The sequence below is a fragment of the Flavobacterium sp. genome (assembly GCF_031381455.1).
Lineage (GTDB): Bacteria > Bacteroidota > Bacteroidia > Flavobacteriales > Flavobacteriaceae > Flavobacterium.
Window position 1 is genome coordinate 1 of sequence record NZ_JANMXZ010000044.1, and the last position, 57,671, is coordinate 57,671.

51 protein-coding genes and 1 tRNA gene are annotated in these 57,671 nt (G+C 34.9%); 19 read left to right on the top strand and 33 right to left on the bottom strand.

Annotated features, from left to right (window positions below; translation table 11 throughout):
• Both RMN97_RS10945 and RMN97_RS10950 read left to right on the top strand, forming a co-directional pair.
• The coding region (locus RMN97_RS10945) for a T9SS type A sorting domain-containing protein (RefSeq protein WP_309614560.1) at nt 1-4,099 on the top strand (4,099 nt) is incomplete at its 5' end.
• 281 nt (nt 4,100-4,380) lie between these two features.
• Complete coding sequence (locus tag RMN97_RS10950) at nt 4,381-10,302, top strand: GEVED domain-containing protein (protein WP_309614561.1); 5,922 nt, start codon at nt 4,381-4,383, stop codon at nt 10,300-10,302.
• 59 nt (nt 10,303-10,361) lie between these two features.
• On the opposite strand, the gene obgE is transcribed toward RMN97_RS10950, so the two are convergent.
• From obgE to hpt, 4 genes are all read right to left on the bottom strand, one after another.
• Nucleotides 10,362-11,396, bottom strand: coding sequence for a GTPase ObgE (obgE, locus tag RMN97_RS10955; RefSeq protein WP_309614562.1), 1,035 nt, complete (start codon nt 11,394-11,396; stop codon nt 10,362-10,364).
• Between the two features lie 97 nt (nt 11,397-11,493).
• Entirely contained in the window at nt 11,494-12,717 is a 1,224-nt protein-coding gene (locus RMN97_RS10960) for a hemolysin family protein (RefSeq protein ID WP_409024892.1), read from the bottom strand.
• Between the two features lie 108 nt (nt 12,718-12,825).
• Nucleotides 12,826-13,398, bottom strand: a complete 573-nt coding sequence (locus tag RMN97_RS10965; protein ID WP_309614564.1) for an adenylate kinase — start codon at nt 13,396-13,398, stop codon at nt 12,826-12,828.
• A 33-nt stretch (nt 13,399-13,431) separates the two neighbouring features.
• A complete protein-coding gene (gene hpt, locus RMN97_RS10970) occupies nt 13,432-13,962 on the bottom strand; it encodes a hypoxanthine phosphoribosyltransferase (RefSeq protein WP_309614565.1) in 531 nt (176 codons plus the stop codon).
• A gap of 104 nt (nt 13,963-14,066) precedes the next feature.
• Here hpt and RMN97_RS10975 point away from each other — a divergent pair, with 104 nt between their 5' ends.
• From RMN97_RS10975 to RMN97_RS10990, 4 genes are all read left to right on the top strand, one after another.
• Entirely contained in the window at nt 14,067-14,195 is a 129-nt protein-coding gene (locus RMN97_RS10975) for a hypothetical protein (protein WP_309614566.1), read from the top strand.
• A gap of 99 nt (nt 14,196-14,294) precedes the next feature.
• Complete coding sequence (locus RMN97_RS10980; protein ID WP_309614567.1) at nt 14,295-15,458, top strand: 5-(carboxyamino)imidazole ribonucleotide synthase; 1,164 nt, start codon at nt 14,295-14,297, stop codon at nt 15,456-15,458.
• Between the two features lie 114 nt (nt 15,459-15,572).
• Nucleotides 15,573-16,058, top strand: coding sequence for a 5-(carboxyamino)imidazole ribonucleotide mutase (purE, locus tag RMN97_RS10985; protein ID WP_309614568.1), 486 nt, complete (start codon nt 15,573-15,575; stop codon nt 16,056-16,058).
• 102 nt (nt 16,059-16,160) lie between these two features.
• Entirely contained in the window at nt 16,161-18,188 is a 2,028-nt protein-coding gene (locus RMN97_RS10990) for a M3 family metallopeptidase (protein ID WP_309614569.1), read from the top strand.
• A 207-nt stretch (nt 18,189-18,395) separates the two neighbouring features.
• On the opposite strand, the gene RMN97_RS10995 is transcribed toward RMN97_RS10990, so the two are convergent.
• Nucleotides 18,396-19,211 (bottom strand): hypothetical protein, encoded by an 816-nt coding sequence (locus RMN97_RS10995; RefSeq protein ID WP_309614570.1) that lies wholly within the window; start codon nt 19,209-19,211, stop codon nt 18,396-18,398.
• 200 nt (nt 19,212-19,411) lie between these two features.
• Here RMN97_RS10995 and gcvP point away from each other — a divergent pair, with 200 nt between their 5' ends.
• The 8 genes from gcvP (at nt 19,412) to RMN97_RS11035 (ending at nt 28,201) form a co-directional block, all read left to right on the top strand.
• Nucleotides 19,412-22,255, top strand: coding sequence for an aminomethyl-transferring glycine dehydrogenase (gcvP, locus tag RMN97_RS11000; protein ID WP_309614571.1), 2,844 nt, complete (start codon nt 19,412-19,414; stop codon nt 22,253-22,255).
• 126 nt (nt 22,256-22,381) lie between these two features.
• Nucleotides 22,382-22,768 carry a group III truncated hemoglobin gene (locus RMN97_RS11005; protein ID WP_309614572.1) on the top strand — a complete coding sequence of 129 codons (387 nt, stop codon included), beginning with the start codon at nt 22,382-22,384 and terminating at the stop codon, nt 22,766-22,768.
• A 116-nt stretch (nt 22,769-22,884) separates the two neighbouring features.
• A complete protein-coding gene (locus tag RMN97_RS11010; RefSeq protein ID WP_309614573.1) occupies nt 22,885-23,943 on the top strand; it encodes a ketoacyl-ACP synthase III in 1,059 nt (352 codons plus the stop codon).
• An 87-nt stretch (nt 23,944-24,030) separates the two neighbouring features.
• The gene (locus RMN97_RS11015; protein ID WP_309614574.1) at nt 24,031-24,555 is read left to right on the top strand and encodes a methyltransferase; all 525 of its coding nucleotides are present in this window, start codon (nt 24,031-24,033) and stop codon (nt 24,553-24,555) included.
• A gap of 361 nt (nt 24,556-24,916) precedes the next feature.
• Nucleotides 24,917-25,555, top strand: coding sequence for a WG repeat-containing protein (locus RMN97_RS11020; RefSeq protein ID WP_309614575.1), 639 nt, complete (start codon nt 24,917-24,919; stop codon nt 25,553-25,555).
• A 99-nt stretch (nt 25,556-25,654) separates the two neighbouring features.
• On the top strand, nt 25,655-26,503 hold the full coding sequence (locus RMN97_RS11025; protein ID WP_309614576.1) for a glycosyltransferase family 2 protein: 849 nt from the start codon (nt 25,655-25,657) through the stop codon (nt 26,501-26,503).
• 187 nt (nt 26,504-26,690) lie between these two features.
• A complete protein-coding gene (locus tag RMN97_RS11030) occupies nt 26,691-27,437 on the top strand; it encodes an ABC transporter permease (protein ID WP_309614577.1) in 747 nt (248 codons plus the stop codon).
• The gene (locus RMN97_RS11035; RefSeq protein WP_309614578.1) at nt 27,437-28,201 is read left to right on the top strand and encodes an ATP-binding cassette domain-containing protein; all 765 of its coding nucleotides are present in this window, start codon (nt 27,437-27,439) and stop codon (nt 28,199-28,201) included. The genes RMN97_RS11030 and RMN97_RS11035 overlap by 1 nt, the downstream gene beginning before the upstream one ends.
• A 28-nt stretch (nt 28,202-28,229) precedes the next feature.
• On the opposite strand, the gene RMN97_RS11040 is transcribed toward RMN97_RS11035, so the two are convergent.
• The 14 genes from RMN97_RS11040 to RMN97_RS11105 form a co-directional block, all read right to left on the bottom strand.
• Nucleotides 28,230-29,291 carry a mannose-1-phosphate guanylyltransferase gene (locus tag RMN97_RS11040; protein WP_309614579.1) on the bottom strand — a complete coding sequence of 354 codons (1,062 nt, stop codon included), beginning with the start codon at nt 29,289-29,291 and terminating at the stop codon, nt 28,230-28,232.
• A gap of 54 nt (nt 29,292-29,345) precedes the next feature.
• Nucleotides 29,346-29,948 carry a SprT-like domain-containing protein gene (locus RMN97_RS11045; RefSeq protein WP_309614580.1) on the bottom strand — a complete coding sequence of 201 codons (603 nt, stop codon included), beginning with the start codon at nt 29,946-29,948 and terminating at the stop codon, nt 29,346-29,348.
• Nucleotides 29,949-29,966: 18 nt separating this feature from the next.
• The gene (locus tag RMN97_RS11050; RefSeq protein WP_309614581.1) at nt 29,967-30,230 is read right to left on the bottom strand and encodes a four helix bundle protein; all 264 of its coding nucleotides are present in this window, start codon (nt 30,228-30,230) and stop codon (nt 29,967-29,969) included.
• A gap of 119 nt (nt 30,231-30,349) precedes the next feature.
• A complete protein-coding gene (locus RMN97_RS11055) occupies nt 30,350-31,033 on the bottom strand; it encodes an SDR family oxidoreductase (RefSeq protein WP_309614616.1) in 684 nt (227 codons plus the stop codon).
• Nucleotides 31,034-31,162: 129 nt separating this feature from the next.
• Nucleotides 31,163-31,858 (bottom strand): hypothetical protein, encoded by a 696-nt coding sequence (locus RMN97_RS11060; RefSeq protein WP_309614582.1) that lies wholly within the window; start codon nt 31,856-31,858, stop codon nt 31,163-31,165.
• A 5-nt stretch (nt 31,859-31,863) separates the two neighbouring features.
• On the bottom strand, nt 31,864-32,739 hold the full coding sequence (locus tag RMN97_RS11065) for a D-alanine--D-alanine ligase (protein ID WP_309614583.1): 876 nt from the start codon (nt 32,737-32,739) through the stop codon (nt 31,864-31,866).
• Nucleotides 32,740-32,926: 187 nt separating this feature from the next.
• Nucleotides 32,927-33,649, bottom strand: a complete 723-nt coding sequence (locus tag RMN97_RS11070) for an NRDE family protein (protein WP_309614584.1) — start codon at nt 33,647-33,649, stop codon at nt 32,927-32,929.
• Nucleotides 33,637-34,125 carry a DinB family protein gene (locus RMN97_RS11075; RefSeq protein WP_309614585.1) on the bottom strand — a complete coding sequence of 163 codons (489 nt, stop codon included), beginning with the start codon at nt 34,123-34,125 and terminating at the stop codon, nt 33,637-33,639. Before RMN97_RS11075 ends, RMN97_RS11070 begins: the two co-directional genes overlap by 13 nt.
• Nucleotides 34,126-34,169: 44 nt before the next feature.
• Nucleotides 34,170-34,559, bottom strand: coding sequence for a DoxX family protein (locus RMN97_RS11080; protein ID WP_309614586.1), 390 nt, complete (start codon nt 34,557-34,559; stop codon nt 34,170-34,172).
• Nucleotides 34,560-34,663: 104 nt separating this feature from the next.
• Nucleotides 34,664-35,125 carry a YHS domain-containing (seleno)protein gene (locus RMN97_RS11085; RefSeq protein ID WP_309614587.1) on the bottom strand — a complete coding sequence of 154 codons (462 nt, stop codon included), beginning with the start codon at nt 35,123-35,125 and terminating at the stop codon, nt 34,664-34,666.
• 98 nt (nt 35,126-35,223) lie between these two features.
• Nucleotides 35,224-36,117, bottom strand: a complete 894-nt coding sequence (locus RMN97_RS11090) for a hypothetical protein (RefSeq protein ID WP_309614588.1) — start codon at nt 36,115-36,117, stop codon at nt 35,224-35,226.
• Nucleotides 36,118-36,121: 4 nt separating this feature from the next.
• The gene (locus tag RMN97_RS11095) at nt 36,122-36,538 is read right to left on the bottom strand and encodes a DM13 domain-containing protein (protein ID WP_309614589.1); all 417 of its coding nucleotides are present in this window, start codon (nt 36,536-36,538) and stop codon (nt 36,122-36,124) included.
• An 82-nt stretch (nt 36,539-36,620) separates the two neighbouring features.
• The gene (locus tag RMN97_RS11100; protein ID WP_309614590.1) at nt 36,621-37,298 is read right to left on the bottom strand and encodes a Crp/Fnr family transcriptional regulator; all 678 of its coding nucleotides are present in this window, start codon (nt 37,296-37,298) and stop codon (nt 36,621-36,623) included.
• A gap of 113 nt (nt 37,299-37,411) precedes the next feature.
• Complete coding sequence (locus RMN97_RS11105) at nt 37,412-38,548, bottom strand: acyl-CoA dehydrogenase family protein (RefSeq protein ID WP_309614591.1); 1,137 nt, start codon at nt 38,546-38,548, stop codon at nt 37,412-37,414.
• A 95-nt stretch (nt 38,549-38,643) separates the two neighbouring features.
• On the opposite strand from RMN97_RS11105, the gene RMN97_RS11110 reads away from it, so the two are divergent.
• The 3 genes from RMN97_RS11110 (at nt 38,644) to RMN97_RS11120 (ending at nt 42,000) form a co-directional block, all read left to right on the top strand.
• Nucleotides 38,644-39,729, top strand: a complete 1,086-nt coding sequence (locus RMN97_RS11110; protein WP_309614592.1) for an anhydro-N-acetylmuramic acid kinase — start codon at nt 38,644-38,646, stop codon at nt 39,727-39,729.
• A gap of 84 nt (nt 39,730-39,813) precedes the next feature.
• On the top strand, nt 39,814-41,040 hold the full coding sequence (locus RMN97_RS11115; protein ID WP_309614593.1) for a Glu/Leu/Phe/Val dehydrogenase dimerization domain-containing protein: 1,227 nt from the start codon (nt 39,814-39,816) through the stop codon (nt 41,038-41,040).
• 78 nt (nt 41,041-41,118) lie between these two features.
• Nucleotides 41,119-42,000 (top strand): energy transducer TonB, encoded by an 882-nt coding sequence (locus RMN97_RS11120; protein ID WP_309614594.1) that lies wholly within the window; start codon nt 41,119-41,121, stop codon nt 41,998-42,000.
• Between the two features lie 58 nt (nt 42,001-42,058).
• Here RMN97_RS11120 and RMN97_RS11125 read toward each other — a convergent pair whose 3' ends face one another.
• From RMN97_RS11125 to RMN97_RS11135, 3 genes are read right to left on the bottom strand one after another with little or no spacing between them, the layout of a single operon-like run.
• Nucleotides 42,059-42,595: a hypothetical protein gene (locus RMN97_RS11125; RefSeq protein ID WP_309614595.1), complete on the bottom strand. Its 537-nt coding sequence runs from the start codon at nt 42,593-42,595 to the stop codon at nt 42,059-42,061.
• A gap of 26 nt (nt 42,596-42,621) precedes the next feature.
• Nucleotides 42,622-43,017 (bottom strand): biopolymer transporter ExbD, encoded by a 396-nt coding sequence (locus RMN97_RS11130; RefSeq protein WP_309614596.1) that lies wholly within the window; start codon nt 43,015-43,017, stop codon nt 42,622-42,624.
• The gene (locus RMN97_RS11135; protein ID WP_309614617.1) at nt 42,998-43,711 is read right to left on the bottom strand and encodes a MotA/TolQ/ExbB proton channel family protein; all 714 of its coding nucleotides are present in this window, start codon (nt 43,709-43,711) and stop codon (nt 42,998-43,000) included. Before RMN97_RS11135 ends, RMN97_RS11130 begins: the two co-directional genes overlap by 20 nt.
• Before the next feature lie 129 nt (nt 43,712-43,840).
• Between RMN97_RS11135 and RMN97_RS11140 the strand changes: the two genes are divergently transcribed.
• Nucleotides 43,841-45,061, top strand: coding sequence for a folylpolyglutamate synthase/dihydrofolate synthase family protein (locus tag RMN97_RS11140; protein WP_309614597.1), 1,221 nt, complete (start codon nt 43,841-43,843; stop codon nt 45,059-45,061).
• Nucleotides 45,062-45,119: 58 nt separating this feature from the next.
• A tRNA-Val gene (locus tag RMN97_RS11145) sits at nt 45,120-45,194 on the top strand.
• A 317-nt stretch (nt 45,195-45,511) separates the two neighbouring features.
• On the opposite strand, the gene RMN97_RS11150 is transcribed toward RMN97_RS11145, so the two are convergent.
• The 11 genes from RMN97_RS11150 to RMN97_RS11200 are packed head-to-tail and all read right to left on the bottom strand — an operon-like array spanning nt 45,512 to nt 57,210.
• Nucleotides 45,512-46,687 (bottom strand): aminotransferase class I/II-fold pyridoxal phosphate-dependent enzyme, encoded by a 1,176-nt coding sequence (locus RMN97_RS11150; RefSeq protein ID WP_309614598.1) that lies wholly within the window; start codon nt 46,685-46,687, stop codon nt 45,512-45,514.
• Nucleotides 46,684-47,109, bottom strand: coding sequence for an OsmC family protein (locus RMN97_RS11155; RefSeq protein ID WP_309614599.1), 426 nt, complete (start codon nt 47,107-47,109; stop codon nt 46,684-46,686). The genes RMN97_RS11150 and RMN97_RS11155 overlap by 4 nt, the downstream gene beginning before the upstream one ends.
• 1 nt (nt 47,110) lies before the next feature.
• Complete coding sequence (locus tag RMN97_RS11160) at nt 47,111-48,568, bottom strand: TSUP family transporter (protein ID WP_309614600.1); 1,458 nt, start codon at nt 48,566-48,568, stop codon at nt 47,111-47,113.
• A 4-nt stretch (nt 48,569-48,572) separates the two neighbouring features.
• Complete coding sequence (locus RMN97_RS11165; RefSeq protein ID WP_309614601.1) at nt 48,573-49,313, bottom strand: DUF2490 domain-containing protein; 741 nt, start codon at nt 49,311-49,313, stop codon at nt 48,573-48,575.
• Between the two features lie 2 nt (nt 49,314-49,315).
• Nucleotides 49,316-50,959 carry an NADPH-dependent assimilatory sulfite reductase hemoprotein subunit gene (locus tag RMN97_RS11170; RefSeq protein ID WP_309614602.1) on the bottom strand — a complete coding sequence of 548 codons (1,644 nt, stop codon included), beginning with the start codon at nt 50,957-50,959 and terminating at the stop codon, nt 49,316-49,318.
• A gap of 12 nt (nt 50,960-50,971) precedes the next feature.
• Nucleotides 50,972-52,744, bottom strand: coding sequence for a flavodoxin domain-containing protein (locus RMN97_RS11175; protein ID WP_309614603.1), 1,773 nt, complete (start codon nt 52,742-52,744; stop codon nt 50,972-50,974).
• Nucleotides 52,659-53,471 (bottom strand): uroporphyrinogen-III C-methyltransferase, encoded by an 813-nt coding sequence (gene cobA, locus RMN97_RS11180; protein ID WP_309614604.1) that lies wholly within the window; start codon nt 53,469-53,471, stop codon nt 52,659-52,661. The genes RMN97_RS11175 and cobA overlap by 86 nt, the downstream gene beginning before the upstream one ends.
• Nucleotides 53,472-53,531: 60 nt before the next feature.
• Entirely contained in the window at nt 53,532-54,347 is an 816-nt protein-coding gene (gene epsC / locus RMN97_RS11185; protein ID WP_309614605.1) for a serine O-acetyltransferase EpsC, read from the bottom strand.
• 1 nt (nt 54,348) lies between these two features.
• Nucleotides 54,349-55,581 carry a GTP-binding protein gene (locus tag RMN97_RS11190; RefSeq protein ID WP_309614606.1) on the bottom strand — a complete coding sequence of 411 codons (1,233 nt, stop codon included), beginning with the start codon at nt 55,579-55,581 and terminating at the stop codon, nt 54,349-54,351.
• 10 nt (nt 55,582-55,591) lie between these two features.
• Nucleotides 55,592-56,497 (bottom strand): sulfate adenylyltransferase subunit CysD, encoded by a 906-nt coding sequence (cysD, locus tag RMN97_RS11195; RefSeq protein ID WP_309614607.1) that lies wholly within the window; start codon nt 56,495-56,497, stop codon nt 55,592-55,594.
• A 17-nt stretch (nt 56,498-56,514) separates the two neighbouring features.
• Nucleotides 56,515-57,210, bottom strand: coding sequence for a phosphoadenylyl-sulfate reductase (locus RMN97_RS11200; protein ID WP_309614608.1), 696 nt, complete (start codon nt 57,208-57,210; stop codon nt 56,515-56,517).
• Between the last annotated feature and the right edge of the window lie 461 nt (nt 57,211-57,671).

Here is a 57,671-nt window from a genome sequence, read left to right on the forward strand (position 1 = left end):
GTGTACTGCCGTAAATTCTAATAATGCAGCGTTGGTGGTTAACCAACTTCCTGCCATAACGGCTCATCCTGCAGTTACTCAAACAGTATGTTCGGGTGCTGCCGTTAGTTTTTCTGTTACTGCAACGGGTACTGGTTTAACTTATCAATGGTTTAAAGGTGCTACGCAAATTAATAATGGCGGTAGCGTTTCTGGTGCTACATCGGCAACCTTAACAATCAATCCTACAACTACTGCTGATGCTTCTACAACTTATAATTGTGTGGTTAGCGGAACTTGTTCCCCTAGTGTTACTTCTAACAATGCTACATTAATTGTAAACTCATTATCGGTTGGAGGATCAGCAACAATAACCCATACGGCCAATTCTAGTGGTACCATGATAGCTTTACCTTCATCAGTAAGTACTTATACCGATTGTCATTTTTCTTCCGGAATTTTAGCTCTTAACGGACAAACAGGCTCCGTTCTTCGATGGGAATCTTCAACAGATGCAGGAAATACTTGGCTGAATTTAGGTGGTGCTGGTAATACTACTTTTAATTATATTAATGCAACAGCAACTACTAGTTTTAGGGCTGTTGTTCAAAATGCATCTTGTAATATTACCTATTCTACACCTGCTATATTATTTGTAATTCCAAACATTAAGCCTTTGCCTGTAAGTGCGAGTCCGTCTACTATATGTGCAGGACAATCTACTACTTTAACTTCTTTAAGCGGTTATTCAACTAGTCAAAATATACAATATGGTGGACTTTTTAATAATGCTAATCCTGCAGGTTGGTTAGTGGATGGAAATGGAGTTTTTAGTGCAAGTGCAGATAATGGAAATCCAACTTTCTTTAAAGAAACAAATGGGAATGCTTCCGCTGAATATGATACGACAAGTAATGATAAATTTGCTATGGCAAGAGGAAATTTAGACAGCACACTACAAACTCCAATTTTTGATCTTTTTGGATTATCCTCAGCAAATCTAACATTTAATCATGCTCATAAATTGGTTCCTGGTGCATGGGGCAAAGTAGAACTTTCATTTAATGGTGGAGCAACTTATCCTGTAACATTGGCTACTTACACTGGAAATCAAGGTCCGTACAATCAATTTAACACTGCTATAAGTATCAATTTAAATGCCTATTTAGGATATGCTAACTTAAGAATACGATTTAACTTTCATGGATTGCAGGCTAAAGCACCAGGAATTAATGGTGATGCATGGGTTATCGATAATGTAACTATTCCCCAAGCTCCAGTACCAGCACTTACTTCTTTATGGACAGACATCACATCGAATGCTACTGTCAGCGTTACTAATGCTACCAATGTAACAGTATACCCAACAGTAACTACTACCTACGCTGTAACCTCTTTTCTTAATGGTTGTACTAGTTATGGGGCAGAAGGAACTACGTATATTACAGTCACAGTAAATCAACTACCAATAGTAACAGCTTCGTCTCCAACAATTTGTTCGGGTGATGTGAGCAGTATTCCATTATCTAGTGCTGTAGTAGGAACACAAACTTCAACAACATTTACATGGTTAGTAGCACAAATTGATGCTACCGGTGCAAGTGCTGGTTCAGGTAGTGCAATCAATCAAACTTTAACAGCTACTGGAATGGTTCAAGGTGTTGTCACTTATACAATCATTCCAACAGCAAATGGTTGTATTGGTCCTTCAAGAACTATAGAGGCAAGAGTAAACCCAAGACCGAAAGCAGATATCCAACCATCTCAAACAATATGTTATGGCGGAACAGCAACATTTAGCATTACACTTGAAGGAACTGGTCCATGGAACTTAACATATAGTAATGGTGTCGCCGCAACTACAGTTAATGGAATAACTACTAGTCCATATATTTTTAGTGTAAGCGGAATGACTGTTAATAGAACATTTACTGTAACGGCTTTAAGTGATACAAGATGTACTGCTAGAAGTCAAGATTTAACAGGTGCAGCTGTTGTAACAGTATTAAATGGAATTCCAGGTTTATGGACAGGACTTGTTAGCACTGACTGGTTTGATTGTAAAAACTGGGCTGGAGGATTACCTTCAAGCACAATTGATGCACAAATTCAAACCATAACTGTTGCTGGTAGAATGCCAGTTATTGACAGAACATCTCCATTTGCTGCTGCCTATAGCTTCATCGCTACAGCACGTGATTTAATAGTTGCCACTGGCGCTTCTGTAACAATGGTGGCTACAAATAATTCTGAATTACAAATAAGTAGAGATTGGAAAAATAGTGGAAGCTTTATCCCTGGAACAGGAACAGTCACTTTTAATGGCGCTTCTGTGAATCAAATACATAATATCAATTTGGGCATTAAAACGAATGAAACTTTTTATAACTTGACTACAAATACTTCCAATAGTGCCATTGGAATTAGCGTTGTTGATGGATTTGAATTGACGGTTGCAAACAATTTGTCCTTATTGAGTGGCGATATACGATTAGTGGGTGAAGCCCAAATTGTTCAAAATGGTACAGCGGCAAATCCTTCATCAGGAACTGGAAAAATTTTGAAAGACCAACAAGGTAATAGAAGCAGTTATCATTATAACTATTGGTCATCTCCCGTTACTACGAATGGTACAAATTACTCTTTAAGTGGTGTTTTACGAGATGGTACTGACTCGGCTACAAATTCATTTAATCCGAGTCCAATAACGTTTGGCGGTGGCGCTTATTTTGCCGATGGCGCAATTACCTCTCCTGTAAAACTAAGTACAAGGTGGTTATTTAAATATACCAGCGTTAGTACAGTATATGCAGGATGGCAATTTATTGGAAATACAGGAACCGTAAATATTGGTGAAGGCTTTACTATGAAAGGCGTTACCGGAATTGCACCATTTACAACTCCACAGAATTATGTTTTTGTTGGTAAACCAAATAATGGAACTATTCCTTTGTCAATTTCTTTAAATCAAAGTTATTTAGTTGGAAACCCTTATCCATCTGCCTTAGATGCTGATGAATTCATAAAAGACAACATAAAAGATGGTGCCGGAAGAGCTGCAACCAATATTTTTAATGGTACTTTATATTTTTGGGATCACTTTGGAGGACAAACGCATATTTTAAATCAATATATTGGTGGCTATGCAAGTTATACATTAATGGGCGGCGTAGTAGGCATTTCGAACGATCCATTGGTAAATGCTAACGGCTCAATGGGAACAAGAGTGGCAAAACGATACATCCCTGTAGCCCAAGGATTTTTTATTGGTACGGGTTCAAATGCAGCATTAACCGGAAACAATCCTGGATTGAGTACAGCGGTTACTGGTGGAACTATTAATTTTAAAAACAGTCAACGAACTTTCAAAATAGAATCGGCAAGCAACTCTGTGTTTTTCAAAACAAATAATCAGAATCATACTGTAAATGACACTGATGATGCTAGACAAAAAATCAGATTGTTGTATCAGTCGCCTTCCAATATACATAGACAACTTTTAGTGGGAGTTGATGAAAACGCTACCAGTTATTTTGATGTTGGTTATGATGCTCCGATAGTTGATGAAAATGCAGAAGATTTGTATTGGAATGCCAGCGATGCCAAATTGACTATTCAGGCTGTTTCAAATTTTAATCTAGATCAAATTTTGCCTCTTGGTTTAAAAACTGCAATAGCTGGCATATGTACAATCAAAGTGGATACACTGGAAAACATATCAGAAGATACGCAATTATACATTCATGATGCTGAAACCGGAACGGACTATGATATTAAAAATGCCGATTTTAGTATTTCGTTACCAATTGGCATCTACAATGATCGATTTTCTCTACGTTTCACTGGAAGTGCATTAGGAACTAATATTCCTGAACAAAATAGTAATCCAATAATCTATTTTACAAATAGTAATAACATCTTAAATATTGATACAAAATATATCATAAAAACAGTAAAATTATATAACCTATTAGGTCAATTTATTTCTGAACATGATGTTCAAAATCAAGTAACAGGAACCATCCAAATTCCTTTATTAAATTTATCTAGTGGAACTTATATAGTAAAAGCAATAACTGATGACCATAACATTTACAGTCAAAAAATAATTAAAAATTAAATTTTTTGAAAAATAGTTGAAATATCATCGAAATGCTTCAAAATGAAGCATTTCGCCATTTGTAATATCGCCACAAAGCCTATGCTTTTGTGCTAATAATTTAATCCCAATAGTAAAAACAGTCATTTTTTTAAACATTTGACAATTTTATATTAAAAGTCTAAATATGTTAACAACTACGTTAATAATCAATCTATTAAATAAATTTATTTCGCTTTTTTTCTTAAATTTGTTTAATATGTCAAAATTAAAAATTGTTGCAATGAAAATTAAAAATGCTTATGAAAAACAAATACACACGCAATAATGTTCCGCTTTTAAGAATTAAAATATTAACCACAATACTATTTTTCATTTGTGCTATATCTTCTGTAAAAGCACAATCACCATCAAACTTTACAACATCAGGGACATGGATTTGTCCTGCTGGAGTTACTACTATCCAGGTTGAAGCATACGGTGGTGGTGGTGGTGGTGGATACGGCGGTGGTGGAAATGGTGATGGCGGCGGCGGCGGCGGCGGCGGAGCTTATAGAATAATCACAAACATTGCGGTAACTCCTGGAACACCATATACTATAACGGTTGGATCTGGAGGTGCTGGTGGATCAACAAGTACTGGAGGAACTGCTAACGGCTCAAACGGAACAGCCTCTACAGCAGTTTTTGGAGCTATAACAGTAACAGCTAACCCTGGATTTGGAGGAAATGGATATAATAATACCCCAACTGGTGGTGCTGGTGGTGCTGGTGGAACAGCAACTGGAGGAACAGGAGCTACAGGAACTGGTACAAATAGCGGTGGCGGTGGCGGTGGTGCAGGTACAACTGGAAACGGAGGATCAACCACAACCATAGCTGCAGGAACATCGGGTGGTGGAAACGCCGGCGCAGGAGGATTAGGAAGTGCAGCCAATACTGCAATAGGTTTAGTTGGAGGGAATTATGGTGGTGGAGGCAGTGGTGGTACTAGAAACAGTATTGGAGGTGATGGTGCTGGCGGATATATAAGAGTAACTTTTACTTGTCTTGTAAATACTATTGCGGCAGCTGGAACAGATCAAACCTTAACCGCTTGTACAACAACAGCTACTTTAGCTGGAAATGCACCAACTTATGGCACAGGAACTTGGACACTTATCTCCGGAACAGCAACTATAACTTCTCCTAATTCGCCAACATCAACTATAACAGGAATTATACCAGGAACTCCAGTAACTTTACGTTGGACAATAGACAATGGAAGGTGTGGAAGTACTATTGACGATGTTATAATTACTTCACCAATTGGTGCTGGTTGCTGGAATTACTGCACACCAAGTGTAGCAATTTTATCTCCATCTGTTCCAATAACATCTGTTAGTTTTAACACGATCAATAATGCTTCAACTGGCACAACTGGTTATGAGAATTTTTCTTCAATTTCTACAACTGTTACAGCAGGATATTCATACACATTAACGGTTTTAATAATTGGACTAGCACCAAATCCCCATTATACAAGCGTATGGTTTGATTGGAATAATAACGGAACTTTTGGTGCAGGTGAAGAAACTCAATTAGGAACAAATACAACCTCTTCTAATGCATTTACCACTACCATAACAATTCCTTCAACGGCTGTTATTGGCAATACAAGAATGAGAGTTATTAATAGACTTTTAACGGGATATGCTCCAGCTTGTGGACCGATAAATTATGGACAATATGAAGATTATACTTTAAATATTGTTGCACCACCAGCTTGTATAACTCCAACAGCACAACCAACAGCTTTAGTTTTAGCTCCTAGTGGAACATCGCTAGCAGGAAGTTTTACAGCAGCTTCGCCCTCACCTAATAATTATTTGGTTTATATAAGTCAAGTAAATACTGCTCCTACTTTAGTAAATGGAAATACCTATTCTACAGGTGCTTTTGGTGCAGGATTTATTGTTGATTTAGATTCTAATACTAGTTTTGTAGCGACAGGATTAAACGTTTCAACATTATATTATGTTTTTGTCTTTTCTTATAATTCAATTTGTAGCGGAACTACGCCTACCTATTTTACCACAAGCCCGTTAACAGGTTCCACTACTACATTGGCTACAAGTTATTGTATTCCAACAGGTAGTTTAGACTGTACAAGTGGCGATTATATAGCTAATGTTACCTTTAACACCTTAAACAATAGTAGTACTTGTGCTCCTGGTGGTTATATAAATTATCCCGTTTCTGGCGGTCTTACTACCACTTTAATTCGTGGAAATACTTTTAATTTAAGCATTAGTACTGGACCAGCTAACAAAAAACATGGTGCAGCCGTTTGGATAGATTTTAATCAAAATGGCGTTTTTGACACAACAGAATACTTCTTAATTGGTAATAATATTATTGCCAACTCTACAAATACAATTGCGGTCGCTATTCCTGTTGGCGCAACATTAGGACAAACTCGTATGAGAATTCGTTATGCTCAAAAAGTTACCATGGCAAATAATTTGCCTTGTACAATGAGTGGAAGTTTTGGAGAAACAGAAGATTATACTGTAACTATTTCTACACCAATAGCTTGTGTTGCGCCATCAGCACAACCAACAGCTTTATTATTAAATGCAACTGAAACAACTATTACAGGTAATTTTACAGCAGCAAGTCCAGCACCAAATAATTATTTAGTTGTTTACAGTACATCACCAACTACACCAACTCCTGTTAACGGAACAAGTTACACTATAATTGGAGGCCCAGTACCTGGTGGTTTATTAGCTGATAATGATGCCAATACCTCTTTTGTAATTTCAGGATTAAGCACAACGATAACAACTTACTATATTTTTGTATTTAGTTATAATTCAATTTGTACTGGCGGCCCAACTTATAACCTTGTTAGTCCATTGACTGGTAATGTTACAACAATTGCTAATAATTACTGTACACCAACTGTTACAAGTGGCCAACAAAGTTTGGGTTATTTTTCCGAAGTTAGTTTTATAGGTACTTTAAATGATACTTCTAATTTTTCAACTTATTCTTTGAGCGCACCATGGGGTTATCAAGACTTTACTGGCTTAAGCAATATAGCTAGTCAAGCCCAAGGACAAGGTGTGAATGTTTCGGTTCAAGCTATCAATTCTTCTTACTTGAAAGCTTGGGTTGATTGGGATAAGGATGGTGATTTTAATGATGGTGCAACACCACCTTTAATTCCTTCTTCAGAATTAGTATATGATTCTGGGATAATTGGTACTGGCTCAGCCACTTTTGGTTTTGTTATACCAGCAAATCAACCAGTTGGAAATTACAGAGTTAGAATACGTGCAAATAGTTATGATAATACTTCTCCATTTGATGCAAATTCAACAAATAATTTTAATTCATGTGGAAATATCAATTATCCTGGTGAAACAGAAGATTATATTTTTACCGTAGTTGCCAATTGTAATGCAATAATAGCAACAGTAACTGATGGTAAAACCTGCGGAACAGGAACTGTTGATTTGGAAGCCACAAGTTCAGTTGTAGTGCCGGTTGTATCAGAATTTAGATGGTACACTACTCCTACTGGCTCAACTCTTGTAGACACAACCTACTTTTCTGGAAGTTGGACTACGCCTCCTATCAATACAACAACTACTTATTATGTAACGGCTTTTAATGGATGCGAATCCTTGGTTCGTACTCCGGTAAAAGCTATTGTGAGTCCTGTTCCTGTTCTTAATTATTTGCCGGCAAGTCCAGTTTCTTGCGGGGAAGATGTTGGTGTTGAAATATCTGCTACAGGAGATGTTGAGGAAGTATATTTAATCAATGAGGATTTTGATTCAGGATTGGGAACTTTTACGAACACCAATATTACTTCTAGTGTTCGTAATGCCGATACTCAGTGGCAAAATAGAACAAGTACCTATATTCCAACAGCTATATCAGGTACAAATACATGGTATCCTGCAATAGCTTCCGGAATAAATGGAGACGGATTTGCTATGGCTACTTCTGATTTTGGTGATGCTTTTCCATACGTTCAAAACCAAATTGCTTCTGCGACAGTTAGTACTTTAAATTTCACAAGTTTAACTTTGAGTTTGAGAATGTTTTATTCAAGATACTTTATTGATGGTTTGTATCCCGCAGAAGAATTTATTACCATAGATGTTTCAACTAATAATGGAACTAACTGGATAGAAATAAAACGTTTTACTGAAGATATAGGAATAGGAACAAAATTTGAAACATTAACTTATGATTTGTCTTCTTATATTGGTGTAAGTCAACTTAAAGTAAGAGTGAGATATTACAATAACAACTGGTGCGATGGAATTGCTATTGACGATGTTGAATTGTATGGTAACAGACCAAATGTTAACTTGAATTGGACAACTACTTTGCCAATATTTACAGATGCTGCTTGTCAAAATGCATATGACCCTTTAACCACTGCTTCCGTTATATATGTTAAACCAACTTTGGCTCAATTAGAACTTACTAGTTTTAACTTTACAGTGAATGCTGAGCTAGATAATGGATGTATTTCAACAAAAGTTATTACTGTAACAAATAATTCTAAAGTATGGTCAGGTGGAACAATAAGTGCTGAAACTCAGTGGGAAAATCCAGCTAACTGGAGACCTAACGGAGTTCCTTCCGCTAGCAATTGTATAATTATACCAGATACTACATTCGACCCAATTATATCAGGTACAAGTTATGATGCTTTTGGGAAAAATATTAAGGTAAAATCAGGTGGAATTCTAACTGTAAATTCAGACAACAACATAACAATTACTGATGAGGTTACAGTAAATAATGGCGGATTATTTGACATAAAAAACAGTGCAAGTTTATTGCAAACAAACGATGCGGCAATTAATACCGGAAGTATAAAAATGACCCGAACTACTAGAGCAATGACCAGATTTGCATATGTTTATGCAGGTTCACCAATTGCCGAAAATGCTTTTAGTCAAATACCAACACAATTTGATTTTAAATACAGATGGACATCGGGTACAATGAATGGATCTTGGGTTGGACTTTCTGCACTAACTTCGGGAGAAGGTTTTATTGCCCGAGTTAAAAATATTGCTCCATTTAGCACAGGAACAGGAACTATTGATTTTGTATATACGGGAACTCCAAAAAATGGAGTTGTTAATGTAAATGTTGACAGCTATGATTCGAGTTCATTGGTAGCAGGAAATACTGTTTTATTGGCAAATACTTATCCAAGTGCAATTAATGGCAGCTCCCTTTTAACATTTGCTGGCAATACAGAATTAGGTGGTACTTTATTCTTTTGGACATCAGTTACACTATATTCTGGAAGTGGCCCGTACTCTTTGACAGATTATGGAAGTTGGAATTTATCCGGAGGTGTTGGAACATCTCCAAGTAGCGACCCAACCAATACTAGTTTAAAACCTAACGGTAAAATTGCCGCCGGACAAGGTTTCTTTGCTCAGGCTTTCGCCGATGGACAAATTAGTTTTAACGACAACATGCGTGTTCCCGATTTTAACTCTCAATTTTTTAAAACTGGAAATACGACCCAAAGCGAGGAGAAAAACAGAATTTGGCTGAACCTTTACAGCGATACTACTTTTAGACAAATGTTAGTGGGTTATCTTGATGGCGCTACTAATGGCCATGACAGATTGTATGATGGTGACGCCTTTACAAACAATGAAATAAATATTTATTCTTTGTTGGATAATAGAAAATTAGTGATTCAAGGAAAAGCATTACCATTTGATGAAAATGATATTATTCCGTTAGGTTACAAAATTACAAACGGTGGGATTTACTCTATAAAAATAGATGAATTGGATGGTATTTTTAATGGTAATCAAAACGTTTATTTGAGAGACAAATTACTGGCTATTGACCATGATATAAAAGCTGCGCCTTATAGTTTTACTACTGTAGCCGGTACATTTGACAACCGATTTGACTTAGTATTTGTCAGCAATGCTTTAGGAACAAACAACCCTAATGAAATAAATACTTTTGCTTCGATTTACAATAATGTAATCAGAATAGAATCTAATGAGTTTATTAAAGAAATCAGTCTTTACGATATCGCTGGTAAACTTATAAATAACTATTCTTTGACCGAGATTAAAAAGCAATTTTCTGACGCATTCAATTACCCTAATGGAGTTTATATTGCCAAAATTACTTTAGATAATGGTATTGTGGTTGCCAAAAAACTAATACATTAATGATTAATTTTTAAACAAAAATCCCGTCTAGTTCAAAAAAACGAGACGGGATTTTGTATTTATAAACCATGACTGTTTTCCGGTTCTTCGGTGTCAACGTTGAGCATTTCCCAAAGTTTGTCTTTTAGTTCCGTTAATCCTTGCTGTGCAACAGAAGAAATAAACATAAACGGAATTCCTTTGATTTCCTTTTTCAGTTGTGCTTTTAGCTCTGCTTTTAATTCGTCATCCAACATATCGCATTTTGAAACAACTAATAATTTATCCTTATCTAACATTTCCGGATTGTATCGACGTAATTCGTCTAACAAAATTTCATATTCTTTTTTGATATCATCGGCATCGGCTGGAACCAAAAACAATAGCGTAGAGTTTCTTTCAATATGACGTAAGAAATAATGTCCTAATCCTTTTCCTTCTGCTGCACCTTCAATAATTCCGGGAATATCTGCCATAATAAATGATTTGAATTCACGATAGGCAACAATTCCCAAATTAGGTTTCAAAGTAGTAAACGGATAATCTGCAATTTTTGGCTTGGCCGAAGTCAACACAGAAAGCAAAGTCGATTTTCCTGCATTTGGAAAACCTACTAAACCAACATCTGCCAAAACTTTCAACTCTAAGACAATATCCAATTCTTCGGGTGGCATTCCAGGTTGTGCATAACGCGGCGTTTGATTGGTAGAACTTCTAAAATTCCAGTTTCCTAATCCGCCTTTACCGCCTTTGGCTAGAATTCTTTCTTCGCCATTTTCGGTTATTTCAAACAAAACTTCATCTGTTTCTTTATCACGAACAACCGTTCCTAACGGAACTTCAATCGTAATATCTTCGCCATCGTGACCTGTACTCCTAGAACTTCCGCCATCGCCACCATGACCTGCTTTGACATGACGGGCAAACTTAAGGTGAAACAACGTCCAAAGACCTTTATTCCCTTTTAATATAACGTGTCCGCCACGACCACCATCACCACCATCAGGACCGCCTTTTTCAATAAATTTCTCTCTATGTAGATGCGATGAACCCTTTCCTCCTTTTCCGGATGAAACATATATTTTTACGTAGTCTACAAAATTTCCCTCTGTCATAATTTCAGTTTTTATCCCGAAGCTTCGGAATCAGTTTTCAGTCTCAGTTTCGCTATTTACAACTACTGTAAACTGCGACTGCGACTGTCAACTTATTTTACTCTTTAATTGCTTTCACTAGCACTTTATCAATCTTCACGCCATCCATGTCAATGATTTCTAGTTCTAATTTGTTCCAAACTAACTTTTCTCCCGTTGTTGGAATTTTACCCATTTCGGTCATTATTAATCCGCTTACAGTAGTAACTTCATAATCGTTGGTCAACTCATCCATATCAAAATAAGTCAAGAAATCATGTAATGAATACAATCCATCAACCAACCAAGTTCCATCTTCACGTGATAGCAATTGGTATTCGTCTTCATCAAAATCCGACGCGTCACCAACCAAAGCTTCCAAAATATCATTCAGTGTAATTATCCCTTGAAACACGCCGTACTCATCGGTAACAAAAGCATAATGTACTTTCGATTTTTTGAAATTCTCTAATGCTTTATATGCCGAAGTATGCTCAATCAAATAAACTGGTGATTTCGTAATCGATTTTAGATTGAATTTTCCTTTTTCAAAATTAGCAAACAAATCTTTTAGCAAAACCACACCTTCTACATCGTCCATACTCTCTTTACAAACAGGATATATAGAATGTAATTCATCAAGCATTTTGGCTTTTAATTCCTCTATCGAATCTTCATATGAAAGATAAACAATGGATTGTCGGTGTGTCATCAACGAATTGATTTTTCTGTCGCCGATATGAAAAACGCGCTCCACTATGTCTTGTTCTATTTCCTGCACTTCGCCGCCTTCGGTTCCTTCTTTGATGATGGCTTTAATTTCTTCTTCGGTTACTTTCCCGTCCGCAGTTGGTTTTATATTTAACACTTTTAACAATCCGTCTGTAGAAATGGTCAATAACCAAATAAACGGTGCTGTAATTTGTGAAATGATTTTCATTGGAACAGCGACAGCTTTGGCAATATTTTCAGGATGATTTAGTCCAATTCTTTTTGGTAATAATTCGCCTAAAACCAAAGAAAAGAAAGTCAAAATTACCACGACAACTCCAACTCCAATAGAATCCGAATAAGGTTTCAAAAAAGCAAAACCTGCTATAAATGCCTGTACATCATGAGTTATTTTATCTCCTGAATAAATACCTGTCAAAATTCCGATTAACGTAATTCCGATTTGAACCGTTGACAGAAATTTGTTTGGTGCATTGACTAAATCCAATGCAGTTTTTGCTCCTTTATTTCCTTTTTTTGCTGCGGTTTCTAAACGGTTTTTACGCGCCGAAATCAACGCAATTTCCGACATGGAAAAAACGCCGTTAAGCAGTATTAAAAAAAGTATGATGAGTATTTCCATTTTGAGTTATAAGTTATAAGTTATAAGTTGTAATAACCAATAACAAAAAATTGTTTTTTAAAATTTGTCGAAAACGTTAGTCAAACGTTCCGTTACTTCTGCAATTGTTCCAATGCCGTCCACTGAATGAAATTTGCCTTGCGCTTTGTAATAATCCATCAATGGAGCCGTTTTTTGATTGTATTCGTCATAACGGTTTCTGATTTTTTCTTCGTCTTGATCGTCTGGTCTTCCCGAAGTTTTACCTCTTTCTAACAAACGTGCTACTAAAATAGTATCATCAGCTTCCAACGCTACAGTTGCCGTAACGCCTTGATTTTTTGATTCCAAAAAGACATCCAAAGCTGCTGCTTGTGCTAATGTTCTTGGGAAACCATCAAATAAAAACCCAGCTGATTGTGGATTTTTATCTACTTCGGTTTGCAACATTTGAATGGTAACCTCATCCGGAACCAAATCACCTTTATCCATAAACGTTTTGGCAAGTTGACCTAATTCAGTATTGTTCTTGATATTATACCTAAAAATATCTCCCGTTGAAAGATGAGTCAGATTGTATTTTTCTTTTAAAAATTCAGCTTGTGTGCCTTTTCCTGCACCTGGCTTTCCGAAAAGAACGATGTTGATCATTTTTGAAAAAAGTTTATGAGTTTAAAAGTTTATTTACTGCGCTAATTGATAAATATCCGGTAAATTCCTTCCTAATCCATCATAGTCTAAACCATAACCAACAATGAATTTATTTGGAATTCTGATACCAACGTAATCAATTTTAATATCTTTTTTATAAGCTTCAGGTTTGAAGAAAAGTGTTGCAATTTTTAAATGCTTTACCTTTTTTTTCTTGAAAATAGCTTTCAATTCTTCAACCGTATTTCCGGTATCAACGATGTCTTCTACCACCACAACTGTTCTTCCTTCTAAATCCTGATTTAATCCAATCAACTGTTTTACTTCATTGGTCGTTTCAGTTCCTTCATACGAAGCCATTTTTACAAAACTCACTTCACACATGCCACGATATTGTTTCATCAAATCGCTCATCACCATAAAAGCGCCATTCAAAACACCAATAAATACTGGTACTTCATCAAAAAAATCATCATCCATTTGTTTAGCCATATTCTTGATTGCAAAATCAATTTCCTCTGAAGAAATAAATGGCTCGAAAGTTTTGTCGTGAAGGTGTATCATTTTTTGGAATTTAAAATAAGGTGCAAAGATAAGAACTTGGAAGTTAGAAGCTAGACCTTAGAAGTGAAAATGTTAAATAAAAATGGATTTTTTATATTTACAAAATGGATATGACTTTTTTTAACCGAATTGCAAAAAGCAACACCTCCACCATTTGCAGAAATGACATTCGTGATTTTGTTGTAGAAAATCCGGAATACTTAAAAGATTTAGTTGCAATCGGCTGGATATAAAGCTGCGGCTAGAGAAGTTTTAAGAAAAATATAACGATTTTTTTTGGATTTGATATAGTATATTTGCAACACACAACTACAACACAATAACTAAGACGAATGAACTATTTCTCTTCCGATTTCAAACTGGGAATTCTCGGTGGTGGACAATTAGGCAAAATGCTATTGGCCGAAACCCGAAAATTCGATATTCAAACCTATGTTTTAGATCCAAGTGCAGCAGCTCCATCACAATTTGGTGCTACTCATTTCTTTATTGGTGATTTAATGGATTTTGATACCGTTTATGAATTTGGACAAAAAGTCGATTTGCTAACCATCGAAATTGAGAATGTAAATCTTGACGCTTTGGACAAACTGGAAGCTGAAGGGCTAAAAGTTTATCCATCACCAAAAACATTGCGACTCATTCAGAACAAAGGCGTTCAGAAAGATTTTTATTTTGAAAACAATATCCCAACTTCACCACACCAACGATTTGTAGACCTTAATAATTTAAAGTCTGCAGTCACATTGAGTGATACCGAAACTTCGGTAGAGTTGCCGTTTGTTTGGAAAGCTGCCCAGTTTGGTTACGACGGAAATGGTGTAAAAGTAGTTCGTTCAATTGATGATATCGAAAATCTGCCGAATGTAGAATGTATAGCTGAGCAAATGGTTCCGTTTAAAAACGAACTGGCTGTAATTGTCGCCCGTTCCGTTTCTGGCGAAGTAAAAACCTATCCTGTCGTAGAAATGGAATTCCATCCAGAAGCCAATCAAGTGGAATATGTAATTTGTCCTGCCCGAATTGATACTAAAGTAGCACAAAAAGTAACTGAAATAGCACTTCAGGTTTCCTCCGCCTTTAACCATGTTGGATTACTTGCCGTAGAAATGTTTCAAACGCATGACAATGTAATTTTGGTAAACGAAGTCGCGCCACGACCACACAATTCAGGACATTACAGCATTGAAGCGAGTTATACTTCCCAATTTGAAAACCATGTGCGAGCGATTCTGGATTTGCCTTTGGGAAATACCGCTAGCAAAGTTGCCGGAATTATGGTAAATTTGGTTGGTGCCGTAGGGTATTCAGGAAATGTAGTCTATGAAAACATCGAAAAAATAATGGCAATCGAAGGCGTAACTCCTCACATTTATGGCAAGCGGGAAACTCGTCCATTCCGCAAAATGGGCCACGTAACCATCGTGAATGAAGATATGACTAAAGCCAGAAGAATTGCCGAAGAAGTGAAGAATAGTATTAGAGTAATCAGCTAAAAAAAATAGCCCCAAATTTCACAAATTAGCGCGAATTTAATTTGTGGAAATTTGTGACTCGAGACCAAAGGTCGAACAGACAAAGTAAATTCGTGGTAAAAAAACATAAACAAAATGAGCAAAGTAGCCATAATCATGGGAAGCCAAAGCGATTTGCCAATCATGCAAGAAGCCATCGACATCCTAAAAAGTTTTGATATCGAAACAGAAGTCGACATTGTATCAGCACATAGAACTCCGGAAAAATTATTTGATTTCAGTAAAAAAGCGCACACGCGTGGCATTTCGGTAATCATAGCCGGTGCGGGCGGCGCTGCACATTTACCTGGAATGGTAGCGTCTATGTCGCCATTGCCTGTAATTGGGGTTCCTGTAAAATCGAGCAATTCTATCGATGGATGGGATTCGGTTTTGTCTATTTTACAAATGCCCGGTGGTGTTCCTGTGGCAACTGTTGCGTTGAACGGTGCAAAAAACGCAGGAATTCTGGCAGCACAAATTATAGGAAGCCACGACAAAATGATACTTGATAAAATTATTATTTACAAAGAAAGCCTGAAAGACGCAGTGAATAAATCATCGGACGAACTGAAAAAATAAAAATTAAAACCATTAAGGGATTAAGAAAGATTAAGATTTTGATTTTACTATCATTCTTAATGAACCTTAATGCCTTAATGGTTAAAAAAATAAATTGTCACAATGAAAGTCCTAACACAAAAATTCAATACTAAACACAATACAGCGCCTTTTAGCCAAATCAAATTAGAAGATTACCAACCTGCTTTCGAAGAAAACATAGCGAAAGCCAAAGCAGAAGTTGATGCCATAACCAACAATCCTGAAACACCTACTTTTAAAAATACAATAGAAGCATTAGATTTTTCAGGCGAAGCTTTGGATAGATTATCATCAATTTTCTTCAACATGAATTCGGCTGAAACCTGTGACGAAATGCAAAAAATCGCTCAAGATGTTTCTCCTTTACTAACCGCTTTCAGTAATGATATTGCTTTAAACGAGGATTTATTCAAACGCGTAAAAGCCGTTTACGAACAAAAAGATACGCTGAATTTAACAACAGAACAAGCCACTTTATTAGACAAAAAATTCAAAAGTTTCTCCCGAAACGGAGCACTTTTATCAGAAGATAAAAAAACACGTTTACGCGAAATTGATACGGATTTAGCCAAACTAAAACTGACTTACGGTGAAAATGTTTTGGCAGAAACCAACAATTATCAATTACACATTGTCAATGAAAATGATTTAAAAGGTTTGCCGGAAGGAACAATTGAAGCTGCGTCAAGTCTGGCAAAATTAAAAAATCTAGAAGGTTGGGTTTTTACTTTGGATTATCCAAGTTATATTCCGTTTGTGACATATGCTGACAATCGTGAACTTCGAAAAGAACTCGCAATTGCCAACGGAAAAAAAGCATTTCAGAATAACGAATTCGACAATCAGGAAATTACGTTAAAGATTGCCAAATTACGCTTTGAACGCGCCAATTTATTGGGCTATAAAACGCATTCTGCTTTTGTTTTAGAAGAACGAATGGCGCAAACTCCGGAAAAGGTAAAATCGTTTTTGAATGATTTACATGCAAAGGCAAAACCAGCAGCCGAAAAAGAATTCGCTGAATTAACAGCTTTCGCTAAGGAATTAGACGGAATTGACCAATTAGAAAAATGGGATGGTGCTTATTATTCGGAAAAACTAAAACAAAAACTTTTCGATTTTGATGACGAACAACTAAAGCCTTATTTCAAACTGGAAAACGTTTTGAACGGAGCGTTTACTGTTGCTGAAAAGTTATTTGGAATCACATTCAAAGAAGTTTTTGATATTGATAAATACCATGAAGACGTGCAAACTTTTGAAGTGCTCGACTTCGAAAGAAAATTGATTGCTGTTTTTTATGCTGACTTTTTTCCAAGAAAAGGAAAACGCAACGGTGCCTGGATGACTTCATTCAAACCACAATATATAAAGGATGAAATTAACGAAAGACCACATGTTTCTATTGTGTGCAATTTTACACCTCCAACAGCAAGCAAACCATCGTTACTAACTTTTAATGAAGTCACCACTCTGTTTCATGAATTTGGTCACGCCTTACACGGCATGTTAGCCAATACAACCTATCCAAGTTTATCGGGAACATCAGTGTATTGGGATTTTGTGGAATTGCCAAGTCAGGTTATGGAAAACTGGTGTTACGAACCGGAAGCCTTGGCGATTTTTGCCAAACATTATGAAACCGGAGAAGTCATCCCACAGGAATACGTCAGCAAAATCAAAGAAAGCGCCAGCTTTTTAGAAGGAATGGCAACGTTACGACAACTAAGTTTCGGGATTTTGGATATGGCTTTCCATAGCAATAATCCAAACCAAATTACCGATGTAAAAGCTTTTGAAAAAGAAGCTTTTGGTGGAACTTCTTTATATCCTGATGTAGAAGAAAATTGCATGAGTGTTTCGTTTTCACATATTTTTCAAGGCGGTTATTCTTCAGGTTATTATAGCTATAAATGGGCAGAAGTTTTGGATGCCGATGCGTTTGCGTATTTTCAAGAGAAAGGAATTTTTAATAAAGAAGTCGCCACTAAATTCAAAGAAAACGTATTGTCAAAAGGCGGAACCGAATTGCCAATGGAATTATACAAACGATTCCGTGGACAGGAACCAAAACCTGAAGCGTTGTTAAAACGAGCAGGATTGATTTAGACTTCTTAAATTTTTAGATTGATTAGATTTATAGATAATTAGAACTGGAGTTATGCTTTGATTTTTCGCGTTAGATTTGATATTAAGAGGAGAATGTCCAGTGGACATTAGGATTTACTTTAAGTTGTTTGCGTTAGGGATTGGAGCTAGCTACCATGTAGCGCGGAAAGCCCGACCTCGTTTTTTGGAACGAGGAAACGCCCAAATTTAGCTGAAGACCAGAAGTAAAACCCACCACAAAATCGGAATACTTTCTGCCCAAAATGTGCTGTAATATTTTGATTGTTTTTCGTGGGCAAAAAGTAGAAAAAGAAAAATGGTAAAAGCTACTCCCAATCTGACAAACAATGACGGAAAGCTAAAATCAATTTGAAAAAAACATAACAAGATAAAAAGTAACAATAATAAACCACCAACAATTTTTGTCTTTTCCACACCTATTTGCTGTGGTACTGTTTTTAAATTGGGATCATCAACCTGCAAATCGATGATTTCAAAAATCAATATCAACACAAAAATTAAAATAAACCGCTGGACTGCAATCACAAAAACATATAGCGTTAATGTAATTCCGGCATTAATGATTGGTAAAAACAAGGTTACTCCAACCCAACACAAAGCAACAATATAAATTTTGACACCAGCCCAATTTCGTGCATTTTTTCGATTTGGGAAAAAAGGTAAAGTATACAATATTGTCAAAATCAAAAAAACAAAAGCAATAATTTTTGTAGTTTCTTCCAGTTGGAAAAAGTAATAACCCGTTGCTAAAAAAGATAAGAAACTCAAAACAGCAATCCCCTTTAATTCACTCCGCATTTGTAGTTTTTGTATTCGAGCCAAAGCATCGTATTTCACAAAATTATAACCGACGATTGTACCAAAAAAAGCAAATAAAGCTGACGCATCTATTTTGGCTATATCAAACAAATAACCCGTCATTCGCACCAAAGCATAAACAGATAGCGCAACATGAATACTGCTGTTGATATAAAAGTCGAGAAGCTTCTTTAAATAGTGCATGTTTCAAAAATACGCAAACTGTTAATAAGAAGTCGTTTTGGTTGAAAATTTGTCAAAATATTAGACTTTGTTTAGCACAGAATTAAAACATTAATAATTACTTTTGTCTGCTTTAAAACGAACTTGTTTCCGTTGCTAAAAACAATACCGTTCGCCAACGGAACAAGGCACAACTAAACACACTTAGAACATACAATTTAATGAGAACAGATGCATTTGCACTACGCCACATAGGTCCACGTGATAGTGACCTAAACCACATGTTCGAAACCATAGGAGTTGAAAACTTTGACCAACTGATTTACGAAACGATTCCGGATGATATTCGTTTGAAAAACGACCTGAATTTGGATGCGCCAATGACAGAATATGAATATTTAAATCATATTCAGGAATTGGGCAAAAAAAATAAAGTATTCAAATCCTATATCGGTTTGGGCTATCATCCTACGATTGTTCCAGCTGTTATTCAAAGGAATATTTTTGAAAACCCTGGTTGGTACACAGCCTATACGCCTTACCAAGCTGAAATTGCACAAGGAAGATTGGAAGCCATTTTGAATTTCCAAACTACAGTTATCGAGTTAACTGGAATGGAAATCGCAAATGCTTCTTTATTAGACGAATCAACATCAGCGGCTGAAGCAATGGCGTTATTGTTCGATGTTCGTTCTCGTGACCAAAAGAAAAACAACGCTAATAAATTCTTTGTTTCGGAAGAAGTGTTGCCACAAACCATATCCGTTTTACAAACACGTTCTACTCCAATTGGTGTCGAATTAGTAATTGGAAACCACGAAACTTTTGATTTTTCTACGGAGTTTTTTGGAGCGATTTTACAATATCCGGGAAAATACGGTCAAGTAAATGACTACGCCGGATTTATCGCGAAAGCAAAATCAAACGAAATAAAAGTTGCGGTCGCTGCCGATATTTTATCATTGGCAAAACTAACTTCTCCGGGAGAAATGGGCGCCGATGTTGTAGTTGGAACAACTCAACGTTTCGGAATTCCGATGGGTTATGGCGGACCACACGCCGCGTTTTTTGCAACCAAGGAAGAATACAAACGTTCCATGCCGGGAAGAATTATCGGTGTGACGATTGATACAAACGGAAACCGTGCATTGCGTATGGCGTTGCAAACACGTGAGCAACATATCAAACGCGAAAAAGCGACTTCTAATATTTGTACGGCACAAGTTTTACTAGCCGTTATGGCCGGAATGTACGCGGTTTATCACGGACCAAAAGGATTGCAATATATAGCCAATAAAGTTCATTCATCAGCTGTAACTTTAGCAGATGTTTTGAATAAATTAGGCGTTTACCAAACAAATTCAGCTTTCTTTGATACGCTTTCTGTAAAAGCGGATGCGCAAAAAGTAAAAGCGATTGCCCAGAAAAACGAAGTAAATTTCTATTATGTTGATGCGGATACGATTTCAATTTCATTAAACGAAACCACTTCGATTGCTGACATCAATCAAATCATTGCGATTTTTGCGGAAGCTACCGGAAAAGATAAAGTAACCATTGCTAATTTATCAACTTCTGATAATTTCGTTTCAGGATTGGAAAGAAAATCAGCTTTCCTGATGCACGATGTTTTCAACAATCATCTTTCTGAATCTCAGTTGATGCGCTATATCAAAAAATTAGAGCGTAAAGATTTATCGTTAAATCATTCTATGATTGCGTTAGGTTCTTGTACGATGAAATTGAATGCTGCTGCCGAAATGTTGCCGTTATCAATGGCAAACTGGAACAACATTCACCCTTTTGCTCCAATTGAGCAAGCACAAGGATACATCACGATGCTTAAAAAATTAGAGCATCAATTGAATGTAGTAACCGGTTTTGCAGGAACAACTTTGCAACCAAATTCGGGTGCTCAAGGAGAATACGCAGGACTTATGACGATTCGAGCTTACCATTTATCACGCGGTGACAATCACAGAAATGTATGTTTAATTCCATCATCTGCTCACGGAACCAATCCGGCTTCTGCAGCAATGGCCGGAATGCACATTATTGTAACCAAAACTATGGAAAACGGTAATATTGATGTGGAAGATTTAAGAGCAAAAGCCATCGAACATAAAGATAATCTTTCTGCCTTGATGGTAACTTATCCTTCGACCCATGGTGTTTTTGAAAGCGCCATTTGCGAAATCACCAAAATTATTCACGACAATGGCGGTTTAGTTTATATGGATGGCGCGAATATGAATGCACAGGTTGGATTGACCAATCCGGCAACCATTGGTGCTGATGTTTGTCACTTAAACTTACACAAAACTTTCGCTATTCCTCATGGTGGTGGTGGACCAGGAGTTGGTCCAATTTGTGTGAACGAAAAATTAGTGCCTTTCTTGCCTACGAATCCAGTGATTTCAGTTGGTGGAAACCAAGCCATCACAGCTATTTCTGCTGCGCCTTATGGTTCGGCTTTGGTTTGTTTGATTTCGTATGGTTATATCAAAATGCTTGGCGCACAAGGTTTGAAAAGTTCAACAGAACATGCCATTTTGAATGCCAATTATATGAAAGCGCGTTTAGAAGAGCATTATCCTATTTTATATTCTGGAGAAATGGGACGTGCTGCACACGAAATGATTTTGGATTGCCGTTCGTTCAAACAAAACGGAATTGAAGTTACTGATATCGCGAAACGTTTAATGGATTATGGTTTCCATGCACCAACGGTTTCTTTCCCTGTTGCTGGAACTTTGATGGTTGAACCAACAGAATCGGAAGATTTAGCTGAATTAGATCGTTTTTGTGATGCCATGATTTCCATCAGAAAAGAAATTGATGTGGCTTCTACTGACAATGTAAATAACGTATTGAAAAACGCGCCACATACTTTGGCGATGCTAACTGCTGATACTTGGGTTTATCCATACACACGTGAACAAGCGGCTTATCCGCTGGATTATATTCACGATAATAAATTCTGGCCAAGCGTTCGTCGTGTTGATGATGCGTATGGCGACAGAAATTTAATTTGTTCTTGTGCGCCAATAGAAGCATATGTTTAAGAGATTAAATTCCAATACTAAAATCCCAAATTCCAAATGTGAGTTTGGGATTTTAATTTTAAAAGCTGATTTAAATCAGTAAACCAGAAAGCAGTAATTTATATTTTTGTTCCAATTAAAGAATCAATGCACGACATTCAAACACAAGAAGACCTATATTTACTAGTTGATGAGTTTTACAAAAAACTACTTTCGGATGCATCTATAAGTTATATTTTTACGGACGTAGTTAAGATTAAAATCGAAGAACATTTGCCAATATTGGTTACGTTTTGGTCACAAGCTATTCTTGGAACTGGAGGTTATGTAAAGAATTTGACTCAAATACATTTGGATGTGAATGCCAAAGAATACCTTTCGCCTGAGCTGTTTAAAATTTGGCTCGCCCATTTTTTTACTACTGTTGATGAAAGTTTCAAAGGTGAAAAAGCAGAACAAATAAAAACCCAAGCTTTAAGCATTGGTACTATAATGCAGATAAAAATAGCGCAAGAAAAAGGCAAAAAAATGTGATTTTCTCAATTTTAGTAATCAATATTAAAAATATTCATAATTAAATTTTGATTATTTAAATTTGAGCAACATTCTATGGCTTTTATTTTTAATTTCGCAATGAAATATTTAAGATAATGAATATAAAAATAACAGGTTCTGGAAGTTATATTCCAACAGAAATAGTATCCAATAAAGATTTTGCCGAACACGTTTTTTTGAATGATGACGGAACACCTTTTCCACATCCGAATGATATTGTCGCAGAAAAATTTCTAGAAATAACTGGTATTCAGGAACGTCGCTATGTTACCGATGATTTGCAAACTTCCGACATTGCTTTTATTGCTGCAAAAAGAGCCATTGAAGATTCAAAAATTGACCCAGAAACTTTAGATTATATCATCTTTGCACACAACTTTGGAAACGTAAAAAAAGGAGCTATTCAAACCGACTTATTACCAAGTTTGGCAACTAGAGTAAAATTTGATTTGCGTATAAAAAACCCAAAATGCGTTTGCTACGACATGCTTTTTGGTTGTCCGGGTTGGGTTGAAGGTGTTATTCAGGCACAAGCTTTTATAAAAGCCGGAATGGCTAAAAAATGTCTGGTCATTGGAGCGGAAACCCTTTCTCGCGTAGTTGACATGCACGACAGAGATTCTATGATTTATTCTGACGGTGCTGGTGCCACTATCATTGAAGCTACTGATGAAGAAGGCGGAATTTTAGCCCACGAAACAGCAACCTTTACTTATGATGAAGCCTATTATTTATTTTTTGGGAATTCTTTTAATAAAACGCATGATCCTGATGTGCGCTATATCAAAATGCACGGAAGAAAAATTTACGAATTTGCTTTAAGTCAAGTCCCAAAAGCAATGAAAGAATGTCTTGAGAAAAGCGGCATCGATATTAAAGATATTAAAAAAATTCTAATCCATCAAGCCAATGAAAAAATGGATGAAGCAATTATTCAAAGATTCTATAAACTTCACGGTCAAACGCCGCCTGATGAAATTATGCCGATGAGTATTCACAAATTAGGAAATTCAAGTGTAGCAACCGTTCCAACATTATATGATTTATTGGTAAAAGGAGAACTCGGAAATCATTCGATTGAAAAAGGGGATATTATCCTTTTTGCATCCGTTGGCGCCGGAATGAATGTCAATGCTATCGTTTATAAAATGTAATTTTTAACTGTTTATAGTTTATGGTTTATGGTTTATAGTTAATTTTGCCCTGATAAAACCACAAACTATAAACCACAAACTGTACTAATGTACGAGAAGACATATCCAAGCAAACGATTTACTTTAACGTTAGCTTTTCTGCAAAAACACATTCAAACTTCAGAAACCATTTTTGATCTTGGTGTGACAAATCCATTTTCAAAAATCATGGAAGAAAATGGCTATACGGTCATCAATACTAAAGGTGAAGACTTAGACAACGACCAAACAGCATTACAAAATGAAATCTATAAAGTCTTTACCGGTTTTGAAATTTTTGAGCATTTGTTAAATCCATATACAGTTTTGGAAAACGTAAAATGCGACAAATTATTAATTTCGATTCCGTTGCGATTATGGTTTTCACCGGCTTACAGAAGTAAAACCGACAAATGGGACAGACATTACCACGAATTTGAAGATTGGCAATTAGATTGGCTTTTAGAAAAAACAGGTTGGAAAATTATAGATCGTCAAAAGTTCACACATCCGGTAAAAAAACTTGGCTTTCGTCCTTTATTGCGTTATTTCACTCCACGTTATTATATGGTTTATGCTGAAAAAGTAAAATAATTGTTGCTTTTTAGTTGCTCCTCTAAAACCATCTAAATTAGATGGTTTTTTTATGTCATTTTTTCACAATTTTTTATAATCATTTGAATTTCAACAGCATGTGTGTGTTTTTGTTTTATAACCGTTAACGTCAGCCTACAAAATTGTTAAATAGTTGATTAAAATTTAATTTTTTAAGAATTTTGTCAAAGTGCAAGATTTGTTAAAATTTTAGTTTAAAAAAACTGTAATTGTAAGTTATTATATATTTTTTCTTGCTTTTTTTAAAAATATATGCATTTTGTCGATTTTATTTGTCATTTAATCGACAATGTAAGTATGTTTGAAAAGTATTTAAACAAAACCCTAAAATCTATTATTTATGAAAAAATTAATCACGTATTCGATGTTGGCAGTTTGCACTTTTTCTTTCGGTCAAAAATTATTTATTGTTAAATCAAATGAAAAATTTGGTGTTGTTAATGAATCAGGAATTGAAATCATTAATACAAAATACAATGCTATAGAAGAATTTGATAAACTACATACAAACTGGGCAAAAGTAGAACTAAATAATCTTTATGGATTTGTTCATAAAAGCGGAAAAATTGTAGTAGAACCAAAATATCAAAAAATAGATAATTTTGATGTTTATCACCAAGGTTGGGCTATGGTAATGAAAGATGGAAAATATGGTTTCATCAACAATACAGGAAAAGAAATTGTACCTACAATTTATGACAAGTTTGGTGAATTTGGTGAATTCAACAAAGATTGGATACTTGTAGAAAATAAAGGCCTAAAAGGTTTTATTGACAATGAAGGAAAAGTTGTTGTTGCCATTAAATATACTTATGTGGAAAAATTTGATGTTGTTAAAAAGAACTGGTCTTTAGTTAAAGACACTAAAGGAAAACTTGGATTTATCGATAAAACAGGAACAGAGATTGTTCCAGTTTCATACGATAGTATTGAAGCTTTTACAAATAAGAAAACTACTGAAATAGCAGACTTAGATTAATTAACCTTACACTCTATAATTTTAAAGAGATTTCATTTTAAGAAATCTCTTTTTTTGTGCTTTAATTTTATCTTTGCTCGAGAAAAGATAATCACATCTATGAAGTATTACATTGTCATTCCTACTTATAATGAAGAAAAATTTATTACACTAACATTACAAACGTTGGTGGAGCAAACGGTTTTGCCAAAAAAAATAGTTGTGGTCAATGACAATTCTACTGATAAAACTGAAGAAATTGTTTCAGCTTTTGCTAAAAATTATTCGTTTATTTCGTTAGTCAATAAAACTTCCGAAGCAATTCACCTTCCTGGAAGTAAAGTAATTCAGGCGTTTCAAAAAGGTTTAGAGACTTTGGATGACAACTATGATTTCATTGTAAAAGTAGATGCGGATTTGATTTTTCCAAATAATTATTTTGAAACCATAATTTCTCATTTCAAATCAGATTCAACAATCGGAATGGTTGGAGGCTTTGCTTATATCGAAAAAAATGGGAATTGGATTTTAGAAAACCTAACCGATAAAGACCATATTCGTGGTGCTTTTAAGGCATATCGCAAAGAATGCTTCCAACAAATTGGCGGATTAAAACCAGCCATGGGTTGGGACACTGTTGATGAATTACTTTGCAAATTTTACAATTGGAAAGTTGTCACCGATGAAATGTTAAAAGTAAAACACCTAAAACCAACTGGTTCCAATTACAATAAAACTGCGCGTTACAAACAAGGCGAGGCTTTTTACAGTCTAGGTTACGGATTTTTCATCACTTCAATTGCCTCGTTAAAACTAGCAATGCGAAAAGGAAAACCTTTATTATTCCTCGATTATATTAATGGGTTTTGGAAAGCAAAATCGGCAAAAGAACCACTTTTGGTTACAGCGGAACAAGCCAAATTCATTCGGAATTATCGCTGGAAAAAGATGAAGGAGAAATTATTCTAAGAAAGGTGCGTTAGGGATAGTAGTGAAAATCCTTTTGTTTTGTCATACCGAGCGCAGTCGAGGGAATTTTCACAAAACAAAAGATTGTAACGGATAGCCCGACCTGAAAGGAAACGCCCAAAAAAACTCTCAACTCATAACTTATAACTCATAACTTCTCCCTATTTTTGACAATATTTTTTAACTCATGATGCTAGTCCGATATTTATCGCAAATAGGAAAATATTTCCTGATGTGGAAAGAGATTTTCAACAAACCAACAAAATGGTCAGTCATGAGAACCTTAATCTTCAAAGAAATTGACGATTTAATTATCGGTTCCCTTGGAATTGTTGCCTTTATTTCTTTTTTCGTTGGTGGTGTAGTTTCAATTCAAACGGCTTTGAACTTAACCAATCCGTTAATTCCAAAATACCTTATTGGTTTTGCAACAAGACAATCCGTAATTCTAGAATTTGCACCTACGTTTATCTCCATAATCATGGCAGGAAAAATGGGTTCTTTTATAACCTCAAGCATAGGTACAATGCGCGTTACCGAGCAAATTGACGCTTTAGAAGTTATGGGAGTTAATTCACTGAACTACTTGGTTTTTCCAAAATTGACTGCCTTATTACTCTATCCTTTTGTGATTGGAATTGCGATGTTTTTAGGAATTTTTGGTGGATGGATAGCGGCAGTATATGGCGGATTTGCCTCGAGCAATGATTTTATCAACGGACTTCAGCAAGAGTTTATTCCGTTTCATATTGCTTATGCGTTTATTAAAACATTTGCTTTTGCCTTAATTCTTGCTACTATTCCATCCTTCCACGGCTATTATATGAAAGGTGGCGCGCTCGAAGTTGGAAAAGCAAGTACGGTTTCATTTGTGTGGACAGCAGTGACGATTATTTTGGTAAATTATATATTAACCCAATTACTTTTGACCTAATGATAGAAGTAAAAAACGTAGAGAAATCTTTTGGCGATGCTAAGGTTTTAAAAGGGGTTTCTACCATTTTTGAAACTGGTAAAACCAATTTAATTATTGGTCAAAGTGGTTCCGGAAAAACGGTTTTGCTCAAAAGTTTACTCGGAATTCATACACCTGAAAAAGGAACAATTTCTTTTGACGGGAGAATTTATTCCGATTTAAATCCAGATGAAAAAAGAGCGCTTCGCACCGAAATCGGGATGGTATTCCAAGGAAGTGCGCTTTTTGACAGCATGACAGTGGAAGAAAATGTTGGGTTTCCGTTAAAAATGTTTACCACTAAAACCGCTGCCGAAATTAAAGAGCGTGTTAATTTTGTAATTGACAGAGTTGATTTGAAAGAAGCACATCATAAAAAACCTTCTGAACTTTCGGGCGGAATGCAAAAACGTGTGGCGATTGCCCGTGCGATTGTGAACAATCCGAAGTATCTTTTTTGTGATGAACCAAACTCCGGACTCGATCCAAAAACAGCTATTATAATTGACAACTTGATACATGAAATCACGGTTGAATACAACATTACTACGGTTGTCAATACGCACGATATGAACTCGGTAATGGAAATTGGCGAAAAAATAATCTTTCTGAAACAAGGGATTTTAGCTTGGGAAGGAACCAAAAAAGACATTTTCAAAACCGACAACGAAGCCATAACTGACTTTGTATATTCGTCTAATCTTTTCAAGAAAATTAGAAAAGCACAGAATAAAGAAGAATAAAAAAAGAGCTAATATTGCTCCTTTTCTTTTATAATTTATTAGCTAATGCCGTTATCCGTTTGATATCTTGCTCTTTGCTTTTTGGATAAATCATCAGTACATTTTCATTATCCACAATAATGTAATCATCCAAACCGTCTATAACTACGAGTTTTTTTGCTTCAGAACGAATGATGTTATTGGATGCATTTTCCAAAATTACAGTCGCATTCACCACCGTATTATTGTTATCGTCTTTGTCTAATTTGTCATGTAGTGAACCCCAAGTTCCCAAATCATTCCAATCAAAAGTGGCTGGCAAAACGTAAACATTATTTGCCTTTTCCATCACAGCATAATCAATCGAAATATTTTCTGCTTTTTCATAATTCGTTTGGATAAATTGCTTCTCACTGTCGGTATTATAACTTTCAGAACCTTGCTGAAATAATGCATTCATTTGTGGTTGAAATTTTTCAAAAGCTTCTGTAATAGATTTTACACTCCATATAAAAATCCCACCATTCCAAAGGAAATTTCCAGAATCTAAAAATGCTTTTGCCGTTTCATAATCCGGTTTCTCACGGAACTGAGTTACTTTCTTAATTGGATTTGTATCGGCCTTATCAAATTCGATATAACCAAAACCAGTATTGGGAAACGTGGGTTGAATTCCCAAAGTCATCAGTGCATTCCCTCTTTGACAGAAGTCAAAACACTGTTGTAAATTTCTTGAAAAGGTATCTTCATCTTCAATCCAGTGGTCACTTGGCGCGACAACCATAACGGCATTTGGATTTTGCTTTTGAATTTTTAATGACGCAAATAAAATACATGGCGCCGTATTTCTCATTGCCGGTTCTAGTAGCACTTGCTCTTGTTTTACCATTGGTAATTGTTCCAAAACTAGGTCGTTGTAACGCTCGTTAGTCAATATCAAAATGTTTTCTATCGGAATCAATTTCGATAAACGACTGAAGGTTTTTTGTATCAACGTATCGCCCGAACCCAACATATCGTGAAACTGTTTTGGGAAATCGGCTGTGCTTACCGGCCAAAATCTTGAACCAACACCACCAGCCATTAATATTGCGTAATAATTTTTATTCATTTTAATAAAGTAACTAAGTTGCTAAGGTACTAAGTTGCTGAGTTTTTTATACTATCAGCCTGGTAAAATTTCAACCTCAGCATTGGCATTAAACAAATAGAGTCTTCCTGTTTTGACTTCCAAACATTCGTAACGCTTTACGCGTAAGCCTTTCTTTTGAAAAATTCTACCATTTTTTATTCGGAACATACTACCGCTTGGGACTTCGTGTATGAAATGAACATCAGGTTTTCGTTCATCAAATTGCTTCAGCGCAAAAGCCAATCGGGCATCGGTATCGCTACTCGCGGTTGGATTTCGGAAATGATTCGCTACTAAAGGTAAGACAGAATGTGGAAATATTTCCGGACGAATAAAGGGAACCATTAAACGCTGAAAGGTGATTTTCCATTCGTTGCCGTGAGGTTTTATATACCTTCCATATTTTTCATAAGCCACCAAATGCGAAATCTCATGAACTAATGTAATTAAAAATCGGTATTTATTCAAATTGGCATTGACTGTAATTTCGTGTTTTCCACCAACCGCTCTTCGATAATCGCCATGACGCGTTTGTCTCTCGTTAACGATTTTGAGATGCACGTTATTTTCTTTGATTAATTCAAAGCATGAAATTACGGCGTGTTCGGGAAGATATTTGGATAAGACTTCGCTCAATTAGTTATGAGTTATAAATTATGAGTTATGAGTTTTTTTCGATGTTATAATTATGCTTCTTATAATTTTTAAAACTTCTTCACATTGTGGGTAAATACTTTTGAATTCTTCAACTGAAATGTAATTGGTCTCTTTTAAAAGTTCTAGCCAGTACATAGTCTCATCACATTCTTTTTGAGAAATTGATAATTTATGAATGAAATCAGATTTGCTTTGAGCATTAACTGCTTCTCTCACATTAGCACCAACTGAAGTAATCGAACGCAAAAACTGTTTGCTCATCACAAACTCTTTTTTATCCGAAACTAAACTCTTATAAATTTAATTCCAGAAACCGCTAATTCAAAACTTTTTGTCTTAATGATACTTTCACTCATAACTTATAACTCATAATTTATAACTTACGGAGTACTAGATGAAACCTGAATTATTTTTCCGTTATGGTATTTATTTCCCGTTAAGGCAAAATTGAAAATATAATCGGCCATTTCTTTGGCAGAAATTGGAGCTTCATAACCCGGGAAAGCTTCTTGCAACATTTCGGTATTAACCGCACCAAGTGCTAATACATTGAATGCAATTCCTTGTTCTTTGTATTCTTCTGCCAATAATTCAGAAAGTGTAATTATTGCTCCTTTACTGGAGCTGTATGCTGAAAGTCCTGCGAACTTCATGCTGCCTTGAATTCCACCCATGGAACTTATCGAAACCACATGACTCCCTTTTTTCAAATAAGGCAAGCAAATTCGGGTAAGATTTGCAACTCCAAAAACATTGACTTTATAGACATTTTCAAAATCTTCTTGTGTAGTTTTTCCAAACGGTTTGTTGACTAAACTTCCAGCGTTATGAATGATAATATCCACTTTTTTCCATGTTTGCGAAATAAAATTGTCAACCGCAATAAGTTCATTTTCTTTGGATAAATCAACGGAGAGACAAGTGATGTTTGAGTTTCCTAATAAACTATTTGGTGTTTTTCGGGAAATGGCTAAAACGTGATGACCGGCATTGGCAAACTGCAAAGCCAGCTCAAATCCGATGCCACGTGAAGTTCCTGTGATTATGATATTATTACTCACAATTTAAAAATTGTTTTTTTGGTGTTCGTGACCCGAGCCCAAAGGGCGAACTGATGTTAATAATCTTCGATTTCATTTGCAATTTTAAGTCTGGTAAATATAACAAAAGTTGGGAAATGAAACGGTTGAAATTTAGCGATAATACTTTTTAAAGAACTTGACTCCCTGAAAAACTCCCAATCCAACAAACACCAACGGAATAATGATTTGCATTAAATATTTAGACAAAAAATCAACATTAGAAGCAAAATAATGAAGCGAAAGAATCAACACCAACATACCACAAAATGTTCCGACTACGGTTCCTGAAACATAGAAGTATTTTCCTGATTTCGAAACTTCAATATATTTTCCGTTTAAAAGCCAAAGATTCCAGCCAGTCCAAAACGGAATTTGGATAAAATTCAAACAACTTAATACAATTCCCAAAACAAATGGTGAATAATCAAACGAAGTGGAATAATCTGTTTTTGAATTTGAGCCAAAATAAAAACCAGCGGCCAAAATAAACATAAACACCACCGAAAAGCCTTCAATATATTTGGTTAGTTTTTCATTGGCAGCTAATTTATGGGCAAAAATCAATGTCAAATAAATTACTAAAAACTCAATACAAATTACACCTGCCAAATACCAAATTGTTGGTTGAAGTCCAGATTTTTGAAACACTTGAAAACCAACTACATTCAAATATCCCAACGGAATAGAACCGATGAAACTTACCAGAAAACCAACGAATATGTTCTTTAAATTTATCATTACTTTAACCATGAACTTGTGTGAGATTCCTCCTTCGTCGGAATGACAAAAAGGGATTAGGAATGACAAAAGAGTTAAAAATTTACAATTTTATTACTTTGTTTCAAATGTAATCTATATTGTTCTATTCCAACTTTATGAGACAAATACGGAAATCCACGTTTGTGATTTTCAACACTGATTTGGAACATATAACTAATGTGACGCGCCAATTCTTTCCATGCAAAAAAGAGTGAATGTTTTGGATCATAGATATGCGTTGGTTCGCTAGCTGATCCGTTTAACTCTACAATAGAGAAGTTTTTGCCTTCTTCTAATTCTTCCCAAGTGTTGTACATCAAATCCATTCTGCCAAAATAAAACTCGGGAATCTGTAAACACATTACGTCAATAACTTTCGTTAATTCAGGAGAAATTAGATTACTATAATCTAAGAATTTGGCACCACGAGCATGATTCCCATAAGGCACTAAATTTCGCTTTTCGCCTTTGTCTAAAATAGTTTTTAGTTGATTGCCGTATTCTTTTTCGAGTGCTTTTAATTGGAATTCGTAACGCGGATTAACTTTCAATAATGCTGAAATAGTCGAACAACCATCACCTTCAATGATTAGAAATTCTTTAGCTACAATTCCGGTGATTTTTCCACTTTTTTCATTAGGAAAACGCACATAGAAAATTCCAACTTCGTTTTCATACGGAATCAAATCCTGTACTAAATAATCGAAATTGGCTTTGTTGTGATAGGCTTTTAATTCTTCTAAATTGGTTACTTTTTTAACCGCTGAACCACGAAGACCAATATCCGGTTTTACAATAAAAGGAAATTTAATTTTTGATGTTTCAAGCAACTTTTCGACAGCATCAAAAGGTATTTTTTCTTTAACGAATTTTGTTGTTGGATAAAACTTTTGTGGAATTAAATCATAGATTTCTATTTTGCTATCCATAACAAAACCACCGTTTTTCATCGTTGGATTACAGGTATTAAAAAAGAAAATAGTCCTTGCTTTTAAGGCATAATATACCCATAAAAAATAAATAGGAATATAGACAATTTGAAATGGCCAATATTCCCAATGGAAGAGTTTATGGAGAAATAGTCGCAAATAGTTATAAGTTATGAGTTATGAGTTGTCAGACGGAAATAAAGGTATTGGAAAAATCCCGTTCGGCAATCAAATCATTGTAATGAATTGCAACTTTATTTTTTTCGATAACTGTTTGGGTGATGCTCAAGGTTTTCAAGGTGTCATTCCTGTTAATAACCAATCCATGTTCGGTGTTTTCTTCTTCGGTATAGCGGTGGAAATTAAATAGTTCATCTGCATTTACTTCTGGCTTGTTCCCGAAGCCTCGGGACAGAAAAGTATAAAACCAATTGGCTCTTTTTTCTCTGATTTCTTTTGAATACAAGGTTGAGGAAGACCAAATGTGATTTTGATTGGTATCTAATACTTTCGTATTCTTATCAATTTCATTCCACTGCAATTGATAAAGCTTTTGATTTTCAAAAAGTACCAATGTAAAAGGTTCAATGTTTTCTAAATCGATGTTCTTCCATTCCGCAATAGCTGATTTACTGCTGATTAATTCTAATACTATCAAACCGCGACTTTTTCGATAACTTTCTTTAAGAATATGCTTTTCATCGGCACCATTTAAAAGCACTAAAATAGTAGAATGCTCATCAATAGCAAACCATGTTCCGCCGGCTTTTTTGTCTTTTGGAAAGATGATTTTTTTGTTGTTGATGCCATAATTTTTGGGTTCAATGGCATTTGGTCTTAGTGTTTTTTCATCACGATTAGAAGTGATGATGATTTTGCCATTGGCATTGACAAAACTTACTGTGCACATTGTCTTCTGTATTCGATTGTAGATGGTGCAACTCCAAAATCAGGATCAATTTTCAAATGCTCCAACTGCAAAACTGCCACTTTTATTAAAGCTTGATGATGAATACAATGCTCCAAATTGTACAATAACTCTCTGTAATAATTGCTTTCGATGTGCAATTCTTCTTCATCAACAATTTGTTCAAGCAGTAATTTTTTATTGTCTTTTTCTAATTGATTTCTGATATCAGCTAGACATTGCAACGCAAAATGAGTATCCGTTTGGATTCGGCAATCTCGATTTCTTCTATCATAATTCACAACGCCATTTTCATATTGATTTTCCAAACAGTGAAACATTTCGATTATATGTCTCGTGTGTTCACCAATTGTTGAATTACTCAAACCTTTACATGGCATGGTAAAATCATCATTAGAAAGTTGATTTAACAACAACTCTAATTCATTTAAGGTTTTGTGCAAAGAGGATATGAGCATATTTTTTTATAACTTAATTACGATTTTTATAATATCTCAGTTTTTTATATTTTAAACCTTAGCAAATCCTGAATCTTATTTCTGTTTTGGATGATTAACACCGTACAACAAAGTAAAGTAATTATTGCCAAAATAAATAATTCTCCACCATCATTTTTTACATCAATTCCCAACACAAATACGTGTGAAAAAATAGCACCAAGCATGGTTCCTGCTCCTAATAATGCGCCAAGTAAAGTAGTTCGTGGAATGAGAATTAAAATCGAAGCAATCAATTCAACTATTCCTGAACCAATTCTTCCAAAAGGTTCAATACCTAATTTAGTAAAAATATAAACGCTTTCTTCTGCTCCGGTAAATTTGAAATATAAAGTTTGTACAAGGATGATTACCGCTATTAGTTTGACAATCCAAGTGAATAATGCCTTTTTCATTGTTTAGATTTTAATTAAATTGATTTTTTTAAAGCCCTTCGAATGCACTTCGTCTGAGCTCAGCATAAACTTCTATGGGTGACACTGAAAACTGCGACTGAACACTAGTTAATAAACTTCTTCCAGTTCGCGTCCGCTTTTTTCTTCAGGTTGACCTCATCTTTATTCCAGCTTTTCAAAGTGTTATTAAAAAACGCATTGTAGAATAAATTCAATTTTCCATCTACGATTTTGAAGGTTTCCGGATTAACTTCAACTTTTTCTCCGTTGGCACCCATTGCATAAGAACACCAGCCACCATATTGCGGTTCGTAGCCTGAAGGATTTTTAGCAAATGTTTCTTTATTAGCTAGCGAAGAAAAATTATAAATCACGCCTTCATAAGTTGATGCCATAGTCGCTTTGCCTTTCACCGCTTTTTTCTGCGTAAAATAAGCTACAGGATCATATCCTTGAATGGCTACTTTTTTATCCAAATTAAATTCGGTTATCCTTTTCGAAGCAGTTTGTCCAAAAGTTGTTGCCGAAATAAAGGCAACTAATAAAATTAAAATTTGTTTGTTCATGATTGTTAAATTTAGTTATTTTTTTATAAGACAAAGATATATCAGGTAAAAAATTGCCTTTGTCTGCTACTTTACATTTATGGCAAAAAAGATTATTACTAAAATGAATATCGGTATTGAAGTCCGGCAACAAAACTTCTGGTCAATCCGTCAGGGCGAACATCTCTAACTACAAATGGTGTTGCCAATGAAAGCTCCAAACTGCTTTGTTTACTTATATTGTATGATGTAATCAAGTTTCCGTTTATGGTTAAACCGTCAGAACCTTTGATGCTTTCTCTTTGTCCAAGAATGTTTTCAAAACTATCTTCACCCAAATGATAAATTAAGAGAATATTGGGTTTGAATGTAAATTTTTTATTGGGTGTTTTTATCGAATAGGTTGCTCTTAGTAAAGCATCTGATTTTCGTTCAAACAAATTCGTAGATGGAAAATCATCCGTTCTTCCATATTCTTTGAAATAAGAATTCTTATTCAGATTAAACACCGGAATTTGAAGTGCCGCATTAAAATCCCATTTTTTATAACTAAGATTAGTTCCCAAAAACAAATCTACCGTTCCCAAACTCGATTGATAATCCAATGGTAACGAGTAACCATTAATTTTTAAATTAGAAGCCGTAAAAGGAAATTTCCAACCTAGTAAAGCGCCCCATTGTTTTTTGTTATTTTCTTTGAAAGTATAATTACCGATTAAGAATGCATCTCCAAATTGACTTCTGGTGCCAAAACTTCCATGTGCCATAGAAAAAGTGACTTTACTGGTAAAAGAAAAGCTATCATTGAACCGTTTGGTATACAAAACATAAGGTGAAACATAACGAACATCCGATTCACCTGTGCCAAAAATTGCAGCAATTTCAATATGGTTTTTAAAACTTTTTTCTTCGGTAGTAAAACCGTGATTGATGGAACAAATTCCGGCATCACTGCAACCTTGAGAAAACGCATTATTTACAAATAGTACAACTATCAAAACTAACTTTTTCATAATTCTAATTTTGAATTAGTTCCGCCACAGCATACAAATGACTGTATTGCTGACAATGAATAAGCACATGAGAATAATCATCAATGTTTACAGATGACGGAATTGGATAAACCGTTTGAGAAGTCAGATTTCCGAGGTTGACAAAATCTGTTGGCGTTGCGGCTTTTGATAAATAAACTTTTAAATCGGGACCGCTTGAAATACTAAAATCTTCTAACTGCACTTTGTATTCAGTGCCTTCTAGATAAATTTTGGCTTCGCCAGAAACTACAATCCCATTTGTTGGCACAAAAGTTCCATGGTATTTTAGCATAGCCGCTGGAGTAATTGGAACGCTGTTTTCCAAAGTGTGCGTTAACTCGCCTTCTACTTGGCAAGACAAAATCAGGAATAAAATTGGAAATAGAATTAGCTTTTTCATGATCGATTTATTTTGATACTACAAAGCTAAATCTATATGAAACGGGAAAATGTCGGGTAGTTTACATTTGGGGTGAAAAATATTATAATTTCGAAATATCTTCTATAATAATCTCTTTCCTTCCATAATGCATCAATCCGTTCCCTTCCAGTTCGTTTAGCAATGACGTAGCGGTTTGGCGCGAAGTACAAATAATTTGGGCAATATCGTTTTGTGTAAGGTAATTTTCGATAACAACACGGTTTCCTTCCTGTTTCCCATCACGTTCTGCCCATTCTTTTATAAAACTGAGCAATCGCGTTTTCGCATCTTTGGAAATTAAGTTGGCATAATTATTTTTGATGCGTTTCATTTTCAAACCAACGAACTTGGTATAAGACAATGCTAGACTAGGATTACGCAACAACAAATCTTCAAAGTCCGACATCAAAAAACTGCAAATAGCAACTTCATCGGTTAAAGCTTTGGCATACTCATTAGAGTTTCTGTCGTTTTCGAGTTCTAATTCGCCAAACAAATCGCCTTTTTGTATAATATCTTTGATGGTCTCGTTTCCGTCTTCATCGATAGAAACAATTTTAATATTGCCTTTTTTGAGTAAAAAAACACGTGGCACATCAGAAGAAGAAAAATAAATAACATCGCCTTTTTTGGCTTTCTTAAAACCTGTGATAATGCACAATTGTTTGATTTGTGACATACTCAATGTCCAAAACAATTTATGATCACGTAAATACCAGTATTTTAGTTCTTCATACATTAGGTAAAAATAGTAATTTTTTCAAATCAAAAAACCCTTTCATTGCTGAAAGGGTTTAGTGATTATTAATTTTAAATTTTAAGAATTATTGTTCTCAAATATAAGAAAAAAAATTATACCAATCCACGAGAAATTACAATTCTTTGAATTTCCGAAGTTCCTTCATAAATCTGCGTAATCTTAGAATCACGCATCATTCGCTCTACGTGGTATTCGGCAACATAACCGTTTCCACCATGAATTTGAACCGCTTCATTGGCAACTTCCAAAGCAATTTCCGAAGCATATAATTTTGCCATTGAACCTGAGTGCGCAATGTCTTTTCCTTCATCTTTTTCACAAGCGGCTTTCATAATCAAAAGTTTAGCAGCCGTAATTTTCACATACATATCCGCTAATTTGAACGCAATGGCTTGGTGTTTGAAAATTTCTTTGCCAAATGCTTTACGCTCATGCGAATATTTTAAAGCCAATTCATAAGCACCGGTTGCAATTCCCAAAGCTTGAGAAGCAATACCGATTCTTCCTCCGTTTAAAACATTCATTGCGAAATTAAAACCGAAACCATCAGCACCAATTCTGTTTTCTTTTGGAACTTTCACATCGCTAAACATAAGTGAATGAGTATCGCTTCCGCGGATTCCCATCTTCTTTTCTTTTGGACCAATTTCAAATCCGGCCCAACCTTTTTCTACGATAAAAGCATTGATTCCTTTGTGTCCTTTTTCTACATCAGTTTGTGCCATCACTAAATAAGTCGAAGCAGTTCCGCCGTTTGTAATCCAGTTTTTAGTTCCGTTTAGTAAATAGTAATCGCCCATATCTTTGGCAGTAGTTTTTTGTGAACTCGCATCACTTCCCGCTTCCGGTTCAGATAAGCAAAATGCTCCTATAACATCGCCTTTTGCTAAAGGCACTAAATATTTCATTTTTTGTTCTTCCGAACAATATTTTTCCATTCCCGCACAAACCAAAGAATTGTTTACCGACATGATAACCGCTGCCGAAGCATCCACTTTAGCTATTTCGGTTATGGCCAAAACATAAGAAACACTGTCTAATCCTGCGCCACCATATTTTGGATCCACCATCATTCCTAAGAATCCTAATTCCGCCATCATTTTCACTTGTTCCGTTGGGAATTTGGAATGTTCGTCTCTTTCAATTACGCCAGGCAATAACTCTGCTACAGCAAAATCTCTCGCTGCTTGCTGAATCATTAACTGTTCTTCGTTCAAATTAAAATCCATAGTTATGAAGATTTGTGTTTGTTGTTTCTTTAATTTTGGTGAGCAAAAATAGAATATAAAAGTTAAAATTTCAAACGTTTTCGTAAATTTAGCCAATGTTTAAAGAAACCTACAATGTTATCGGAGTAATGTCAGGCACATCGCTTGACGGGATCGATTTGGCACACATTCATTTTTCGATAGTTGATGATAAATGGAGGTTCAAAATTCTTGAAGCCGAAACGGTTTCTTATAACAAGGATTGGTTGGAAAAACTTAAAATTGCCGTTGACTTTTCAGAATCAGAATTGCAGCAACTGAATGAAGATTATACCGTTCTTTTGGCAAATATTATCAAAACATTTATCGAAAAACATGATTTGAAAAACCTTGATGCAGTATGTTCTCACGGACATACCATTCTGCATCAGCCACAAAATGGCATTACGCTTCAAATTGGAAATCTTCCTAAAATCGCAAAAGGTATTGGTCAGACTGTTGTTTGTGATTATAGAGTGCAAGATGTTTTGCTCGGCGGACAAGGCGCACCATTGGTTCCTATTGGTGACCAAATTTTGTTTTCAGAATATGATTATTGTTTGAATTTAGGTGGCTTTTCTAATGTTTCGTTTGAGCAAAATGGGAATAGAATCGCTTTTGACATTTCTCCGGTAAATACCGTTCTGAATTTTTATGCAAATCAACTCGGATTGGATTATGATGATAAAGGGAAAATTGCGGGTTCAGGAAAACTCAATACTGATTTATTGAATGAATTGAATAGATTGGATTATTACAAAAAATCGTTTCCAAAATCACTCGGATTTGAATTTGTGAAAACGACTGTTTTGCCATTGATAGAACGATACACTATGTCAATCGAAGATAAGATGCACACGTTCACTGAACATATTGCCATCCAAACTGCTGTGGCTTTAGATTGCTTCGAAACTCGCAATGAAAAACGAAAACTATTAGCAACTGGTGGCGGAACCTATAATGATTTTTTGATGGAACGAATGCAGTTACACTTACCTCAACTTGAAATAATCATTCCCGATAAAAAAACTATTGAATTCAAAGAAGCTTTGATTTTTGCGCTGCTTGGCGTTTTAAAATTACGTGGTGAAATCAATGTTTTGAGTAGTGTTACTGGCGCAAAAAATGATCATTCTGCTGGGTTTATTTTAAGCGGACTATAATTTTATGCTAATCGTATTTCCTATATTTGCAGCATACACGAGACCATAAGGTCGAACTGACGAAGTAAACAAACTAATAACAGAATGAAAGAATTATTAAAAAAATTCGAAGATAAAACACCCGAAATAGTATTCAACTGGAAAGATTCCGAAACCGAGGCCGAAGGTTGGACCGTAATTAATTCGCTTCGTGGCGGTGCTGCTGGCGGCGGAACCCGAATGAGAAAAGGATTGGACATGAACGAAGTGTTATCGTTAGCCAAGACAATGGAAGTTAAATTTTCAGTTTCAGGCCCGGCGATTGGCGGTGCAAAATCGGGTATTAATTTTGACCCAAATGATTCGCGCAAAAAAGGCGTTTTACAACGTTGGTATAAAGCGGTTTCTCCATTGTTAAAAAGTTATTACGGTACCGGTGGTGATTTGAATGTTGACGAGATTCACGAAGTTATTCCATTTACCGAAGAATGTGGTGTGTGGCATCCACAAGAAGGTGTTTTTAATGGGCATTTCAAACCTACTGAAGCTGATAAAATCAATAGAATTGGGCAATTGCGTCAAGGTGTAATCAAGGTAATCGAAAACCCAAAATTCTCTCCGGATGTGTTACGCAAATACACTATTGCCGATATGATTACGGGTTATGGCGTTGCCGAAGCGGTTCGTCATTATTATCATATTTATGGTGGCGATGTACAAGGCAAAAAAGCCATCGTACAAGGTTTTGGAAATGTAGGTTCCGCTGCAGCTTTCTATCTTGCCGAAATGGGAGTCAAAATTGTCGGTATCATCGATCGTGATGGCGGAATCATAAACGAAGAGGGTTACACATTTGAAGAAATTAAAAGATTGTTCTTAAACAAAGACGGAAACAAATTGGTAGCACAAAACATGATATCATTTGAGGAAATCAATCAAAAAATCTGGACATTAGGTGCTGATGTTTTTGCTCCTTGTGCAGCATCAAGATTGGTAACCAAAGCCCAAATCGACAACTTAATTAATCATGGTTTAGAAGTAATTTCGTGTGGTGCTAATGTGCCTTTTGCCGACAAAGAAATTTTCTTTGGAAGTATTATGGAAGAAACCGACAGCAAAGTAAGTTTGATTCCCGACTTTATTTCAAACTGTGGAATGGCTAGAGTATTTGCCTACTTTATGGAGGCAAAAGTACAGATGACTGATGAAGCTATCTTCTATGACATTTCTGAAACTATAAAAACGGCATTAGAAAAGGCACACAATTTGCATGCAGACAAAAAAAATATCAGTGCAACTGCTTTTGAAATTGCTCTGAAACAATTGGTTTAATAAAAAATATCTGTTGCAATTACACAATAATTTGTATTTTTAAGCGTTATATTTAGTAACGAACAAAAGAAAAAAGCTATGAGTTTTCAACTAACTGAAGATGACAAAAAATCGTTAGCCATTACAACTGTAGTGTATACTTTGTTAATTCTTTTACTTTTCCTATTGCGTTTTTGGCCTCCAGCCGATATGAAAATCATGGGCGGCGGTGGCGGTGGCGGCATCGAAATGAACTTTGGCGATAGCGATTTTGGTATGGGCGATAACTACAAAAGTGAGGTCCTGAATGTAAAAGACCAAGTCAAAGCGACAACAGTAGCAACAGCTGACGAAGACGTTATTTCGGATGATAATGCTGATAACGAGGTTGTTATGCCGAAAAAAGATAACATTAAAGTAAAACCCATTCCTGTCAAAAAAGATGTAAAACCAGCAATTGTAAAGCCAAAGGTTTCTAAAAATGCTGATGATGCTTTGTCTAGTATTCTTGGTAATAAAGGCGGCGATGGAAATGATACAAAAGGTGGTAATAAAGGAAGTGCCAACGGAAATCTAGACTCAAACGGTTATTATGGTAACGGAAGCGGAACAGGTTCGGGCGGCGGAAACGGTTCGGGTTCAGGTTCAGGAAGTGGTTCGGGTACTGGTTCAGGAAATGGCAGCGGAAACGGTGGCGGAAACGGAAGTGGTTCAGGTTATTCATTGGGCAACCGAAAAGCATTAAGTAAACCGCAACCAGATTATACGTGTCAAGAGCAAGGTAGAGTTGCAGTTCAGGTTTCTGTAGATAGAAATGGGAACACCATTAGTGTTACAGCTGGAGTTCAAGGAACAACCAACACAGCAAAATGTTTGCTTGACCAAGCCAAAATAGCTGCAATGAATACGAAATGGCAACCTGATAGCAACGCCCCGGAAAAGCAAGTTGGAAAGATAATTTATACTTTCAGTTTGAATTAAACATAAAAAAATCCCAATTTCACAATCGGGATTTTTTGTTTCTATTAATTTGAAAAGTTTACCAGTTTTCGGCCTTCTTCTTTTTATCCATAAAGGCAATCAGGCTTTTGTTCAAATCGTTGAAAAGTGTTTCGTAAGCTGCAGGCACTTCATCTTTATACTTCTTTAACGTACCATCTTTATCATAATACTCTGAAAAATCATCCAGATTATGGACAGTAGTATTTGCTGAATTATTCGCTTTTTCAGTTAAGCCAAGAGCAGCAAACTTATATTTTCCGTCTTTAAAATTTATTTCGATGGTAAAGGTAGCTGAAGTACAAACCGTTGTTCCTCCTGCTTTACTGCACAAGAAATTCTCTTTAGTTCCTTCAATGGTAAGTTTTTCACCTTCGACAGCAGAAACCACAACAAAGTTTTTCTTAGCATTATCTTTTACCCATGCTTGTGCTCTAGTGTAAGTATCTTTAGCAGCACCATCATAAATGGTTACAATAAAATCGGTCAATCCGTCTTTTGAAAATTTAAATTCGGTGTCTTGTGCAAAAGTTGATGCCGTTACAAATGCCATCAACAGTAAAGTTTTCAGTTTCATGAGCTAAACTATTTAATTATATAACCTTATTTTGGACTCGTAGCAATAACAAACTTCAATTTGTTCTTCACTCCTATTTGCAATACATCTACCAAGTCTTGTACTTGCAATGTAGCCGGAATTCTAATGATTACCGTTTGCTGCTTTTCAGGATCCATTAATTCGAGTAATCTGGTTTCCAATTGATCCAAAAGCACTTCTTCTTTGTCAATGAAATATCTTTTTTCATCGGTTACCGATAACGTGATAAGTTGCTTGTTTGTCTTTTCATTGGTTTTCGATTTTGGCAATGTCATTCGGATAACATTTGGATTTGCCAAGGTCGAGATGATTAAGAAAAACAACAACAGGAAAAACATAATGTCGCTCAACGAAGATGTGGCGACTTCTGCATGAAATCGTTTATTTCGCTTTATGGCCATTTGGTCGTTGAATTATATTTACAAATTCTAATACTTGCTTTTGAATCGATAATGAAAAGGCATCAATTCTTCCATTGAATAAGTGATAGGCGCTATAGGCAATAATACCAACAATCAAACCGGCACCACTACTAATCATTTTCTCATACAATCCACCGGAAATATTTCCGATACTAATATCTTCGGTTACTGAAATACTATAGAAAATTTTAATAACTCCCGAAATAGTTCCGATAAATCCGAGTGTTGGTGCAATACCGGCAATCAGTCCTAATTGTCCTAATTTCTTTTCCATATAGCCAATTTCGATATTAGCTGCTCGCTCCATATTGCCTTCTATTTCTCCAATATGTCTTCCAATCGTTAATACACCTTCTTTTATGATTGCGCCTTGAGCATTACCACTTCTTTCGGCAGAAGAAACCGCCATTTCAATATTCGAATTATTCAAATGATTGCGAATATCTTTCATCAAATGATTATCGATTTTGGCTGCTTTATGGATATACAAATAGCGCTCAAAAACGAGATAGATAGTATAAAATAACAAAATTGCAATTGGAATAAGGAACAAACCACCTTTGAAAATGAATTCTAAAACCGAAACTTCATTGGTTAAAGCAGCATTTGCTTTGTCTACTGTAGGAAGTGCTTGAGCTAAGGTGTCAGCTTGTAATTGTAAAAAAGTGCTTATCATATTTATCTAATTTATAGCAATTAATTCTGAAAATAATTTCAATTTTGTGCTTTCGAATACGCATCACAATATAAACGAAAAAAAACGTATAAAAGTATATTGACCGCCAATTTTTTTCCGAAAATTATGAACTACAAAGAAACGCTTGATTGGATGTTTAACAAATTGCCAATGTATCAAACACAAGGTGCCACGGCGTATCGAAAGGACATTACCAATACTGTTTTGTTAGCAAAACATTTAGGAAATCCTGAACGCCATTTGAAATGCATTCACGTAGCCGGAACCAATGGAAAAGGGTCAACTTCCCATTTATTAGCATCGGTTTTACAAGAAGCCGGATACAAAGTTGGTTTGTATACGTCGCCACATTTGAAAGATTTTCGTGAGCGAATTGCCATCAACGGAACACCAATTTCAGAAGAATATGTAACTGATTTCATAAACAAGAACAAAGTTTTTTTTGAAGCCAATGAGTTGAGTTTTTTTGAAATGAGTGTTGGATTGGCTTTTGAGTATTTTGTAAAGGAACAAACCGATATCAACATTATTGAAGTCGGCATGGGCGGACGATTGGATTCAACTAATATCGTTACGCCATTGGTTTCGGTTATCACTAATATCGGATTGGACCATACACAATTTTTGGGTGATACTTTAGAATTAATTGCTTTTGAAAAAGCCGGAATCATCAAACCAAACATTCCTGTCGTTATTGGCGAATATGTTGAAGCAACAAAGCCAGTCTTTTTGGCGAAAGCCAATGAAACGCAGTCCGAAATATATTTTGCTTCCGATTTGATTGGAGAAACTTATCCTTCCGCTTTACTTGGCGATTATCAGATTCAGAATAAAAAAACGGTTCTACAAACTATAAAAGTGTTGCAGGACAAAAACTTGCTTTCTATATCCGAAACGGATATTAAAAATGGTTTTTTAAATGTGATTAAAAACACCGGTTTACAAGGAAGATGGCAGCAACTTGGAGAGAAACCTACCATTATTTGTGATACTGCCCATAATGCTCATGGATTGAAAATAATCATCAATCAGTTAAAAAAGGAAAAATACGACCAATTGCATATCGTTTTGGGATTAGTCAATGACAAAAACTTAGATGAAATTTTGCCTTTATTTCCGAGAAATGCTATTTATTATTTCTGCAAACCAAATAATTTTAGAGGTTTAGATGAGGCTATTTTAAAGGAAAAAGCTGCTGAATTTAATCTCATCGGTCAAACATACATTTCAGTATCAAATGCTTATCAGGCCGCGAAGAAAAATGCCAATGAAAATGACTTTATTTATGTGGGCGGAAGCACATTTGTAGTTGCAGAAATTTTATAATTTTTTTCAAATATGTTTGCAATATCAAAAAAGTAGTCTATATTTGCACTCGCATTCAGGGCGATTAGCTCAGTTGGTTCAGAGCATCTCGTTTACACCGAGAGGGTCGGGGGTTCGAATCCCTCATCGCCCACAATAAAAACCGTCTCGTTTTTTAACGAGACGGTTTTTTTATTCCCTAAAGCGTCGAAAGTTAACTTTCGTAAGGTTTGGGGAATAAAAAAACAAACCTGTTGCAAAACAGGTTTTGGTTTTCTTGTTCAGGGTTCCCAAAAACGGGATCAACGAAGTTAATCCCAATCAATAAAGCAAAGAAGTTTGATAAAAATACCTGACTGCCACTGGCAGTCCTCCTCTTAATATCAAATGTTCAGGGTTCCCAAAAAAGGATCAACGAAGTCAATCCTTCATCGCCCATATATAAAACAGTTACAAATTGCAATCGTTTGTTTATGCCTTCTCTAAAGCTTGCCCTAAATCGGAAATAATATCAGAAACCGTTTCTAAACCAACCGATACTCTTACCAATCCATCGGTTATACTAACCGCCAATCGTTCTTCTGCTGTTAATTTGCTATGTGTTGTTGAGGCAGGATGCGTAACAATGGTTCTTGTATCTCCGAGATTAGCTGAAAGTGAACATAATTTTATCTTATTTAAAAAAGACCTTCCGGCTTCTATTCCGCCTTTTACTTCAAATGCAACAATATTTCCGCCTAACCTCATTTGCTTTTTAGCAATTTGATATTGGGGATGCGATTTTAGAAAAGGATATTTAACCAATTGTACATTTGCATTTGTTTCTAAAAATTCAGCAACTTTTAGCGCATTTTCACAATGTTTATCAAGTCGAACGGCTAGCGTTTCTAAACTTTTTGAAAGCACCCATGCATTGAAAGGAGATAATGCCGGACCTGTATTTCTTGAGAACAAGTAAATTTCTCTTATTAATTCTTGTTTCCCAACAACAACACCACCCATAACTCTTCCTTGTCCGTCTATTAATTTTGTAGCAGAATGTATTACTAAATCGGCTCCAAATTGTATAGGATTTTGAAGATAAGGTGTTGCAAAACAATTGTCAATTATTAAAATGAGTTTGTGTTTTTTAGCAATAGCACTCAAGACTTCCAAATCAATAATATCAACTGCTGGATTTGTTGGCGATTCGGCATAAATAATTTTGGTGTTTGGCTGAATATAACTTTCAATTGTTTCAGGTTTATTGATGTCGAAATAGGAAGTTGTTATATTCCATTTTGGAAAATATTTAGTAAACAACGTGTGCGTAGATCCAAAGACACTGCTTGCAGAAAGGATATGATCGTTTGCATTCAGTAATGTGGCAAAAGTGTTATAAACTGCTGCCATTCCTGTTGCAAAGGCAAAACCATCTTCAGCACCTTCCATAACGCATATTTTTTCTACAAATTCTGAAGTGTTCGGATTGCTAAATCGGCTATAAATATTTCTATCTTTTTCCTCAGCAAAAGACGCTCGCATATCTTCGGCATCTTCAAAAATAAAACTTGATGTTAAGTATAAAGGAACGGAATGCTCAAGATATTGTGTTCTCTCGATTTGCGTTCTTATAGCATTGGTTTCGAAATGTTCGTCAAATTTCATAGTTCTATGTTGTTTAAAATAACTTTGTATTTAATGGTGGCAGTTGGTTCAATTGTTTTGGCAACCGAACAATATTTTTCAAAGGATAATTGGGCTGCTTTTACTGCTTTGCCAGGTTCTATTTTTCCCTCTAAAAAAAAGGTGAGGCTTATTTCTTTGAAAGGAGTTGCCTCCCCTACTTTTACTCTGGTACCATCCACTTCTGTTTGAAAAAGTTCGATTTGCTGCTTTTGTTTTTTTAAAATAGAAATTATATCAATTGCAGAACAACCAGCTACAGCCATTAGTAGTAATTCCATTGGACTTGGTGCCAAATCGTTACCTCCAAATTCTTTACGGCTGTCAATTTCTATTTGATGTCCGCGTTCATTTAGTGCTTGAAAATGAAAATCTTCATTTAAGCGCTTTAGTTTTATTTTCATATTACATTATTTTAACTAATATTCTTAAACTGAAAACAATAACCAAAAAAGCTACAAAAAGTAAAGCCGTTTTTTGAGGCAATTTACCAGCTAATTTTGCAGCTAATGGAGCAGCAATACTTCCTCCGAGAATCAATCCGAGAATAATATACCAATGACTAATACCAAGTGAACTAAAAAAAGTTATGGCAGCAGCTAATGTTACAAAAAATTCGGCTAAACTCACCGTGCCTACCACATAGCTTGATTTTCTACCTTTCGCCAATAATGTTGAAGTTACTATAGGTCCCCAACCACCGCCAGCAAAAGCGTCAAAAAAACCTCCAGTAAAACCCAAACTTCCAGCATGATTTACTTTTTGTTTTTTGCTTACTTTTCTGTAAGCAATAATTATTAAGCGAATACCAATACTCATTGTGTAAATAGATAATAAGGCATAAGTAATGGTTTGATATTTATTTCCTAAATAGATTAATAAAAGAGCACCCGATATCGCACCTAAAACTCCCGGAATTGCAAGCCAATAAAATAATTTTTTATTTACGTTACCAAATTTATAATGAGAGTATCCACTTATGCCACTTGAGAACATTTCTGCAGTATGTATACTTCCACTTATTGCAGGAAGATTAATTCCTAATAGCATCATACTCGTAGCACAAGTAACTCCATAACCTAAACCAACTGCACCATCGACTAGTTGTGCAAAGAAACCAACTAATAACATCCCGTAAAAAGCGTTTGGAATATTCTTGGCATGTAATAAGATATCATCGTATGAAATAAATTTTGACAATCCAAAACCTATAAAGAATACCATAAAGAGTATCGTGATATCCAATACTAGTTTTTTTACATTTCTTTCTGTTTTTTTGGTTTTACTTCCATTGATTACGCTTGTTATTTTATTCAAATCGGCTAATTTTTCTTGAAAATTACCTTTATGATTAGACCTTAGTTGATTTAATGATTCGATATTGTTTTCTATATTATCCGGAATTACTTCGGTAAAATATTCTCTCATTCTTCGTGCTAAAACGGGAGATTTACCATTAGTAGAAATGGCAATTTTCAAACTTCCTTTATTAACAATAGAACCCAAATAAAAGTCACATAATGCTGGTTGGTCAGCGGCATTTACTTTAATTCCTTTTGAACGAGCTAATTCTCTAACTGCTCTATTCACTTCGGGTTTATCTGTGGCAATAATGACATAATCTTTACCAACTAAGTCATCTTCACCAAAAACTCTTTCTATAGCTGTTACATTATTATATTTCTGAATAATTTCTTTTAGATTGTCATGAAAATAGGTAGCGACAATGGTAATTTTAACATTAGGGTTTTGCTTAAGCAATGTTTCCGTTTTTTCTAAACCAACATTGCCACCGCCAACAATTAGAAAGTGTGCCGTTTCTGTTTTTAAGAAAACTGGAAATAAGGTGTTTGTGCTCTCCATTTTTTTAATCTATTTTTTGAAATACAGTTAATCTTAAAATGTTTCTGTTTAAAAATTCATCCCCTGATGGTTGCTGTTGAAAAGAATTTAAATAACCTGTTTCTATTGAAAATTTATTTGAAATTTTATAGTTTAACGCAAAGTAAATCCTGTTTTGATCAAATGTGTTTCGAACAATTTTACTACCTGCATTTACCATAATTTCATCTTGAATTTTTACAAATACAGTTTCGGTTGATGAACTCTTGTTTTTAATTATTGGAAAAGTCCATCCTAAAAGATATCTAAATCTGAAGTTGTTAAAATAATAACCATCCGAAAGCGCTCCATCTTTTGTGTTTTGATACAATCGTGCTTCAATTCTGTAACGACTATTTAATATCCCAAATCCTAATTTTTGCGTATTATTAAATTCTATGTGAGGCCTTAATTCGGGAACAATTAATTGACTCGTCTTATAGGGATCATTTAATTTTCTTATAAATAAACTTCCTCCAAATCCCAAATCCCAGTTATTATTAATACCTCTTTTAAAAATTGTTCTTATTGACCATAAATGTTGTGCAGTAGGATTAATAAACTGTCTTTCGCTAACATCTGTTATTTGTTGCCAATTATTATTTAATTTCCAACTTATATTATAAGTATACCATACTATTTGTTGGTTTTTAACCTCTTTTTCACTTTGCGAAAAAACAGTTATTGAAACTAGTAAAAAACAAACTGTATAAATTTTATGCATCATATTTAATTTACAATTTTTCTAAAAGCATAATCTCCAAAAGTTTCATTTTCATTTTTATCATTCACATACTGTTTAAATAAAAAATCTACTTCTTCTAAAATTTGGGTTTCCGTTAGTTTTTCTTTATATAATTTATTCAAACGCTCTCCATATCTGTCGCCGCCTAACATAAAATTGTATTGCTCCGGACCAGTTCCAACAAAACCCAATTCAGACACATAAGGACGACCACAACCATTGGGACAACCTGTCATTCTGATTGATATTTCATCATTCGTAAGATTGTATTTTTGTAGAATAGGTTCAATTTTGGTTACTAATTCGGGCAAGTATCTTTGTCCTTCAGCTAATGCCAATGGGCAAGTAGGCAATGCGACACATGCCATAGAGTTTTTTCTCAAAGCACTTACTTGCTTTTCAATATCATGCGTTTTTAATAAAGCTTCTACTTTTTGCTTATCTGAATCCGCAATTTCACCCAGTATTAAATTTTGATTTCCTGTAAAAATGAAGTTTGATATTTTTAGTTGTGCTAATTCTATTAAGAATTGCTTTTGATCTGGTTTTACAACTCCATGTTCTACAAACAATGTATAAAACCAGTTGTTTTCATGATTTTTCTCCCAACCAAAACGGTCACTTCTTTCACTAAAACTAAAAGGTTTAGCAGCTTCTAATTCAAATCCGATGCGATTTTCTACTTCTTTTTTGAAACCTTCAACCGTCAATTTATCAACGGTGTATTTTAGTCGTGATAATTTTCTGTCTACACGATTACCAAAATCGCGCTGCACGGTTAAAATCTCATAAACTACTTTTAACGTTTTTTCTTCGGTATCGGTAAAGCCAATGATACTTCCTAAACGAGAATAAGTGTTCGGGTTTCCGTGAGTTCTTGCTAAACCACCGCCAATAGCAATATTAAATCCTTTTAATTGGTTGTTCTCAATAATGGCTATCAAACCAATATCGTTAGTAAATACATCTACATCGTTACTTGGCGGAATCGCGATGGCAATTTTAAATTTCCGCGGTAAATAGCGGTCTTCATACAATGGATCAGCTTCAGAAGAACGTTCATATATCTTTTCTCCATCAATAAAAACTTCATAATACGATTGTGTTTTTGGGAGTAATAAGGTTGATATTTTATCCGCATAAGCATGTATTTGTTTATGAAGTGGCGAAATTTGTGGATGTGAACTTGCGATAACATTTCTATTTACATCGCCACAAGCTGCAATTGAATCTAACTTGGCCGTGTTAAATGCCTGAATAGTTGGGCGTAGTTGATGTTTTAATAACCCATGCAATTGAACCGTTTGTCGTGTTGTTATTTTTAAAGTTCCTGTTCCGTATTGTTCTGAAATTTCATGAGTTGCCATCCATTGTTCAGCAGAAATTACACCGCCCGGAATTCGCAAACGAATCATAAAGGAATACAAATTATCTAATTTCTTTGCTATTCTTTCAGCTCTACGATCACGGTCGTCTTGCACATACATGCCATGAAATTTCACTAAAAATTCATCATCTGGCCGTACACTTCCGGTATGATTATCTAAATCAATACTTTCTTTTAATGTTCCCCTAAGACCGTCACTTTGGGTCTTCATTGCTTCATTAGCAGATAATTTTTCACTCATTTTTTCTATAATTTAATATACGTCTTTTTGATATTTTCCTGCAGCTTCTAAATCTTCTAAAACTTGTTTTGCTGCATCGTTGGAGATATTTCTTTCGTTAGCAATAACTTCTATAATTGCTGCTTCTACATCAATACTCATCGGGGCTTTTTGTCCGCAGATGTATAAACTTGCCCCGTTTTGCAGCCAATTGTTAAATTCATTGGCTTTTTCACGGATTCTATCTTGCACATATATTTTCTCTTTTTGATCACGAGAAAATGCTGTATCTAATTTTGTTAAAATTCCGGTTCCAATCCATTCCTGAATTTCGGTTTGATAATAGAAATCGGAAACAAAATGTTGTTCTCCAAAAAACAACCAATTTCTTCCTTCAGCACCAGTAACATCTCTTTGAGAAATGAAACTTCTGAAAGGTGCAATTCCAGTTCCCGGACCAATCATAATAATATCAGTTTCATCAGAAGGTAATCGGAAATTATTGTTTTTGTGGATGTAAAATTCTAGCTCTGTATGCAAAGGATAATCGGCCAAATACTGTGATGCAAAACCTGTTTTTTCTATATTATCTTTGGAAAACTTATTTAAATTTACCGTTAAATGAACTTGTCCGTCATGTGCCTCTAAAGAGGATGATATAGAGTATAATCGTGGTGCAACGGGCAATAAAATTTCAAGTAACGCTTCTATTTTTGCCTTTTTTGGCTTTTTGTTTTGTTTTAAAACGGTAATCAAATCCGCTTTTTCTTCAATAGAATTAGTTTCTAATAATAGTGCGATTTGATCTACTATCCGTTTGCTTAATCCTCTTATATTTCGCCTTAGTAACCATTCTTGAGCACTGTCATTTTCTTCTTTTATTTTTATTTTTTTTGAGGCATTCGTTTCAAAATAATTTAAAATAAATGCTACATCTTCAGGTGTGTTTTTTGGAATAATTCCCAAAGCATCTCCAGGCTCATAAACTATTTCATCATTTGAAGTTATTTCAATATGATAGGTTTCTTTATTAGATTCTCTATCGTTTAAAACTATTTTGTGACTGATTTGTCCTGTGTAATTTTTTTTATGATTCAACTTTGGCACGATAGCCTTAATTTCTGTTTTTACAGCATCTTGATTTTGAAATACGCTTTTCAAATCATTTTCCCACGCCGTTACCGTATCGGCAAAATCTAAATCGGCTTTCGCTAAAGGCAGTAATCTTTTGGCTCCTTTTTCAACTAAAACTTCATCCAACAAGACACCTGCATTACAAAATAGTGGATAGGAAGTATCGCCTAATCCGAGAACAGCAAACGAAAGATTGTTTAAATTGATGTTGGCCGCTTTCAAATAGTCATAAAAAGCAAGAGCATTTTGTGGAAATTCACCTTCTCCTTGTGTACTTATTACAAACAAAATCAAATTTTCTTTATCTAATTTGGCAGTATCATATTGAAATACATCGATGGCTTTTGCCTGAATTTTATTTTTCTTAAAATTTGACAATAATTGAATAGCTACTTTTTTGGAATTCCCGGTTTCTGTTCCATATATAATTAATGGTTTGACAGACACAGCTGAAAGCAATGGTTGATTTGAATTAGATAAATCGTTTAAATTTCTATCTAAACAACCAGCCAAATAGCCTTTAGTCCATATGATTTCTTCGGCAGTTGCATTTTGGATAATTTGGTGCAACAACGCTAATTTAGTTTCAGACAGCATCTTGGTATAGTGTTTTATGATTATCGAAATAGGAATCTTTAGTATTACTTTCTTTAAACCAATTATATTGTTCATGAAGATTCACCACATTTCCAATGATAATTAGTGTTGGCACATATTCAAAGTCTGGCAAGTTCTTTTTTGAAAGTGCTGCAAAACTAAAAATTTGCGTTTTTTGATTTGGAGTAGTAGCTTGTTGCACTACAGCTAAACCTTTATTATGATTGATATGGTTATCTAATAAATAGTTAGTTAAAGTAGAAAGCTTTTGTCCTGACATGTAAAACACCAAGGTGTCTTCGGTTTCTGACCAATCTATCCACTGATTTTTAGTAACATTTTTTAAATCATACAAGGTTAAAAATCGAACACCGCGAGAAAATCCTCTAGCCGTTAATGGTATTCCTGTGTATGCCGCCGCACCAAAGGCAGCGGAAATTCCGGGAATGATTTCGTAACGAATATTGTTGGCGACTAATGCTTCTAATTCATCTAAAATGTTTGAAAACAAACAAGAATCGCCACCTTTTAATCGTAAAACCAATTTGTTTTGAAGCGCAAACTTCACCATTAATTCATTGATGTCTTCTTGTGGTGTATGAATTCCTTTTGAACATTGTTTACCAACATAAATTACAATAGCATCTTTTTTGGCATTTTCTTCGATTAAAATTGGTGAAACCAAACGGTCTGTTAATATCACATCCGCAGTTTGCAAGCATTTTAATGCCTTGACGCTAATTAAATCAGGATCGCCTGGACCGGCACCAGCCAAAATTACTTTTCCTAAACTATTTTTCATTTTCGTTTTTTTTAAGTTTCTCTTCCCAATGTTTTTTGGTGATTGACATCACGCTTTATCTTATATAACGTAATTCAAAGCTTCCGGGAAATCACTTTGTTTTTTTATTTCGAGTTCACTTTTATGATACACCAATGAATTTTGAGGCACAGATTGTGTTAGCCACACATTACCTCCTATTACAGAATTTGCTCCAATTATGGTACTTCCGCCAAGAATCGTAGCATTAGCATAAATGGTTACATTGTCTTCAAGGGTTGGGTGTCGTTTTGTAGAAGCGAGGTCTTTTGAAACCGATAATGCACCTAAGGTTACGCCTTGATAAATCTTTACATTATTGCCAATTTTCGTAGTTTCTCCTACTACAATTCCTGTCCCATGGTCGATAAAGAAATTTTCACCTATTTCAGCACCAGGATGTATGTCTATTCCTGTTCGACTATGCACATATTCCGAAATGATTCTTGGAATAATTGGTATGTTCAATTTCCAAAAAACATTTGCTATCCTATAAGCTGTAATACCAAAAAAACCAGGATATGCAATGAGAACTTCTTCTTTTGATTTTGCAGATGGGTCAGAATTGAAAATTGTTTCTAAATCGTTATTGAGAACATAATGCAAATGTTCAATTTGATCAAAAAAATAATTAGAACACACTATAATTTCATCAGTATCGTCAACTACTTTTGCTAAGATGTCTTGCAATTGTATATGAATTAGTCTTTCTTTATTTTGAAAAAATCTATAATTATTATATTCCTGATTAATGTCAAATAACCAATTGACTAGTTCATCAATCCAATTTTCGACTTGTTTTTTATCAATGGGACTTTTAACCCGTTCTTGATTTTTTATGTAGATTGTGTATGACATATTATAAAAACATTAAGGATCCAACAGTATTGAAAGTGGTTTCGTCTATTAAAATCGCATTGCCCGTTTTTGGGTTTTCATCAAAAGAATCAAAGTATAAAGACTGACTAGTTTTGATGGTTATTTGAGCAATGTCGTTTAACTTAATTTCGTCTGATTGGGTGAATTTCCAATCGTTAACATTCCATTTTTGTTCTATTTTTTGCACTTTTACTCTAACATTTCTAAATCGGTGTTGTAGTAAATATGTCTTATTTAAATTAAGTGGCGTGTTGTCTAACCAAGAAATCCATGTTTTAATTTGATTAGATTCTGTTGGTAGTTTATTTGATAAAACAACTGTATCTCCACGACTGATGTCGATATTGTTTTCAAAATGAAGCACTACATTATCACCAGCAACGGCAATACTTACTTCTTGTAGATTTTTTTCAATTTTTTCAATTTTAGTTTCCAAATGAGCTGGAAGTATAGTTACCGTGTCTCCGGTTTTATAAATCCCGCTTAATACCAAACCAGCATAACCTCGATAATCGTGATTTTCTTCATCTCTTGGGCGTATAACTAACTGCACCTGAAAACGAGCATCTAAATCTTTAGTAGTATCTAAATTTATTTTTTCCAAAATAGCTAATAATGGTTCCCCATCATACCAGTTTGTATTTTCTGAAACGGTTACTACATTATCTCCAGCCAATGCACTTATAGGAATATAGTGGATTTCGTTATAGTTTAATTCCGATTTCAATTTTTCAAAGTCGGCTTTAATTTGCTCAAATATTGATTGAGAATAATCTACCAAATCAATTTTATTAACTGCTACAATTATCTTTTTGATTCCCATCAACGAACCAATGCTGGCGTGACGTTTAGTTTGTTCTGTAATACCTTTTCGGGCATCAATCAAAACAATAATTACATCAGAATTGGAAGCTCCTGTAATCATATTACGAGTATATTGCTCATGTCCTGGCGCGTCAGCAATAATGAATTTTCTTTTTTTGGTAGCAAAATATTTATAGGCTACATCTATCGTAATTCCTTGTTCTCTTTCTGCACGAAGACCATCAGTAATCAATGATAAATCAATATCTACATTCTTTAGCTTGGTCTGTTTTTGTAAAATACCCAACTGGTCTGTGTGAATACTATCAGAATCGTAAAGTAATCGACCTATTAGCGTACTTTTGCCATCATCAACATTTCCTGCGGTTATAAATCTTAATGTATTCATTGTTTTGTTTTTAAAAATATCCTTGTTTTTTTCTATCTTCCATTGCTGCTTCCGAAAGTTGATCGTCTAAACGAGTTTGTCCCCTTTCGCTAATTTTTGTAATTATAATGTCATCAATAATATCTTGAATGGTAGTAGCATTTGATAAAACAGCAGCAGTGCAAGTCATGTCTCCAACTGTTCGGTAGCGCACTTTTTCAACAACAACAGTATCTCCTTCTAAAGGTTGAATAAACTTTGAGGTTGCCACTAATTTATCATGATGTACTATACATTCTCTGTCGTGAGCGAAGTACAAGTTTGGTAGCTCGATATTGTTCTTTTGAATGTAATTCCAAACATCTAATTCAGTCCAATTGCTTATTGGAAAAACACGGACATTATTTCCCTTTTGTATCTTTCCATTCAAAATATCCCACAATTCAGGGCGTTGCAACTTTGGATTCCATTGTCCAAAATCATCTCTAACCGAAAATATTCGTTCTTTTGCTCTTGCTTTTTCTTCATCCCTACGAGCACCACCGATACAGGCATCAAATTCATTTTCTTGAATAATCTCAAGTAAAGCATACGTTTGAAGTGAATTTCTTGATGGAAATCGTCCGGTGGTTTCTTTTAGATTATGCTTTTTAATACTATCTTCAACTGATGCTACAAGTAATTCTTCTCCAATTTGATTTACCAAATAATCTCTAAAAGCAATAGCTTCAGGGAAATTATGACCTGTATCAATATGTACTAATGGGAATGGAAATTTACCCGGTCTAAACGCTTTTAATGCTAAATGAACTAACACAATTGAATCTTTTCCTCCCGAAAACAAAAGAGCAGGTTTTTCAAATTGAGCTGCGGTTTCTCGAAGAATATAGATTGCTTCGTTTTCTAACTGTTCTAAATAATGATTTGTATTTGACATTGCATTTAATTTTTTAATTATCGATGTAATCCACATTCTTTTTTTGACTTATCTTCCCACCACCATCGTCCTGCTCTAAAATCTTCTCCCTGTTGTGTAGCTCTTGTGCAAGGCGCGCAACCAATACTAACAAAGTTTTCATCGTGGAGTGTATTATAAGGAACCCCATTTTGTTTGAGATAATTCACAACTTCTTCAGTTGTCCAATCTAATAATGGATTGTATTTGTAGAGTTGCCGTTCTTCATCCCATTCTATTTTTTTTAAGTCACTTCGGTTGTCTGATTGTTCTGCTCTCAAACCGGTAATCCAGACAGAAGCATCTTTCAAAGCTCTGTTCAATGGTTCCACTTTTCGGATAAAACAACATTCTTTTCGCAATTCAACCGAATTATAAAATGCATTTATTCCGTTTGCATTAACATAATTTTCTACTTTTTCGTTGCTTGGATAGTATGCTTTAATAGTTGCTTTGTATTGTAAAAGCGTTTTGTCCCAAACAGCATATGTTTGCGGAAAAAGTCTACCTGTGTCCAAAGTAAATACTTCAATATTTTCAATTTTATTTTGAAATATAATATGTGATAGTACCTGATCTTCTATTCCAAAACTTGTAGAAAAAACAATCTTCCCGCTTACTTGCTTGGAAAGATTCTTCAGGCTTTCTTCAATATTGGTCTGATTATCCAAACTTTCTAAAAATTGATTTTGCATTGTATTTATTTTTAATTTATAACGTACTGAAAATAAAAAAGTCCTTTTGAGTTTTATATCAAAAGGACTTTTACAATAGGATTACACTATGATAAGGTCGTTCGCTTTTGATAATAGCAAGGAGGTGCGCACAAGCACATCATACAACAACACATCATAATTTTATTTATTTGAGAATTCATTTATAGTTGTTTTTTTATTGAAACAAAAAAACCTCTGCGGTTTGCAGAGGTTTCATTGTATATATTTTAAAATTTAAAATTATGCAATAGCAAACCTCTGTGTAAAACTACACATCATCATACATATATTGCAAACCATTAAATTCATCGTCTCTTATTTTGATTTGTCAAACTTCTGAATTATTTTCGGATTGACCAAATTAAATTTTAAAATTCTAGAAAAAATGAATATATAACAGTAATCCATTTTTATATTCAATTATCCTCATTTATTTGATA

Bases quoted from the DNA above. Each gene is read 5' to 3' on its own strand.
- RMN97_RS11065 (WP_309614583.1), bottom strand. From the start codon at position 32,739: ATGGATAGCAAAATAGAAATCTATGATTTAATTCCACAAAAGTTTTAT.
- RMN97_RS11040 (WP_309614579.1), bottom strand. From the start codon at position 29,291: ATGAATAAAAATTATTACGCAATATTAATGGCTGGTGGTGTTGGTTCA.
- RMN97_RS10975 (WP_309614566.1), top strand. From the start codon at position 14,067: ATGGATATGACTTTTTTTAACCGAATTGCAAAAAGCAACACCTCCACC.
- epsC (WP_309614605.1), bottom strand. From the start codon at position 54,347: ATGTCATACACAATCTACATAAAAAATCAAGAACGGGTTAAAAGTCCC.
- RMN97_RS10995 (WP_309614570.1), bottom strand. From the start codon at position 19,211: ATGCACTATTTAAAGAAGCTTCTCGACTTTTATATCAACAGCAGTATT.
- gcvP (WP_309614571.1), top strand. From the start codon at position 19,412: ATGAGAACAGATGCATTTGCACTACGCCACATAGGTCCACGTGATAGT.
- RMN97_RS11070 (WP_309614584.1), bottom strand. From the start codon at position 33,649: ATGTGCACAGTAAGTTTTGTCAATGCCAATGGCAAAATCATCATCACT.
- cysD (WP_309614607.1), bottom strand. From the start codon at position 56,497: ATGTCAAATACAAATCATTATTTAGAACAGTTAGAAAACGAAGCAATC.
- RMN97_RS11110 (WP_309614592.1), top strand. From the start codon at position 38,644: ATGTTTAAAGAAACCTACAATGTTATCGGAGTAATGTCAGGCACATCG.
- RMN97_RS11020 (WP_309614575.1), top strand. From the start codon at position 24,917: ATGAAAAAATTAATCACGTATTCGATGTTGGCAGTTTGCACTTTTTCT.
- RMN97_RS11120 (WP_309614594.1), top strand. From the start codon at position 41,119: ATGAGTTTTCAACTAACTGAAGATGACAAAAAATCGTTAGCCATTACA.
- purE (WP_309614568.1), top strand. From the start codon at position 15,573: ATGAGCAAAGTAGCCATAATCATGGGAAGCCAAAGCGATTTGCCAATC.
- RMN97_RS11090 (WP_309614588.1), bottom strand. From the start codon at position 36,117: ATGAAAAAGTTAGTTTTGATAGTTGTACTATTTGTAAATAATGCGTTT.
- RMN97_RS11085 (WP_309614587.1), bottom strand. From the start codon at position 35,125: ATGAACAAACAAATTTTAATTTTATTAGTTGCCTTTATTTCGGCAACA.
- RMN97_RS11115 (WP_309614593.1), top strand. From the start codon at position 39,814: ATGAAAGAATTATTAAAAAAATTCGAAGATAAAACACCCGAAATAGTA.
- RMN97_RS11035 (WP_309614578.1), top strand. From the start codon at position 27,437: ATGATAGAAGTAAAAAACGTAGAGAAATCTTTTGGCGATGCTAAGGTT.
- RMN97_RS11015 (WP_309614574.1), top strand. From the start codon at position 24,031: ATGTACGAGAAGACATATCCAAGCAAACGATTTACTTTAACGTTAGCT.
- RMN97_RS11200 (WP_309614608.1), bottom strand. From the start codon at position 57,210: ATGCAAAATCAATTTTTAGAAAGTTTGGATAATCAGACCAATATTGAA.
- RMN97_RS11140 (WP_309614597.1), top strand. From the start codon at position 43,841: ATGAACTACAAAGAAACGCTTGATTGGATGTTTAACAAATTGCCAATG.
- RMN97_RS11100 (WP_309614590.1), bottom strand. From the start codon at position 37,298: ATGTATGAAGAACTAAAATACTGGTATTTACGTGATCATAAATTGTTT.
- RMN97_RS11005 (WP_309614572.1), top strand. From the start codon at position 22,382: ATGCACGACATTCAAACACAAGAAGACCTATATTTACTAGTTGATGAG.
- RMN97_RS11080 (WP_309614586.1), bottom strand. From the start codon at position 34,559: ATGAAAAAGGCATTATTCACTTGGATTGTCAAACTAATAGCGGTAATC.
- RMN97_RS11025 (WP_309614576.1), top strand. From the start codon at position 25,655: ATGAAGTATTACATTGTCATTCCTACTTATAATGAAGAAAAATTTATT.
- RMN97_RS11130 (WP_309614596.1), bottom strand. From the start codon at position 43,017: ATGGCCATAAAGCGAAATAAACGATTTCATGCAGAAGTCGCCACATCT.
- cobA (WP_309614604.1), bottom strand. From the start codon at position 53,471: ATGAAAAATAGTTTAGGAAAAGTAATTTTGGCTGGTGCCGGTCCAGGC.
- RMN97_RS11125 (WP_309614595.1), bottom strand. From the start codon at position 42,595: ATGAAACTGAAAACTTTACTGTTGATGGCATTTGTAACGGCATCAACT.
- RMN97_RS11175 (WP_309614603.1), bottom strand. From the start codon at position 52,744: ATGAACAATATAATTGGTTTAAAGAAAGTAATACTAAAGATTCCTATT.
- RMN97_RS11105 (WP_309614591.1), bottom strand. From the start codon at position 38,548: ATGGATTTTAATTTGAACGAAGAACAGTTAATGATTCAGCAAGCAGCG.
- RMN97_RS11030 (WP_309614577.1), top strand. From the start codon at position 26,691: ATGATGCTAGTCCGATATTTATCGCAAATAGGAAAATATTTCCTGATG.
- hpt (WP_309614565.1), bottom strand. From the start codon at position 13,962: ATGATACACCTTCACGACAAAACTTTCGAGCCATTTATTTCTTCAGAG.
- RMN97_RS11150 (WP_309614598.1), bottom strand. From the start codon at position 46,687: ATGAAATTTGACGAACATTTCGAAACCAATGCTATAAGAACGCAAATC.
- RMN97_RS10950 (WP_309614561.1), top strand. From the start codon at position 4,381: ATGAAAAACAAATACACACGCAATAATGTTCCGCTTTTAAGAATTAAA.
- RMN97_RS11160 (WP_309614600.1), bottom strand. From the start codon at position 48,568: ATGGAGAGCACAAACACCTTATTTCCAGTTTTCTTAAAAACAGAAACG.
- RMN97_RS11010 (WP_309614573.1), top strand. From the start codon at position 22,885: ATGAATATAAAAATAACAGGTTCTGGAAGTTATATTCCAACAGAAATA.
- RMN97_RS10980 (WP_309614567.1), top strand. From the start codon at position 14,295: ATGAACTATTTCTCTTCCGATTTCAAACTGGGAATTCTCGGTGGTGGA.
- RMN97_RS10965 (WP_309614564.1), bottom strand. From the start codon at position 13,398: ATGATCAACATCGTTCTTTTCGGAAAGCCAGGTGCAGGAAAAGGCACA.
- obgE (WP_309614562.1), bottom strand. From the start codon at position 11,396: ATGACAGAGGGAAATTTTGTAGACTACGTAAAAATATATGTTTCATCC.
- RMN97_RS11165 (WP_309614601.1), bottom strand. From the start codon at position 49,313: ATGATGCATAAAATTTATACAGTTTGTTTTTTACTAGTTTCAATAACT.
- RMN97_RS11095 (WP_309614589.1), bottom strand. From the start codon at position 36,538: ATGAAAAAGCTAATTCTATTTCCAATTTTATTCCTGATTTTGTCTTGC.
- RMN97_RS11190 (WP_309614606.1), bottom strand. From the start codon at position 55,581: ATGAATACATTAAGATTTATAACCGCAGGAAATGTTGATGATGGCAAA.
- RMN97_RS11050 (WP_309614581.1), bottom strand. From the start codon at position 30,230: ATGAGCAAACAGTTTTTGCGTTCGATTACTTCAGTTGGTGCTAATGTG.
- RMN97_RS11075 (WP_309614585.1), bottom strand. From the start codon at position 34,125: ATGCTCATATCCTCTTTGCACAAAACCTTAAATGAATTAGAGTTGTTG.
- RMN97_RS10960 (WP_409024892.1), bottom strand. From the start codon at position 12,717: ATGTCGGAAATTGCGTTGATTTCGGCGCGTAAAAACCGTTTAGAAACC.
- RMN97_RS11155 (WP_309614599.1), bottom strand. From the start codon at position 47,109: ATGAAAATAAAACTAAAGCGCTTAAATGAAGATTTTCATTTTCAAGCA.
- RMN97_RS10990 (WP_309614569.1), top strand. From the start codon at position 16,161: ATGAAAGTCCTAACACAAAAATTCAATACTAAACACAATACAGCGCCT.
- RMN97_RS11170 (WP_309614602.1), bottom strand. From the start codon at position 50,959: ATGAGTGAAAAATTATCTGCTAATGAAGCAATGAAGACCCAAAGTGAC.